Origin of the sequence: Umezawaea sp. NPDC059074 (assembly GCF_042738955.1) — a bacterium.
GTDB lineage: Bacteria > Actinomycetota > Actinomycetes > Mycobacteriales > Pseudonocardiaceae > Umezawaea.
The window spans coordinates 54,413-110,879 of sequence record NZ_JBHYHC010000012.1 but is presented as its reverse complement, the minus strand read 5'-3'; the positions used below and the strand labels follow the sequence as shown (position 1 = coordinate 110,879).

Below are 56,467 nucleotides of genomic sequence, written 5' to 3'. Positions count from 1 at the left end.
GGTGCTGCTCGGTGCCGCCGAGGAGGTGTTCGGCGCGCTGCGCAACGGGGTGTTCGGCGTGCGCGAGGTGCGCGGCTATCCGCTCGCGGACGTGGTGCGGGCCCATCGGGACGTCGAGTCTCGGTCCGCGGGCCCGGCTCCGGTGCTCATCCCCTGAACACCCCCTGGATCGCGAGGTCGACCACGCGGTGCAGCTTCTCGGCCGGGACGCCGTCGTTGGCCCGGACCGCGATCCCCTCGCTGACGCCCGCCACCAGCAGCGCCAGCGTCTCCGGGTCGGAGGTCATCGTCGGATCGCCTTCGGTCGCGGCGCGCTCGAACCGCTCGCGGATGAAGTCGAGGGCGTTGGCGCGCTGCTGGGCGACGTAGTCGCGCACCGGCCGGTTCTCCGGCGAGCACTTGCCGACGCCCTGGACGACGAGGCAGCCGTGCGGGTGCCGGTCGCTCGTGACCACGTCGACGGTGCGGTGCAGGAAGGTCGCGGCGGCCTCGTGCGCGGTGGGCAGCTCGAAGGCCTCCATCTCCCACGCGGGGCCGGTGGCGATGTACCGCTGCACCGCCTTCTCGAACAACTGGCGCTTGTCGCCGAACGCGGCGTACATCGAGGGCTTGTTGATGCCCATGGCCTCGGTCAGCTGCACCAGTGACGAGCCCTCGTAGCCGTGTTCCCAGAACACGTCGACCGCGCGGTCGAGTGCGGTGTCGACGTCGAATTCGCGTGGCCTCGGCATAGCCCCAATTGTACCTCGCGGTATGGAACGTGCCATGATTGTTCAGTACCGGTCGGTACGAAACTGAGGAAGGCAGCACCATGGGAACGTTCGACAACAAGGTCGTCCTGGTCACCGGCGGTTCACGCGGCATCGGCGCCGCCATCGCGCTCCGACTCGCCCGTGAGGGCGCCGACGTCGCCATCACCTACACCTCGGCCGAGGACGCGGCGAACACCGTCGCGAAGGAGATCGCCGGTCTCGGGCGCCGGGCACTGGTCGTGCGGGCGGACCAGGCCGACCCGGCGGCGGTCGACGCCGCCGTCCGCCAGGTCGTCGACGAGCTGGGCGGGCTCGACGTCCTGGTGAACAGCGCGGGCGTCACCCACACCGGCCCGGTCGGGCCCGACGGCCTCGACCTGGAGACGTCCGACCGGCAGATCGACGTCAACTACCGGGGCGTGCGCAACGCGGTCCGCTCGGCCTCGGCCGTCATGGCGGACCACGGGCGGATCATCAACATCTCGACGTCCACGGCCACCGGCTCGATCATGTTCTCCGGGTTCGCGGAGTACTCGGCGACCAAGGCGGCCGTCACCGTCTACTCCAAGGGCGCCGCCCGCGACCTGGGGGCGCGGGGGATCACCGTCAACGTGGTCCAGCCAGGCCCGATCACCACCGACATGAACCCCGACGAGGGCGACCTCGCCGACCTGCTCAAGGCCCGCGGCGCACTCGGCCGCTACGGCACGACCGAGGAGGTCGCCGCGCTGGTGGCGTTCCTGGCCGGTCCGGAGGCCGGCTACATCACCGGCACGACCTTCAACATCGACGGCGGACTCGCGGCGTGACCGCGGGCCCTCGTCCCACGTCGGACGAGGCCCGAGGTCGGCGATCCCACCCACCTCACGGAGGAAGCACCACCATGCGCGCGACCATCCTGTACGGCGCGGGCGACGTCCGCGTCGAGAACGTCCCGGACTCCGTCGTCGAACTGCCCACCGACGCCCTCGTGCGGGTCACCGCCTCCTGCGTCTGCGGGACCGACCTGCACCCCTTCGGCTCGATGAGGCCCGAGGACGGTCCCGTCCGGATGGGCCACGAGTTCATCGGCGTCGTCGAGGACACCGGGTCGGAGGTGGTCACGGTCAAGCGCGGCGACCTCGTCGTCGTCCCGTTCGCCATCTCCGACAACACCTGCGAGTTCTGCCGGGAAGGCCTCCACTCCTCCTGCGCCCACCCGCAGGCGGGCTTCTGGGACGCCCAAGCGGTGGAGGGCGGCCAGTCCGAGGCGGTCCGCGTGCCCCTCGCCGACGGCACCCTCGTGAAGCTCCCCGTCGCGGCGGACTCCGCGCTCATCCCGTCCCTGCTGACGCTCTCGGACGTCTTCGGCACCGGCTACCACGCGGCCGTGGCGGGAGGCGTGACCGAGCGCACCCGCGTCACCGTGATCGGCGACGGCGCGGTCGGCCTGCTCGCCGTCCTGTCGGCCAAGAGGCTCGGCGCGGAGCAGATCGTCCTCATGGGACGTCACCGGGCCCGCACCGACCTCGGTCGCGAGTTCGGCGCCACCGACGTCGTGGCCGCCCGTGGTGCCGAAGGCGTCGAGGCCGTTCGCGAGCTGACGGGAGGGCACGGCACCCACGTCGTGGTGGACGCGGTCGGCCATCGGCTCGCCTACGAGCAGGCCCTCGGCGTCGTCCGGCGCGGCGGCGTCATCAGCCGCGTCGGCGTCCCGCAGTACGAGGAGGCCCCGATCGGCTTCGGCAGCCTCTTCCGCCACAACCTCCGCCTGGCGGGCGGTCCCGCCCCGACCCGCGCCTACATCGAGGAGCTGATGCCCGACATCCTCGACGGCGTCGTCGAGCCGGGGAAGGTCTTCGACACCACCACCGACTTCGACGGCGTTCCGGCCGCGTACCAGGCCATGGCCGACCGCACGAGCCTGAAGGTCCTCATCAAGCCGTGACCGGTTGTCGGGTCGAGTCCACCAGCGCCGTCACGGCCGGGTGCTCCTCGCGGTCCGCGGGGCCGGTGAGGACGAGGTTGCGGGCCACGCGGCCGGTCAGCGGCACCAGCACCAGGTCGGACGGCAGCATCGACGCGACCAGTCCGGGCACGATCGACACGCCGACGCCCGCGCGGACCATGGCGAGCAGGGTGCCCAGTTCGCGCACGCGGTGACGTGGGGTGAACGGGTGGCCCGCGTGGGCCTGGCGGACGTACTTCTCGCAGCAGCCGCAGGACAGCAGGAACGGGTCGTCGGCCAGCTCGGTCACGTCGACCCGTGGTTGGGCGGCGAGCGGGTGGTCGGTGCGGAGCAGGGCGTGGAAGGCGTCCTCGCGGATCGGGGAGCCCGTGCCCGGTGGCGGGTCGACCAGGACGGCGAGGTCGACCGTTCCGCCCGCCAGCCACTCGGCGACCTCGTCGTCCTCGCCCTCGAACACCCGGACCCGCACGTTCGGGAACTCCGCCTGCCACCGGGCCAGCAGGTCCGGCAGCAGGCCCTGGCACACGCTCGGCGGCGCGCCGAGGCGGACGGTGCCCCGCACGCCGCCGTGCCTGCGTTCGGCCAGGTCGGTGATCGCCGCGGCCGAGGCCACGGTGGCGCGGGCGTGTGCCAGGACCTCCTCGCCGAACGCGGTGGGCGCGGTCCGGCCACGCCGGGACAGCACGGCGTGGCCGAGCGTGCGTTCGAGCGCGGCGACGGCGTGCGAGACGGCGGACTGGGTGAGGCCGAGGGCGTCGGCGGCGGCGCCGAACCCGCCTTCGTCGACCACGGCGAGGAAGGCGCGCAGCTGGGCGAGGTTCAGGGTCATGAGCGCCTCTCATGTCGGACTTGTGAGTACTTGTTGGACTCATGATGCCCGTCGGGGTGATGCTCACGCCGTGAGGTCGACTGGGAAGTTCGTGCTGCTGTCCGCGATCTGGGGCGGCAGCTTCGCGCTGATCAAGGTGGCGGTGGACGCGGGCGTGCCGCCGGTGCAGGTCGCGCTGGCCCGGTGCCTGTTCGGGGCGCTGGCGCTGTGGGTCATCTGCTTCGCGCAGCGCGCGACCGTGCCGCGCGACCCGCGCACGTGGGGGCACGCGGCGGTGGTCGCGGTGCTGCTCAACTCGGTGCCGTTCACGCTGCTGGCGTTCGGCGAGTCCAAGGTGGACTCGGTGCTGGCCGGCGTGCTGAACGCGACGACGCCGTTGACGACGCTGGCGTTCGCACTGCTGGTCGTGCCGGGGGAGCGGGTGACGCGCACGCGGCTGGCGGGGCTGCTGCTCGGGTTCGCCGGGGTGCTGGTGCTGCTGGGGGTGTGGCGCGGGCTGGACGGCGACGTGCTGGCGGGCGGGCTGGCCTGCCTGGGCGCCACCACGTGCTACGGCGCGGGGTTCGCCTACACGCGGCGGTTCTTCTCCGGCGGGGCGCACCGGGCGAGCGCGCTGTCCGCCGTGCAGATCACCTGCGCCACCGTCCAACTGGGACTCCTCGCCCCGGTCCTCTCCGGACCGCCGGTGTGGCCCGGCGCGGGGGCGCTGGTGGCGTTGCTGGTGCTGGGCGCGGCGGGCACGGGGTACGCGTACGTGCTCAACCTCGAGCTGATCCGGGAGGCGGGGCCCACGGTCGCGGCCACGGTCACCTACGTGACGCCGCTGTGGTCGACCGCGCTGGGTGTGCTGCTGCTGGCCGAACCCGTGGGGTGGAACACCTTCGCGGGCGGGGCGGTGGTGATCGGCGGAATCCTGCTCACCCGACGAGGTCAGGGCGCGACGACCGGGAGGCCGGTGCCCGAACTCCCGGTCGCCCGTGGTCAGGCGGGCTGCAACGACGCCGGGTAGAGCCAGTTGCCGGGCGTGTCCCGCGCCGGGTTGGTGTAGTAGTCCTTCACGGCCACGACGTACTCCTGCACGCTGATCGCGCCGTCGCCGTCGGTGTCGAGGTGCGTGAACGCCAGCCCGCACTCGGCCTCGCTCAACCCGCGCGCCCTCAACAGCACCGAGAACTCGGACGCGTCGACCCGCCCGTCCCCGTTCGTGTCCGCGATGTCCAGCAACGACTTCGCGATCTCGGGGAACACCAGGTCGAACGCCCCGCCGTCGACGAACGCCTCGGTCATCGCCCGCTGGTACTCCCGCGGCGAGATCCGACCGTCCCGATCGGCGTCGCAGTGCTCCACCAGGACGTCCCAGAACCCGTCGTACGCCTCGACCAGTTCCCGCCCGCGCTCGGAGGAGGCGGGCTCACCGAACGCCTGGAGCAGCCGTTCGGCCAGCGCGTAGAAGTCGGCGAGCTCGATGAGGCCGTTGCCGTTGACGTCGTAGTGGGCGAACGTCGTGTCGATCCTGTCCTGTAGCACCTGCGTCATGGACAGGCACTGTGGTTCGCCCCGCTGCCCCGCGCAACCCGCGTAGCCCACTCAGGTGGTGTTGTTCAGCCGGTTCAGCCATCGCGCCGAGCCGTCGGGCGAACCGCCTGCCCGCGGCCGTCGAGCATCCGTGGTTCCCTGGCCGCCAGTTCCGCCAGCAGCACCAGCGCCGCCGCGGACGACGATCCCGGAACGGCGTTGAACACCACCAGCCGCTGCCCGTCGTCGTCCGGCAGGGTCAGCAGCTCGTCGGACAGGGTGAGGTCGCCGACGACCGGGTGGTGGAACGTCCGGTCGTGGAAGGCGCAGCGCCGCACGGGGTGCGCCGCCCACAGCGCGCGGAACTCGGGGCTCTGCACCGACAGCTCGCCCACGAGTTCGGCGATCCTGGCGTCGTCGGGACGCGCGCCCGCAGTGAGCCGGAGGTCCGCCACGGTGTTCTTCGCCTTCTCCGGCCAGTCGGCGAACAGCTCGCGCGTGTTCGGGTCGAGGAAGAACAGCCTGGTCCAGTTGGGACGGTCGGCGCGGTGCGGCGCGTCGAAGGGCAGGTGCCCCGCGAGCAGGGCGTGTCCGAGCCGGTTCCACGTCAGCACGTCGCCGAACCGCCCGAGGACGATCGCGGGCACGCCTCCGAGGGCGTCGACCAGGAGCCGCACGCTCTCGCGCAGGCGTTCGGGCCTGGCCCGCGCGGGAGCCGTCCGCACGGTGCGGGTCAGGCTGCGGAGGTGGGTCCGCTCGTCCGGCGCCAGCCGCAGGGCGGCGGCGAGCGAGTCCAGCACCGAATCGGACACGGTGGAGCGGTGCCCCTGCTCCAGCCTCGTGTAGTAGCCGACGCTGATCCCGGCCAGCTGGGCCAGTTCCTCGCGCCGCAGCCCGGTGACCCGCCTGCGGTCGTACGCGGGCACCCCGACGTCCTCGGGCTTGGTCCGCGCCCGCCTGGACCGGAGGAACTCGCCGAGTTCCGATCGCTGAGCCATGCCCCCAGCATGCCCGTGCCCGCGCGGCCCTGCCTGCCTCTGGCAGGTGTACCTCCGGCCGGGGCTGGGGAGCGGCCGGTCGTGCTGCGAGGGTGGTGGTCGACGATCGTGGGGGAGTGGGAAGTGCGTGACGTGATGCGGGCCGTCGTGGCCAAGCGGTACGGCGGGCCGGAGGTCCTGGAACTGGCGGACGTCCCCTGGCCCCGGCGTCTGCCGGGCGAGGCGCTCATCCGGGTGCTCGCCGCGGGGACCAACCCGGTCGACGCGGAGTGCCGTGCGGGCAACGCGAAAGCCTGGTTCGACGACGGCCCGTACGTGTGGGGCTGGGACGTGTCCGGCGTCGTGGTGGAGGTGGGCGAGGACTCGAGCGGCCTGCGGCCGGGCGACGAGGTCTTCGGGATGCCGAGGTTCCCCGCGCTCGCGGGCGGGTACGCCGAGTACGTCACCTCCCCGGTCGGCCAGGTGGCGGTGAAACCGCGAGGTGTGGACCACGTCTCCGCCGCCGCGCTCCCGCTGTGCGGGCTCACCGCCGCGCAGACGCTCGACCGGCTCGACGTCGGACGGGGCGACCGCGTGCTGGTCAACGGCGCGGCGGGCGGTGTCGGGCACCTCGCGGTGCAGTTGGCGGCCGCTCGGGGCGCGCGGGTGATCGCGGTGGCGCGGCGGGTGAACCACGACTTCCTGCTCGGGATCGGCGCGGCCGAGGTGCTGGACTACACGACCGACGACGTCGTGGCGTCGATCGGCCCGGTCGACGCCGTGGTCGACTGCGTCGGCCGGGACGAGTTGATCGTCTTGGTGCGGCCGGGGGGCGTGTTCGCCAGGGTGCCGGACGCCGCGGGAGGCGCGACCTCCCTGGAGGACGTGGCCGCCAGGCGCGGCGTGCGCGTCGTCCGCCACGTCGTCGAACCGGACGGCGTCGGGCTGTCCCGGCTCGCCCGCCACGTCGACGACGGGGAGCTGACGGTCGACGTGGGAGAGGCGTTGCCCTTGGGCAGCGCGGTGGAGGCCCACGAACGGCTGGATCGGGGGATCAGCCGGGGCAAGGTCGTGCTCACGGTGGTGTGAGAGTTCGACCCGTCGGAGAGGAGAAGCGGTGCGAGTAGTGGTGATCGGTGCGTCGGGCACGATCGGCGGCGCGGTGGCGGCGGCGTTGGAACCGCGGCACGAGGTCGTGCGCGCGTCCCGTAGCGCTGCCGTCGTGGTGGACGTCGGGGACCCCGCGTCGATCGACCGGATGTTCGCCCTCGTCGGGGAGGTGGACGCCGTGGTGTGCGCCGCGGCGCACGCGCGCCCGGCCGCGCTGACCGACGTGCGCTTCGCGGAAGCGCTGCGGGACAAGCTGATCGGTCAGGCGACCCTGGTGTCGCGGTCGATCGCGCACCTGCGTGACGGCGGCTCGGTCACGGTGACCGCGGGCACCTTCACCCGACCCTCGCCGGGCAACGCCGTCGGCGTGCTGGTGAACGAGGGCCTCCAGTGGTTCGTCCGCGCGGCCGCGGCGGACCTGCCCAGGGGAATCCGCGTCAACATGGTCAGTCCGGGATGGGTGCGGGAGACCCTGGTGGCGATGGGGTCCGCCGACCTGTCCGGCACGCCCGCGCGGGACGTGGCGCGCTCCTACGTCGAGTGCGTCGAAGGCACGTTCACCGGCCGGAACCTCGTTCCGGCCGGTGCGGCCCCGTCGGTGACCTACGGCGTGGGGCCGGAGTCCGGCACACCCTCGTAGTCGGGCAGGTCGACGCCGTTGATCGCGCGACCGACCAACTCCATGAACCAGTCGCCCGTGAAGTCGGGGAGCGGTTCGGCGTCCGGGGTCGGGAGGTCGCGGGTGCGGGCGTTGAGCCTGCCGATCTCCTGGTTGGCCTCGACGAACGAGCGCATCCGCTCCTCGTAGCGGGCGAAGCCGACCTCGGGGTTCCACTCGGCGGCGGCCAGTTCGCCTGCCAGGACGTACGCGCCGACCAGCGCCAGGCCGGTGCCCTGGCCGGACATCGGCGACGAGCTGAACGCCGCGTCCCCGAGCAGCCCCACGCGTCCGGTGGACCAGCGGTCCATCACCACTTGGGCGACCTGGTCGAGGTAGAAGTCCGGGGTGTCGTCCAGGTGCGCGAGGATCTCCGGGGTCAGCCAGCCCAGGCCGTCCATCCGCTTGCGCAGCAGGTCCTTCTGCGCCTCGATGTCGCGGTAGTCGACGTCGAAGTCGGGCGCGGCGAAGTAGAACATCGCCATCGCGCGGGTGGCGTCCTGGATCGGCCGCAGGAGGGCCGAGCGGCCGGTCTCCTGGTGCTCCAGCAGCCAGCGGTCCAAGCCGAACTCGTTGGGCACGCTGTAGAAGGCCAGCACGTGCCCGAGGTGGCGCAGGAACCGCTCGTGCGGCCCGAAGACCATCGCCCGCAGCGCCGAGTGCAGCCCGTCCGCCCCGATCACCAGGTCGAAGCGCCGCCGGCCCCCGCCCGCGAAGACCACGTCCACGCCGTCCGCGTCCTGCGCCAGCTCGGCGATCCGGTCGCCGAACAGGTACTCGACGCCGTCACGGGTGTCGTCGTGGAGCACGCGGGACAGGTCCCCGCGCAGGATCTCGATGTCCGCGATGAACCCGTCGCCACCGTCGTCGTCGGCGCGGAACGTCTCCAGCACGGTCCCGTCCGCGTCCACGGTGTGCGCGCCCGCGGTGTCGGTGCACGCCGCCCGCACCGCCGCGTCCAGCCCCATGCGCGCGATGACCTCCTTGGCCACGCCGCGCGCGTCCACCGCCTGCCCGCCGGGACGCAACTCGGGCGCCCGCTCCACCACGGTCACCTCGGCCCCGCGCCGACGCAGCCAGTGGGCCAGCGCGGGCCCCGCGATGCTCGCCCCCGCCACCAACACCCTGATGCCGCTCACCGCGTCCCCCTGTTCACCCGTTCGGACCACGGTCGGATCGTACGGCGCTCCGACCGGCGAACTCGCTCAGGACGCGCGATGAGTCCTGGCCCGGTCCGAGGTCTTCAGACCCGTACACGTTCCGCGGTTGGAGGCAGCTGTGAAGCTCTTGCTCACGTCAGGCGGGGTCACGAACCCGAGCATCCACGCGGCACTCGTGGAGCTCCTCGGCAAGCCGATCTCCGAGTGCCACGCCCTCTGCGTCCCGACGGCCCAGTGGGGTCACCCGCTGTGCGGACCGGCGTCGGTGCGCGGCTTCGTGGCCGCCGAGCCGAGGTGGCAGCACTTCTCCGGCTTGGGCTGGGCGTCGCTCGGCGTCCTCGAACTCACCGCGCTGCCCACCATCGGCGCGCAGCGGTGGGTTCCGTGGGTCCGGGAGGCGGACGTGCTGCTGGTCGACGGCGGCGACGCGACGTACCTGTGCCACTGGATGCGCGAGTCCGGGATGGCGGACCTGCTGCCGTCGCTGCCCGACACGGTCTGGGTGGGCGTGAGCGCGGGGAGCATGGTGCTGACGCCCCGGATCGGCTCGTACTTCGTCGAATGGCCGTCCGCGCCGGACGACCGCACCCTCGGGGTCGTCGACTTCTCGATCTTCCCGCACCTGGACGCCTTCCCCACCAACACCCTCGCCCACGCGGAACGGTGGGCCGCCGACCTCGACGTCCCGGCCTACGCCATCGACGAGCAGACGGCCATCAAGGTCGTCGACGGCTCCGTCGAGGTGATCTCCGAAGGGCGCTGGACGACGTTGCACCCCTAGCCGGTGCCTGGGATCAACGGTCGAGGACTTGCGCGAGGAGCATCGTGGCCGGGCCGAAGCCCGCTCGCTGGTGGAAGCGCACGGAGCGTTCGCTCGGTGACAGGACGACGCGGGCGCAGTCGAGGGCACGTGCGTGCGCGACGGCCGCGTCGAGCAGAGCGGTCCCGATGCCGCGGTTGCGGTGGTCGGCGAGCACGAACGCGTTGCCGAGGTAAGCCCACCGACTGGCTGATCGTCCCGGTTTGGGCATCCGGTCGAACAGGGCGAGGTTCATCATGCCGATGGCCTTGCCGCCGAGTTCGGCGACGAACGCCGCTCGACGTGGCGCCTCTGCCGCGTACCACTGGGCGAAGCACTCCTCGAAGTCGTCGTCACCGAGCGGATGTCCCGCCTGTTCCTCCGACCATTCCCGCCGCAGCGCCGCCAACGCCGCGGTGTCGTGCTCGCCGGCCTCTCGGATCGACACGGTGCGCGAAGACGTCATGGCCCGATCCTCCTGGGACGGGTTCCTCATCGCCACCGTAAATGCCTCGTGCGTCATCACGTCGCTGTCCGGGCCGCTGCACGCCACCTACGAACCCGCGGTGCGACGACGGGACCGGTTCTGGCCAGAGTGTCCTCCCGTCACGTGCCGGTGGTGGGTGCCAGGAGTTCGGTGGTCGCGTCCCACAGGCGCTGTTCCCGATCGCGGTCGTGGGCGACCGGCTGGACCTCGGTCAGCTTGGTCTTCACCACGAACGCGCCGTCACGGAGGTGTGCCCACCGCTCGTCGAGGGCCATCGCGGCCAGCAGCGGGCCCGAGCGTTGCGGCGTCGAGACGCCGGGGAACCGGCCCAACGCACGGCTCATCGCCTGGAATGCCTTGGGAGCGCCGCGACCCAGCGCGGTGCCGGGCATCCAGCCCGGCTCGAACACCGAGACCGTGACGCCCTCGCCTGCGCGACGCTGAAGCTCGTGGGCGTAGTAGAGGATCGCCAGCTTGGCGTTGGAGTAGGCGACGCCGGAAGCGGTCATGCCGGGCGCCTGATCGCCGGTGGCCGGTCGGGCGAGGTCGACCGGGTCGGCCCACTCGGCCGCGGGCACGTGCAGCAGCTTGCGCCAGACGTTGGCGTGGTAGGTGTTCGAGCCGATCAGCACGACCCGCGCGGGGGCGGTGAACGAGCCGCGCAGGTCACCGATCAGCTGGGCGTGGGCGAGGTAGTTGACGGCGAAGGTCAGCTCGTAGCCGTCGGCCGACGCCTGCCGGGTGTCGACCGACATGGCACCCGCGTTGGCGACCAGCGCGCGCAGCGGACGGACCGCGCCCTCCGCGAGCAGCGTGCGCGTGGCGGCAGCGGCGGCGCGGACGTCGGCCAAGCGGGACAGGTCGCAGCCGATCTCGTGGACGCGAGCGCCGAGCGCACGGGCCTCGTCGGCGACCGCGGTCAGGTCGCGGCCCGACCGGCCGACGAGCAGCAGGTCGGGTCGCTGATGCGCAGGGCGGCCTGCCATGGCCAGGACGGCGTGGCGGCCCAGGTTGCGGGTCGGTCCGGTGATGAGGACGGTTCCGGGTTCGGTCATGGCTCCAGCCTGCGGACACGACCCCGTCGCAGCCAGTCGTCCGGTTTTCGTAGGACTGCCAGGACCAGGACAACCGGTGCGGACTCGTCCATAGTGGACCGCGTGGAGACGTGGGAGTTCGGCCGGACGGTGCGCCGCTGGCGCGACCGAGTGGCGCCCGAGGCCGTCGGCGTCCCGGCGGGCCGCCGACGCCGGGCCAGCGGGCTGCGCCGCGAGGAACTGGCCGCGCTCGCCGGGATCTCGGCCGACTACCTGACCCGCCTGGAACAGGGACGCGCGACCGCGCCGTTGACGCAGGTCGTCGAGTCGCTGGCCCGCGCGCTGCGCCTGGCCGACGCCGAACGGGACCTGCTCTACCAGCTGGCCGGGCACGCCGCGCCCGGCCCGGACGTCGTGCCGTCGCGGATCCCCCCGAGCGTGCAGCGGCTGCTCGACCGGCTGTCGCACACCCCGGTCGTGGTCTACGACGCCAGTTGGACGCTCGTGCTGGCCAACGCGCCGTACCACGCGCTCATGGGCGACACGAGCAGCTGGCACGGCCTGGAACGCAACGCCGTCTGGCGCAACGTCACCGGCCTGCCCTCGCGAGTCGTGCACACTCCGCAAGAACAGGCCGATCACGAGGCGCGGCTCGTGGCCGACCTGCGGATGACGGCGTCGCGCTACCCGGCCGACCGCGCACTGCGGCGCTTGGTCGCCGACCTGGCCGCGGGCAGCCCGCGGTTCGCCGAGCTGTGGGACGCCGAGGCCCCACCGCCCCTGGCCGATCCGTCGCGGCGCAAGACCGTCGACCACCCGGCGGTCGGCCTGATCACCCTCGACTGCGACACGCTGCTCGTCGCCCTCGACGACCTGCGCGTCAGCGTCTACACCGCCGAACCCGGCACCGAGGACGCCGACCGCCTGGCCCTCGCCGCCGTCGTCGGCACCCAGTCGCTTCAGCCCTGAACCCGAACGCCCGCCGACGGGGGAGTGGTCTCGGCTGCGAGGAAGGGCGTCAGGAGGTCGAGCAGTTCACGCGGCCGGTCCAGCGGGATGATGTGGCCGCAGTCCGGGATGACGTGCCCGGTGAGGTCGTCGGTGATGGGGCGCAGCTGCCGTTCGAGCGCGGAGCCGACCGGGTGGGAGCCGATCGCCAGCGTGGGCACGGTGAGCCTGGCGTCGTCGAGTTGGCGGGCGGTGGTGGGCAGTGCGCGGTAGTACGAGAAGGCGCAGCGCAGGGCGTCCGGGCCGGTGTAGGCGTCGAGGAACGCGGCGCGGACGTCCGGTGGCACGCCTTGGCCGCGGGTGCCCGCCTTGAGGAACCAGTCGACGTACTGCGCCTCGTGGCCGAGCAGCACGGTTTCGGCGAGGCCGGGGACGGCGTGGAAGCCGAACCACCAGGGCGGACCTGCGGCGAGGAAGTCCTCGGCACCGGGCAGCGAGCCGAGCAGCGCTTCCATGACGACCAGCCGTCGCACGCGGTCGGGGTGGCGCAGGGCGAGCAGGACGGCGACCGGGGTGCCCGCGTCGATGGCGACCACGGCGGCGGTGGGTTCGTCGAGGGCGTCGAGGAGGCCGGCGATGTCGTCGGCCAGGGTGCCCGCGTCGTAGCCGTCCGGGGCGCGGGTGCTGCCGCCGAAGCCGCGGAGGTCCGGGGCGATGACCCGGTGGTGGGCGGACAGCGGACCGATGACCTCGCTCCAGAGCCGCCACGTGTGCGGGAAGCCGTGCAGCAGCACGACCGCGGGCCCGGTGCCCGCCGTGGCGACGGTGAGGTGGACGCCGTTGGTGGCGATCCGGTGCAGCTCCGGCGACGTGGACACAGTGCCTCCTGGTTACCATTGGTTACCACGAAACCGTAGGAAACCGCGGTGGTGGTGCCAAGACGGCACTTCGTCGACAGGTGGTGAGGTCAAGGTGACCACTCGGTCCACGGGCGATCTGTTCGATCCCCGGTGCCCGACGCGGCAACTGCTGGACCGGATCGGCACGAAGTGGACGTCGATGGCGGTCAAGGTGCTCGCCGAGGCCGCACCGGGCGAGGTCCGGTTCGCCGAGCTGCGGCGGCGGATCCCCGGCGTCTCCCAGAAGATGCTGTCGGTGACCCTGCACAGCCTGGTCCGCGACGGCCTGGTCGCCCGTCGGGTCGAACCGACCGTGCCACCACGGGTGCACTACGGCCTCACGGACCTGGGTCTGTCACTGGAAGTCCCGCTGGCGGCGTTGCGGGCCTGGGCCGAGGAGCACATGGCCGAGATCGACCGCTCAAACGCCGATGCGGGGGTTTCCGGGTTCGACGCGTGACGGGGTGAATCGCCCGACAGCTCGTCGATGTGCCTGGTGACGCGGCTAGTCCGGCGACGCGGGCCCACCGTCGACCTGTGCTCCCCGGATCCCCGTCCGTCTGCTGTGGACGGTTGGCGGCGTCGGTGAGTCGGGTGCCGCTCAGGTCACCTTGATGACGACCTTGCCCGCGGCGTGGCCGTTCTCGACGGTGGCGAGGGCGGTCGGGGCGTCGGTGAGCGGATGGATCGCGGTGATCACGGGTGCCAGGACTCCGGTGAGGGCCAGTTGGGCCGAGCGTTCCAGGTTCTCGCGGTCGAGGCGGCGGTCGACGAAACGCCCGCCGAGGTCGGACACCGACGCGTCTCCCACGGAGATGACGGTGCGGGGATCCCTGGCCAGTGGGGCGACCGTCCGCAGCGAGGTGCCCCCGACCAGGTCGACGATCCCGTCGAAGCCGTCCGGGACCAGGGCGCGTGCCGCGGTGGTGACGTCCTCGGCGGTGTAGTCGAGGAACCGCACCCCGACGGCTTCGGCGTGCTCGCGCTTGGCGGCGCTCCCGGTGCCGATCACCCGCAGCCCACGGCTGGCGGCAAGCCGGGCCACGGCGAGGCCGACCCCGCCGCCGACCCCGTTGACCAGGAACGCGGCACCGGTCGGGAGGTCGAGTTGGTCGAGCGCGTCCACCGCGGTCGTCCCGGCCACCGGCAGCGTCGCCGCCACGGTCGTGGACAGGCCCGCCGGGACGCGTGCGGTGTTCGAAGCGGACAGCACCGTCGTCTCGGCGTAGGCGCCGCCACCGGTGAGCGCGAAACCGAAGACCGCGTCACCCACCTCCAGCCCGTCGACGTCCTCGCCCAAGGCCAGAACGGTGCCCGCCGCCTCCATGCCCAGCACGCGGGGGAACGGCCGCCCGCCGTCCAGACCGGGGACCAGGCCCGAGCGCACGAGGTGGTCGAGGGGGTTCACGCCCGCGACCTCGACTCGGATCAGCACCTCGCCACGACCCGGAACGGGATCGGGACGGTCGAAGAACTCCTGCACCTCGGGCCCGCCGTGCTCGCCGAAACCCCACGCCTGCGCCATCTTCCGCCGCCTCCTGGCTGACCGACCCGGTGGTTCCGGGCCCTGCGGCCATCCTCACCCTTCACACCGGTGTCAAAGGCAAGCGGCTGAGGCGCGGGTCACAACGTCAGGCCGACCGCGCCACCGACAGCGTCGCCCGGTGCAGGCTGTTGGCCTTGAACAGCACGTCGAGCGCGTCCCGTTCCTCGACCAGGCGCGCGATGTCGGCGTTGATCCGCTCACGCTCGCGCGTCATCGCCGTGAACGTCTCCTCGGCGACGTCCAGGTCGTCGGGCATGTCGACGCACGGCAGCACGGTCGCGATCACCCGGCTGGACAGGCCCGCGTCGAACAGCTGCCGGATGAGTGCCACGCGCTGGACCTCGGCATCGGAGTAGTGGCGCTGCCCCGCGTCGGAGCGCGAACTGGTCAGCAGCCCCTGCTCCTCGTAGTACCGCAGTGAACGCGGACTCACGCCCGTGCGCTTGGACAGCTCGCCGATCCGCATTCCTCGAGCCTACGTCCGCCAGCGCCGAGTCAGGTGCCAGCAGAGCACGTACAGCGCGAGTGCCAGGCCGGTGCCTTGAACGCCTCCGATCAGCGCCAGGCGCACCCAGTCGTAGGTGCTGGCGTCGCTCACCGGGTCGGTGAGGGCGATGCCCGCGCCCGCGGCCGTCGTGACCGCGATTCCGACGAGCACCCACCGGTGGGTCTTGCCCGGCAGAGTCGGCCAGTGTTGGCCGTGGTCGTATGGGGCGCGGCGGTACCAGCGCCAGGCGAGCACGCCGAGGAGCAGGAGGCCTCCGAGCGAGGACGCGTAGCCGATCACGTTGTACAGGCGGTGCGGGCCCACGACGGAAAGCCTGAGCAGCGGCCACTGCCGTACCGCGGCACCGTAGCTCTGGGTGACGGCGTCCCAGGCGATGTGGGTCGCGGCGCCCGCGATCACCGATCCGAGTGTGGTGACGCGGAGCCGCCACGTGGTGAGTCGGGTTGCCGGATTCGGTGGTGCGACACGGGTGCGCCACCCGTCGGAGGACAGGGCCAGGAGCGGGGCGAGGACGAGGTGGCCCACGACCAGCAGTGCGATGCCGAGCAGGAGGTCGATCCCCACCAGGCCGATGAGCGAGTGGGTGGCGTCCGCGCCGCCGGGCACGGGGAGGTAGTAGGCGATGTCGGGTACCACTGAACCCGCCACGAGTCCGGGGAACCAGAGGAACCTCCGCAACGGGAGCACGGCCGCCGGGTGGGCGAAGGTGAACGGCACGCTGGTGACTCCCGTTGCTGGTCAGGTGATCCATGGCCCACGGGAACGGAACGCGGTCCCCGGAAGTGCTGTGGAATCAGCCTTTTCGGCGAATTCCGGTGAAGCTCCGGCGCGGTCGCGCCGTTCGTGGGATGGTGTGTGCATGAAGCGGATTTTGGGGCATATGTCCATTGTGGCGATCGCCGCGGCCATTGTGGTCGGTGGGGCCTCGGCGGCCGGGGCGGCGGTCCCGTGGGTGTTCATCGGCAGCTATCCCACCGAAGCGCAGTGCCTGGTCGCCGCGGACAACTGGGCCAGCAGCGACGTGCGCACCCGGTGCCAGTACACGCAGGAGGACGGGTGGCACCTCTACGCGTACTCGATCGGCGGATGAGTCCACTGTGGTGGGTCAGGACGACGAGCCCGGTGTGACGAGGCCTGCCTCGTAGGCGAAGACGACGGCGTGCACGCGGTCGCGGAGGTCGAGCTTGTCCAGGATCCGGGAGACGTGGGTCTTGACCGTCGTCTCGCCGATGCGCAGGTCCCTGGCGATCTCGCCGTTCGACCGGCCCCGCGCCAGTCCTTCCAGGACTTCCGACTCGCGTTTCGTGAGCAGGCGCAACGCCTCCGCTCGAGCCGGGTGGGGTTCGGCCTCCGCGCGGAACCGCTCGATCAGCCGGGTGGTCACCGTCGGGCCGAGCAGGGCTTCGCCGGAGGCGATCACGCGGATGGCGGCGAGGATGTCCTCGGGCGGCGCGGTCTTGATCAGGAAGCCCGACGCGCCCGCGCGCAACGCCTCGTGCACGTACTCGTCCAGGTCGAACGTGGTCAGGACGAGCACGCGCACGGGGCTGGACTCGGCGGTCGTGACGCCCGCGCGGGCGAGTTCCCGGACCGCGGCGAGGCCGTCGAGCTTCGGCATGCGGATGTCGACCACGGCCACGTCCGGGCGCAGCCGCAGCGCCAGCGCCACCGCTTCCCGGCCGTCGGCCGCCTCGCCCACCCACTCCAGGTCCGGCTGGCTCTCGACCACCGTGCGCAACGCCCCGCGCATCAGGGGTTGGTCGTCGGCGATCAGGACGCGGATCACGAGCCACCTCCGGGCAGGCGGGCGTGGACCCGGTAGCCGCCACCGGGGCGCGGGCCGGTGGCCAAGGTGCCGGAGAGCAGTGCGACCCGCTCCCGCATGCCCGCCACGCCGTGCCCGCGCCGGGAGCCGACGGACACGACCGCGGGCCCCTCGTTCTCCACGACGATGTCGACCCCGGAACCGGCGGACCGGACGACCACGGAGGTCGACACCAGGCCCGCGTGCTCCAGCACGTTGGTCAACGACTGCTCGACGACGCGGTAGGCGGTCGCGCCCAGCGCTTCCGGCATCGGCGAGTCGACCTCCAGTCGCACCGGCAGTCCCGCGTCGCGGAAGTGCGCCACCAGGTCCTCCAATCCCGGCGTCCGCTCGGCACGCAGCGCGCCGAGCATCTGCCGCATCTCCTCCAGGGCGTGCCTGCTGGTCTCCTCGATGGTCCGCAACGCCCGGCGCGCGCCCTCGGGATCGGCGTCCAGCGTCAACCGCGCCGCTCCGGCCTGCGCGCCGACCACGCTCACGTGGTGGGCGACCACGTCGTGCAGGTCGCGCGCGATCCTGGTGCGCTCGTCCGCCACGGCCCGTGCCGCCACCAGCTCGTGCTCCACCCGCGTGCGCCGCCGCCTGGACCGGACCGAGTCGCCCACCAGCCAGGGGACGCCGATCACGGCGACGCCCGCGACCAGGGCGATCGCGGGGGAGCCCAGGACTCCGGCGAACCCCCACGCCAGCGGGACCGCTCCGGCCACGGCGAGCAGCCACCTCGTGGGCGGACGCCCGTGCGCCGCCAGCGCGTAGGAGGCGAGGTACGTGCTCAAGCCGGTGGTGGACTCCGGGTCCCGCACCACGAGCAGGTGCGCCGCGTTCACGGCGACGCACAGCGCGAACACGGCTTCCGGACGTCGGACGCGCCAGAGCAGGGAGCCCGCGGCGACCAGCAGGGCGAGCGAGGAGAACCAGGGCGCCTCGAACCGGACCCGCCACGGCTCCAACGGGGCCGCGCCGCTGGCTGCCACGGCGAGGACGAGCACGCACGCGTCCACCACCCACGGGGGGACGGAGGTCGCGGCCCGCGACCACCACGTCCGACGTGATTCCACCCGAGCAGAGTAGGGCGCGTCCTCCTGGAGGAGGACCCGGCCTCCTCCGCGAACAGGATTCGGCCGCCGCGCCCGCCGGCCATGATCGTCACCTCTACCAGACGACCACGGGACCGGAGCATGACCAGTGACCTCATCGAAGTGCGCGACCTCGGCAAGTCCTTCCCCGGCGCGGGAGGCGCCGTCCCCGTGCTGCGCGGGATCTCCCTGTCCGTCCGGCGCGGCGAGGTGCTGGCCGTCGTCGGACCGAGCGGGTCGGGCAAGTCGACCCTGCTCTACTGCCTGTCGGGCCTGGAGCCCGCCACGTCGGGCACGGTCCGCGTACTGGGGCGCGGACTGGAGGCGCTCGGGCGCGGCGCCCTCGCGGAGCTGCGCCGCGACCACCTGGGGTTCATCTTCCAGGACTACAACCTCATCCCGTCGTTGACCGCGCGCGAGAACGTCGCCCTGCCCGCGCGGCTGGCCAAGCGCCGGGTCGACGCCGCCGAGGTGGACCGGGCGCTGGCCGACGTCGGGTTGGCCGACCGCGCCGGGTTCCGGCCGTCGGCGCTGTCCGGCGGGCAGCGGCAGCGGGTGGCGGTGGCCAGGGTCCTGGCCGTGCGGCCGGACGTGGTGTTCGCCGACGAGCCCACCGGCGCCCTCGACACCGAGTCGGGCGCGAGGGTCCTGGCCCTGCTGCGCCGCGCGGCGTCCGACGGGCGCTCGGTCGTGATGGTGACCCACGACGTGGAGGCCGCGGCCGGCGCGGACCGGGTGCTGGTGTTGCGCGACGGGCTCGTGCACCGCGAGCTGGTCCGCCCGGACGCCGCCACCGTGTCCGAGGCGATCGCCCACGCCGGGGTCAGGGGGTAGCGCCGTGCTGAAGCTGATCTTCAGCGACCTGCTCGCGGGCGCCAGGGTGTGGCTCGGGACCCTGCTCATCGCCGCGGCGACTGGCGCGGTGGCCGCGGTGGCCGCCGCCGAGGTCCAGACCGCGGCGCGGATCGGCGGCAACGCCGGTCTCGCCCTCTACGCCATCAGCGGCACGGTGCTCGTGTTCACCGCCGTGACCGCGATCGTCGTGCTGGGCGCGACGACGACCCTCGCCGTGGCGCTGCGCCAACGCGGCTACGCGCTGTGGCTGCTGATCGGCGTCCGACCAGCGCAGGTCACGGGCGTCGTCGTGGCGCAGGTGGTGCTCGTGGCGCTGGCGGGCGCGGTGGCGGGCTGCGCGGTCGTGGTCCCGGTGCTGCCCGCGTTCTTCCGCTTCTCCTTGACGGGGTCGTCGGGCCTCGACGGCATCGAACCGTCGTTCGGCCTGGTCGCGGCGGCCTCCGCGGTCCTGTTCGTGACGATGGTCGTCGTGCTCGGCGGGGTGCGCGGGGCGCTGCGGGCTGGTGCCGCGCCGGTCCTGCACGCGCTGCGGGAACCGGACCTCCCACGGCGGCGGATGACCGCCTCACGAGCGTTGACCGCCGTGCTCCTCGCGGCCGCGGTGACCGGTCTCGTCACGAGCTTGCCGACGACGGCCCCGGACAAGCTCTCGGTGCCGCTCATGCTGCTCGCCCCGTTGACGGCGGGCCTGTTCGCCGCCGTCGGCCCGCTGCTGTTCCACCGGTTCGTGCTGCTCTGGACGGCGGTCGTGCCCGCGACCTCGTCGGCGGCGTGGTTCCTCGCCCGCGAGTCGACCTCGTACAACGCCGGGCGCAGCGCCGCGGCGATCAGTCCGCTGATGGTCGCGGTGGCGCTCGCGGGCGGGCTCTACACGGCGAACCGCACGGCGGGGGCGGTGATCGCGGCGCGGACCGGAGAGGCGCCGCCGGGGGTGTCCGCGGGCGCCGCGGTGCTGCTGATCGGCGGTCCGCTGCTGCTCGCGGTGCTCGGCTCCGCCGGAACGATCTTCATGTCCGGCCGTGGCCGGGAACGGGAGATCGCGCTCGTCCAGGCCGCGGGCGGCACCAGGGCGACAGTGCTCGCCATCGCCGCGGGGGAGGCCGTGATCTACGTGGGCACGGCCGTCCTGCTCGGGTCGGCCGCGGTGCTGGTCACGAGCGTGGCGGGCGGGTGGGCCGCCGGGGAGTGGGTCTTCGCCGCTCCGGCCGTCGGTCTCGTCGCCGCGCTCGGACTGGTCCTCACACTCCTGGCGACCACCGCACCCGCCGCGCACGCCCTGCGGGAAGCGGTGCCGCGCGTCCTGGCGGCCGAATGACCCCGGCTTGCAGATAGGTGACATGTCTCCTAATCTGGCGGTGAGCCGTTCCCGACGGCAGTTTGGACACGAGTGCTCGTCAGCAAGCAGACCCCGCTGGTCGGCCGCGGCCGTGACCTCGACCGGCTGAGGGACGCGATCGACGCCACGACCGACAGCGGTGCCGTGGTCGTGGTGACGGGCGAGGCGGGCATCGGGAAAACGGCCCTCGTCGAGGCGGCGTCGGACCACGCGGTGGGTTTCCTGGTGCTGCGGTGCGCGGGTCACGAGGGGGAGTCGCCCACCGGGTTCACCGCGCTGCACGAACTGCTGCACCCCGTGCTGCCCCGCGTCGAAGCACTGACGCCGCGGCAGCGCGGGGTGCTGCGCCGGGCGTTCGCCGTGGAGGACGGGCCGCCGCCCGAGCACCTCGGGATCGGCGTCGCCGTGCTCGCGCTGCTGGAGGAGGTCGCCGCCACCACGAAGGTGCTGCTCGTCGTGGAGGACCTCCAGTGGCTCGACCGCCCCAGCGCCGACGTGCTCACGTTCCTTGCCCGCAGGCTGACCGGCGGTCCGATCCTGCTCGTCCTCACGGCCCGGTCCGCCCTGGGCACCGTCCCCGCCGAGCACCTGGTCCTGGAACCCTTGTCCCACGAGGACTCCACGGCGCTGCTGGCAGCTACCGCCCCACACCTGGACGAGGCCACCCGGAACCACGTGCTCCGCGAAGCGATGGGCAACCCCTTGGCGCTGCGGGAGTTGGCGTCGCTCCCGCCCGGCGACGCGGAGTTCCCCGTGCGCACGACCCCACGGCTGGAACAGGCGCACCTCGGCCAGGTCGCGGACCTGCCCGCCTCGTCGAGGACCCTGTTGCTGCTGGCGGCGGCGGACCAGGACCTCACCGTGACCGACCTCCTGACGGCCGCGGCCGGGCTGGGCCTGTCCGCCGACGACCTGGACCCCCTCGAACGCGGTGGTCACGTCGACGTGGACGGCGATCGGGTCCGCGTGCGCCGGTCGTTGTTGCGGTCGGTCGTGTACCGGGCGGCGTCGACCGCCGAACGCGGCCGCGCGCACCTCGCCCTGGCGGCGGTGGCGCGGGACCCGCTGCGCGCCGCGTGGCACCGGTCGGTCGCCGCCACCGGTCGTGACGAAGCGCTGGCCGCGGAGCTGGAGGCCGCCGCGTCCCGCGCGGTGAGCCGGGGCGCGCGAGCGGAAGCGGCGGCGGTGCTGCGCCGCGCCGCCGACCTGTCGCCGGACGTCGCGTGCCGGGTGCGCCGACTGGCGGCCACGGCCGAGGTGGCTCGCCAGGCGGGCCTGCCCCGCCTGGCCCAGCGCGTGGTGGCGGAAGCGCTGCCCCTCGCGGAGGACCCCGCGGTCGTCGTCCGGTTGGCGACGACCGACATCGTCAACGCGCTGATGGCGGGCCTTCCGGCGAGTGGGGACGGCGTGTTGAGCGTGGTCCGGCACCTCGCGGACCATCCCGCCGAGCAGACCGCCCTGCTCTGGGCCGCCGCGGTCCGCGAGGTCGTGCTGCCCCACGAACGCGACGGCGGGCAGGCGATCCTCGCCGAACTGGAGAACGTCGAGGAGTCGGGGGAACCTCTCCGGCAGATCGCGCTGGGGCTGCTGGGCCGTGCGTCCCGGCCGCGCGACCTCCTGCCGCCCTCGACCACCGACGCCGGAGTGCTGCTCAGCGCGGGTCTGCTGGCCGAACTCCTGCACGACCTGGGGGCGGCTCACCGGAGCTTCCTCGCGTGCCGCGACCGGTTGCGCCACGCCGAAGCCGACGGGAGCCACGCGCTCGCGTGGCTGGCGTGCGTCCGGGTGCTCGTCGGCGAGGTCCGGGACGGAGCCGCCGACGCGGCGCGGGCCGAGCGGACGGCGACCGACCTCGGCCTGTCGTCGGTGGCCGCCGCCGCTGCCGCGTCCGGCGCGGTGGCGCACGCGTGGCGCGGTGACGACGTCGAGACCGCGAGGGCGCACGAGCGCAGCCTGGCCCAGCCGTGCGAGGTGCGGTGGATCTCGACGACGGCACGTGGGCACTGGGCGGCGGGCGTCTCGGCGTTGCGGCAGCGCCGGTTCCGCGACGCGTCGGCGCACTTGGCGGGCGTGGAGGTGCACCGCACGACAAGCCTGTGGGCGTTGGGGGACATCGTGGAGGCGGCCGTCCACTCCGGACGGACGGACACCGCCGTGCGGGCGCTCGCCGACGCCGAGCGCGACGCCTCCGCGTTCGACTCGCCCCACCTGTGGATGCTCGTCCACCGCGGTCACGCCCTGGTGGGTTCAGACCCCGTCGACCGGTTCGAGAGCGCCGTGGCGGCCGGACTGGACAGCCCCGCCGTCCTGGAACTGGCTCGGACCCGGCTCGCCTACGGCGAGTGGTTGCGCCGTGGGCGTCGCGTTGTCGAGGCGCGGGAGCAGTTGGCCGAGGCGGTCCGGTTGTTCACCACTCGCGGAGCGCAGGGGTGGGCCGATCGCGCCGCGGCGGAACTGCGCGCGGCGGGCGTGACGCCACCGCGTTCGGCCGCGGGCGCGAACCTCACGCCTCAGGAGGCGCAGATCGCCGGACTGGCGGCGGCGGGGTTGAGCAACAAGGAGATCGCGGAACGCGTGTTCCTCTCGCACCGGACCGTCGGCGCGCACCTGTACCGCGTGTTCCCGAAACTCGGCGTCACGAGCCGGGCGCAGCTGGCGAGAGCGCTGCGGGACGCCGCACCCTGACGGTCGGTCAGCCGTTGTGCTCCGGCCACCGGTGCTGCCACTGGCCGGGCCGGGGGAGCGTGCCGTGCGTGACGACCTGCTCGTGGATCTGCTCCAACGCCGTGTGCAGGGGGTCGACCAGGTCGTCGTCCAGGCCGTCGAAGAACATCCGCCGCACCAGCGCCACGTGCCCCGGCGTCGCCGCCCGCAGCACGCCCAGCCCGGCCTCGGTGAGGACGACGTCGACGGCACGTCCGTCCTCCGTGGACGCCGTCCTCTCCACGAGCCCCCGGCCCGCCATCCGCTGGAGGTGGTGGGACAGGCGGGTCCGCTCCAGCCCGATCCGGGCGGCGAGCGCGGTCAGCCGCAACCGGGAGTCGGGGGAGTCCGCCAAGGCGTTGAGCACGTCGTAGTCCTGCAACGAGAGGTCGCTGTCGGCCTGGAGCTGCCGGTTCATCTCGTAGTTGAGGCGCAGCATGACCCTCATGTAGGCGAACCACGTCTCCTGCCGCACGTCCGAGAGCGGGTCGGCATCGGGTTCGAACGACACGCAGCCACCCTTCGACGCACGACCGGCCCCCATCGTAGGCCCCGACGCGATGGCCAGGTCACGCCGAGGACGGTCGGCGCTCCGTCCAGTCGAACACCAGGTCGCGCCGGGCGATCCGCCAGCCTTCCGGCGTGCGTTCGAAGCCGTCCAGGTACCGGATGGCCATCGTCAGCAACACCCTCTCCCCGTTGTCGTGCAGGAGGTGGTGCGCCATGCAGTACGTCTCGCCCGTCGCGGTGTCCCCGGTGACGGTCACGGTGCTCTGGCCGTTGAGGTAGGTCGTGGCGTCGTACCGGCTCACCAGGTCCGCGAACGTGGACGCCAACGCGGCTCGCCCGGTGACCGTCCCCACCGGCTCCGAGGTCGTCGGGTCCCCTTCGAACAGCCGGACCACGCCGTCGGCGGTGAAGACGTCCGCCTGCCCGTCCGGGTCCTTCCGGTCGGCGTGGTGGGCGTAGGCGTCGACCAGGTCGCGGATCGCCAGCCGGTCGACCAGTTCCTCGATGTCCGCTGACACGCCGTCAGTCCGTCAGCAGGAGGGTGTAGACGCTCGCGATGAGACCGTCCCGGACCAGGGCGATGTCCACTCCGCGGACGGCGGGCGGGCCGTCCGCCGGACCGAAGTGCCACGGCAGGTAGCCGAGGTCGTGGACGACGTGGAGCGGGCCGCCGGGGGAGAAGGCGAAGTCGGGCGCTCCGGCCAGGATCGCCTCGGCTTTCGCGTGGAGCGCGTCGTGGCCGGTCACCGTTTCCTCGGGATCGGAGAACTCGACGTCGGGGGCGTAGGTGCGGGCGATGGCGGCCCGCCTGCGCTCGGGGTCGCGCTCGCCGAAGACCTCGAGCAGGTTGGCGTGCATGAGCTGGTCGATCGTGGCCACGGGAAGACCTCTCCTCATCGGGTGGTGCCGAGCACGCGGGACAGGAAGGCGATGCCGAGCGCGATGGCGCTCTCCGCCGCGAACGTGCGGCGCAGCGGTTCCAGGCCGACGAAGTCGTGCACAATCCCGCCGTAGCGGACGGCGGTCACCGGAACGCCCGCCTCGCGCAGCTTGGCGGCGTAGGCCTCACCCTCGTCGCGCAGCACGTCGGCCTCGGCGACGACCACGAGCGCCTCGGGCAGTCCGGACAGCTCGTCCAACGACGCCCGCAGCGGTGAGGCCGTGATCTCGGCGCGCTGCGCGGGATCGGTGGTGTACTGGTCCCAGAACCACTTCATGCCTTCGCGGGCGAGGAAGTAGCCTTCTGCGAACTGGTGGTACGACCCTGTGTCGAAGGTCGCGTCGGTCACCGGGTAGTAGAGCAGTTGGCCCGCGAACGCCACGCCACCGCGCTGCTTCGCCAGGATGGTGGTCACCGTGGCCATGTTGCCGCCGACGGAGTCACCGGCCACGGCGACGCGCGCGGGGTCCAACCGCTCCTCCGCGCCGTGCGCGGCGATCCACTCCGCGGCGGCGTAGATCTGTTCGACCGCGGTGGGGTACTTGGCTTCCGGGGACAGGTCGTAGTCGGGGAACACGACCGCGGCACCGGTCCCGACCGCCAGTTCGCGGACGAGCCGGTCGTGGGTCCGCGGACCGCCGAACACCCAGCCCAGACCGTGGCAGTACAGCACCACGGGCAGCACGCCGGTCGCCCCGGCGGGCCGCACGATCCGCAGGCGGACGCTCCCGGTGGGGCCGCCGTCGACCGTCAGGTCGGCCGCTTCGACCTTCAACGGCACGTGCGCCGGATCGGCCTGCACCCCGTCGACGATCTTGCGCCCCTCCTCCGGCGTGAGCTGGTAGAGGAACGGCGGCGTGGCGTTGGCGTCGGCGAACGCCCGCGCGATCGGCTCCAGGAACGGCTTCACCGGCTCGGTCGACAACTGCGGCCCCTCACGGTCGAACGCCCGCACCGCGCGGACGACTCGACACGATCCTGCGGCCCCACCGAGCACCGGCACATCAGTCAAATGACTCCGAGCTAGTAGCGCTCGACGGGAAATCCCCGGTCGGCGGGCGGCTCGTAGGCCTCCGGCCAGTAGTCGGTGACCCGGCTGATCAGCCCGTCCTCGGACACCTCCAACCACACGCAGGCGGCCATCTCCTCCTCGCCGACCCGCGCGTCGAGCCACAACGCCGCGTGCGGGCCGTCGGCGACGACCCGCCGCATCCGCAGGTGCCAGTCACCGGGGTACTCCTGGTTGAACCGCAACAACGTCGCCCGCCCGTGGAAGCGTTCCCTGGTCTGCGGCATCTCGTACACCACGTCCTCGACCAGCAGGGCACCCAGCCCGTCCCAGTCACGCCGCTCGGTGCGGTCCACGTACTCCTGAGCGATCCGCCGGGTTCGCGAGGTCTCGTCCATGGCCGCACGCTAGCGCCGGACACCGAGGTCCTGTACCCCGCTTGGAGATACGCGCCCGCGAGCGCCGAGGCCACCAACCCCAGACCGATCACGGACACGGAACTCGTCCCGGTCTCCGCAGTGAAACTCCTTCGAATGGGAAGTGGAATAGCGTCACGTCATCCATGCTCGCCGAGGGGTGACAAGAACTTACTTCAAAGGGCGTTGTTCGAATTCGCCGCTACAGCCAGCCACGCCGTGCCGCCAGTTGTCCGGCCTGGAAACGGCTGCGTGCTCCGAGTCGTCCCATCACGCCTGCCATCACTCGGCGCACCGATCTCGCGGACGTGCCGAGTCTGGCCGCTGCGGCGTCGTCGGTTACGCCGCCGGCCAGTAGGCGCAGGATTGTTCTTTCCTGGTCGGTCAAACCGTCCGCACTGCGGGTGTCGGCGGACATGGCGCTCGCCCACAGGTGGTCGAACCAAGCCTTCAGCAGGGTGACGGTTTCCGGGGTCGTGATGGTGGTGGGGCCGGGGAACACGGCGGTGTCGTCGCAGAGGACGAGGCTGGTGGGAAGGGCGGCACAGACGCGGACCTGGTCGTCGCCGCGCAGGAAGACGGGTACTGAGGCGCGGTCCACGGCGTCGGGGTAGAGGACGCGCACGGGGGTTCCCCGCGGGAGGAAGTGGAGGTCGACGAGGTCGTCGGCTCCGTTCGACAGGCACAGTACGATCTCGGTCCGTGCCCGCATGACCAATTCCTGCACATCTCCGGTACGCATGCCGGAAACGCTATTCGAGCGACCTGCACGACACCCTTGGCGAACCTGGACGGAACCTGGACGGCCTTGTCCTGATCCGGCCAGGGCATTTCCGGACGGCCTGGAAGTCTTGTTCCAGCGTTGTCGAGCCCGGCAGTATTTGCCCCACGATGTTCCTGGTCGAGAGAAAGTTGAAAGCGAACATCGATCCGGACGCGCTCAGGGGAACAGTGCTGGAGAACCTGAGGGTCCGCGTCGATGAATCCGGTTCCCACGTGGTCGTGCTGATAGCGGCCAACAACAGGGAACACGCAGAGTCGATCGTGACCGAATTCTTGGGAGAATAAGCATGCGTGGAATCAAGAGCGTCCTGGCCGCGGTCGTCGTGGCCCTCGCGCTCGGCACTGCCTCGGCGCAGGCCGCGCCGACGACGCCGAGCTTCGGCGCCGGGATCGACCCCTACTCCGCCTACGACGGGCAGCAGACCTGCGAGGCGTCGGCCAAGCCGGGCCCGATCGGGGTGCGCGACCTGCTCAACGCCACCTACGGCAACCACACCGCGGGCATCACCCGCAACTGCGACGGCACCACCAGCGAGCACCACGAGGGCCGCGCGCTCGACTACCACTTCAACTACTTCGACACCGCGGACCGGGCCAAGGCGGAGGACTTCCTCGGCTGGCTGCTGGCGACCGACCAGAACGGCAACAAGCACGCGATGGCCCGCCGCCTCGGCGTCATGTACGTGATCTGGAACAACAAGATCTGGGAGGCGTACCGGCCCGACGCCGGGTGGACGCCGTACACCGGCGACAGCCCGCACCAAGACCACGTCCACATCAGCTTCAGCTGGGCGGGCGCGAACAAGCAGACGTCCTGGTGGACGCAGGCCGCCCAGCAGATCGGCCGGGTCGGCGTGCTGTCGGGTGGCACGTTGTCGGTGAAGGAGGGGAACCTCTGGTCGAGCTGGACCACGCAGTTGGGTGGGGTGGCGAAGTTCGAGATCGACGGCAACCGGATCGGTGTCCTCACCACGAGTGGCGACGTGATGGTCAAGGAAGGCGACCTGTTCGCGCCGTGGACGACGCAACTGGGCGGTGCGAAGGACTTCCACCTCGCGGGTGGTCGGATCGGTGTGCTGCGCAACAACGGGTCGCTCGCGGTGAAGGACGGCACGTTGTGGTCGGCGTGGACCGAGCAGGTCGGTGACGTGAAGGACTTCGACCTCACCCAGAACCGGATCGGTGTCGTGTCCACCACCGGTGAGGTGTCGGTCAAGGAGGGCGACCTGTTCGCGCCGTGGACCCCGCAGGTGGGTGGGGCGAAGGACATCGAGCTGGCCGCCGGCCGGATCGGTGTGCTGCGCGACAACGGAACGCTGGCGGTCAAGGACGGCACGTTGTGGGCCGGCTGGACCGAGCAGGCGAACAACGTCGCGAACTTCGAGATGACGAACAACCGCATCGGGGTCGTCTTCGCGAACGGCGAGGTCACCGTCAAGGAGGGCGACCTCTTCGCGGGCTGGGTCAACCAGATGGGCGGCGCGAAGGACGTCGAGCTGTCCGCGGACCGTCTCGGGGTGCTGCGCAACGACGGTTCCTTCGCGGTGAAGGAAGGCTCGCTCTTCGCCTCGTGGACCGAGCAGGCCTCGTCCGTCACCGCCGCTGACCTCACCCACCGCTGAACCGGCCGGAAAAGGGCATCGAGATGAAGAAGCAGATCGCGGGCGTCGCACTGATCGGGGCCACGCTCGCCACCACGTTCCTGTCCACCCCGGCCGCGCACGCCGCCGAAACCGGGCCGCGGGTCGGTGTGCTGTCGGGTGGCACGTTGTCGGTGAAGGAGGGCTCGCTCTGGTCGAGTTGGACGACGCAGTTGGGTGGGGTGGCGAAGTTCGAGATCGACGGCAACCGGATCGGCGTGCTGACCACCGGTGGTGACGTGATGGTCAAGGAAGGCGATCTGTTCGCCCAGTGGACCACGCAGTTGGGTGGTGCGAAGGACTTCCACTTGGCCGGTGGTCGGATCGGTGTGCTGCGCAACGACGGGTCGCTGGCGGTCAAGGACGGGTCGTTGTGGGCCGGGTGGACGGAGCAGGCCGGTGGTGTGCAGGACTTCGACCTCACCCCGAACCGGGTCGGGGTCGTGTCCACCACCGGCGAGGTCACGGTCAAGGAGGGCGACCTGTACGCCCAGTGGACCGGGCAGCTCGGCGGTGCGAAGGACATCGAGCTGGCCGGTGGTCGGATCGGTGTGCTGCGCAACGACGGTTCGTTGGCGGTCAAGGACGGCACGTTGTGGGCGGGGTGGACCGAGCAGGCGGGCAACGTCGCCACCTTCGAGTTGACGGCCAACCGCATCGGCGTCGTCTTCGCCAACGGTGAGGCCACGGCCAAGGAGGGCGACCTCTTCGCGGGCTGGGTCAACCAGATGGGCGGGGCCAAGGACATCGAGCTGTCCGGCAACCGGCTGGGCGTGCTCCGCGAGAACGGGTCGTTCGCCGTCAAGGAGGGCGACCTGTTCTCCGCCTGGACCGAGCAGGCGAGTGGCGTCACGTCGGCGGACCTCAGTTCACCCGCTGCCGCCGCGAGTGCCGTCACGCTCCAGGACCTCCGCAACATCTACGGCACGATCGGCGATCCGGGCACCGTCGAACAGGGGCTGGAGAGCCTGAACGCCGAGATGGTCCGCGGCGGCATCACCACCCCGGCGCGCAAGGCCGCCTTCCTCGCGACCCTGCGCAACGAGAGCGGGTTCCGCTACAACGCGCTGGAAGGCACCGGCCACCCCTACCAGGGCCGCGGCTTCATGCAGCTGACCACCGACAGCAACTACCGGGGCGCGGGCACCCACCTCGGCGTCGACCTGCTCGGCAACCCCGAGTTGGCGCGCAGCCTCCAGTACAGCGCTCCGATCGCCCGCTGGTACTGGACGGTGGCCCGCTCGGACTCCAACAACGCCGCCGACCACTACGACATGGGCCTGATCTCCCGCTACGTCGGCTACCTCGCCAGCTCCGCCGAGGACGCCGAACGTTGCGCCGACTTCAAGTCCGCCCTCCGCTACTTCAGCGGCGGCTCGCTCCCCGTCCCCGACTCCCAGATCACCTGCTCCCGCCACTGACCACACGACAAGGGCGCTCCCCCGGACCCAGGTCCGGGGGAGCGCCGTTCGTGGTCGCTAGCGGCGGTGGGTCAGGTCACCCTGGGAGACCGAGGGGGCCTGCTCGGTCCAGCTCGCCCAGAGCGTGCCCTCCTTGACCTGGAACGCGCCGTGGGACTGCCGAACGCCCACGCGGTTGCCGGACAGCTCGATCTCGACGCCCTGCTCCAGCTGGTCGACCCACTGGGCGTGCAGGTCGCCGTCCTTGACCCGTACGTGCCCACCGCTCTGCACGACACCGACACGGGTGGGCGTGATGTCGAAGTCCCTGACGTCGCTCGTCTGCTCGGCCCAAGTCGCCCACAGCGTGCCGTCCTTGACCGCCAACGACCCGTTGTCGCGCAGCACACCGATCCGGTTGCCTGCCAGCTCGACGTCCTTCACGCCACCCACCTGCGGGGTCCACGGCGCGAACAGGTCACCCTCCTTGACCGACACCTCGCCGGTGGTCGCCACCACCCCGATCCGGTTCGCCGTCAGGTCGAAGTCCTTCACGTCACCGACCTGCTCCGTCCACCCGGCCCACAACGACCCGTCCTTGACGGCCAGCGACCCGTCGTTGCGCAACACCCCGATCCGACCGCCGGCCAGGTGGAAGTCCTTCGCACCACCCAGTTGCGTGGTCCACTGGGCGAACAGGTCGCCTTCCTTGACCATCACGTCACCGCCGGTGGTCAGCACGCCGATCCGGTTGCCGTCGATCTCGAACTTCGCCACCCCACCCAACTGCGTGGTCCAACTCGACCAGAGCGAGCCCTCCTTCACCGACAACGTGCCACCCGACAGCACGCCGACCCGGCCGATCCTCGGGTCCAGGTAGGGCTTGGCCGCCTCCCGTGCCACGGGCAGCCACTCCTGGTAGCGCGGTGTGCCGTAGCTCGCCCGCCACTTCGGCAGCCACTTCTCGCCCTGCGCCTCGTACATGGTGTGCGCGACCTCGGAGTTGCAGGCCGGGTTCAGGTAGCAGCTGTTGAGGCTGCCGTCGGGCGTGCCGATCTGCCAGAAGCCCTGGTCGAGCTGGCCGTTGTCGTCGCGGTGGGTCGCGTCGGGTCGGCAGTGCGACTCGGTCATGCCGACCGCGATCGCCTCGACCAGCGCGTCGCCGGTGAAGCCCGCCTGGTCGGCGTGGTAGGCGCAGGCGTCCGGGCCGCTGGTCGGCTCGGCCGACGCGACCGGGGCGGTGAGGGTGGTCAGAGGCAGGACCGCCGCGGCGATCAGTGCGCACAGACGTCGGGACATGGGTGCCGGTCTCCCCAGGTGAGATGTGGAATCAGGTGCTGTGAGAAACCTAAGCAGGGCACCTGCACGAAACCTGGACGACTAGTGTGGTGATCGTCATGGAGATCGGAATCCTGGGGTCGGTCGAGGTCTGGCACGACGGGGAGCGGCTGGCCGCGGGCGCTCCGCAGCAGCGCTGCGTGCTCGCCGTGCTCGCGCTCAACGCCGGTCAGGGCGTGTCCGTGGAGCGGCTCGCCGAGGCGCTGTGGGGCGAGGAGACGCCCGGCGACTGGCGGGGCCTCGTGCACGGCTACGTGTCACGGCTGCGCAAGATCCTCAAGCCGACCGGGCTCGGCATCGCGCGGCGCTCACCCGGCTACGCGCTGGACGCCGAGGTCGACCTGCACGTGTTCCGCCGTCTCGTGACGCTGGCCAGGGCGTCGGACGACCCGGCGGCCGGGCTGTTCAAGGCGCTCGCCCTGTGGCGGGGCACGCCGTTCGACGGGGTCGCCGGGTCCTCGGTGATCGACCGGCTGCGGGACGGCCTGGTGCAGGAGCACCTGGGCGTCGCCGAGGAGTGGGTCGAACGCGAGCTGGACCTCGGCAGGCACCGCGAGGTGGTCGGCGACCTCACCGCGCTGTGCGCCCAGCACCCGTACCAGGAGAAGCTGGTCGGGCTGCTGATCCTCGCGCTGCACCGGTGCGGCAGGCAGGCCGAGGCGCTGCGCCGCTACGACGAGTGCCGCCGGTTGCTCGCCGACGACCTCGGCATCGATCCGGGGCCGGAGCTGAAGGCGTTGTACGAGCGGATCCTGCGCTCCGACGCCGGGTTGAGCCCCAGCCCCGCGCCCGTCGTGCCCGCGCCGCCTCCGGTCGTCGAGACCAGGGCGCCGGACTCGCTCCCGTTCGACCTGCCCGACTTCACCGGCCGGGTGGACGAGCTGGCGCGGCTGCTCGCGACCAGCGGCGGGATCGTCACCATCGACGGCATGGCCGGGGTCGGCAAGACCGCGCTGGCGGTGCGGGCGGGCCACGAGCTGGCCGACCGCTTCCCGGACGGGCGGCTGTTCGTCGACCTGCACGGCTTCACCCCGTCCAGGTCGCCGGTCGAACCGCACGCCGCGCTGGGCGTGCTGCTGCGGTCGATCGGCGTCGGCGCGCAGGAGATCCCCGCCGACGCCGACGAACGCGTGGTCGAGTGGCGCACCGCGATGGCGGGCCGCAAAGCCCTGGTGATCCTGGACAACGCCGTGGACGCGGCGCAGGTGCGCCCGCTCGTGCCCGGTTCGCCCGGCTGCGCGGTCATCGTGACCAGCAGGCGCAGACTGCCCAACCTGGACGGCGCCGCGCCGCTCTCGCTGGAGGTGCTGCCGCCGGACGACGCCGAACTGCTGTTCCGGCGGGTCGTCGGCGAGGACCGCGGCGAAGGCGTGGCCGACCTCGTCGCGCTGTGCGGGTACCTGCCCCTGGCCGTCCGGATCGCGGGAGCCCGGCTGCGCCACCGTCCCCGGTGGACGGTCGAGGACCTCGTCGAGCGGCTGCGCACCGAGCGGCAACGATTAGCCGAACTGGCCATCGACGACCGCGATGTCGCCGCCGCGTTCGCGCTGTCCTTCGCCTACCTGGAAACGGGGCAGCAGCGGGCGTTCCGGTTGCTGGGCGCGTACCCCGGCGTGGACATCGACGCGCACACGGCCGCGGCGCTGCTCGGCGTCCGGCGGCTCGACGCCGAGGACCTGCTGGAGGACCTGCTCGACCACCACCTGCTCGAACAGCGCGAGCGCGCCCGGTTCCGGCTGCACGACCTGCTGCGCGAGCACGCGCTGAGCCTGGTCTCCGACACCGACGGGCGGGCGGAGGCCGACGCGCGGCTGCTCGACTACTACCTCGCCGTCGCCGACCGCGCCGCGGACGCGCTGCTGCCCGGTCGCAGGCGCGCCGAACCGGAGATCGCGCACCCGCCGACGTCGATGCCGGACGTGTTCACGCTGCCCACCGCACTGGCGTGGTTCGCCGGCGAGCACCGCAACCTCGGCGCGGCCTTCGCGCACGCCGTGCGCACCGAGTCCGACCGGCACGTCCGGGACCTGCCCCGCCACCTCGGCCACTTCCTGATGATCACGCACCGCATCGACGAACTCGTGGCGCAGCAGGAGGCCGGGCTGGACGCGGTGCGGCGGCTGGGCGACACGCGGGCGCAGGCGGTGAACCTCTCGCAGCTCACGCTCACGTACTACATGGCGTGCCGCTACCGCGAGGCGATGGCGTACGCGACGCGGAACCTCGACGTCGCCCGCGAACTGGCCGACGAGGTCGGCGAGGCGTACGCCCTGGGCATCAAGGGGATGCTGCACCAGCGGCTCGGCGAGTACGCGCTGGCGCACGAGTGCACCCGGACCGCCGCGGACCTCTACGCCGCCAACGAGAACCACCGCATGCTGGCGATCTGCGTCGCCAACACGGGCCGCATCGCGCTGGCGACCGGCGACCTCGACACGGCGTGGACGCACCTGAGCAAGGCGCTGGCGCGGAGCAGGGAGATCGCCGAACGCAGCGAGGAGGCGTCCGTGCTGTCCGGGCTCGGCGCGACCCTGAGCAGGCAGGGCGACCACGAACAGGCGTTGCGGTCGCTCTACGAGGGCCTGGAACTGGCCCGCGAGGTCGGCAACACCGACTACACCGTGCGCGGCCTGATCAAGCTCGCGGCGGGGCATCGCAGGGCCGGGCACCGGGAACGGGCGCTGGCGGTCGCGTCGGAGGTGGTCGAGGACCTGCGGCGCGGCTCGCTGGTCGACCACCTGGCGAGCGCGTGGAACGTGCTGGGCTCGGTGCAGCGCGACCTGGGGTCGGCCGACGCCGACGCGTCGTTCGAGCAGGCGTTGGAGCTGGCGCGGCGGATCGGCTACCGCATCGAGCTGGCGCACGCGCTGCACGGGCTGGGGCACACCGACGAGGCGGCCGGGCACTACCGGGAGATGGGCGTGCGGACAGGTCGGTGAGCCGGCCGGGGCGTCCCCCGGCCGGCTCACCGGGTGTCGTCAGAACGCGATGTCGTTGCCGTTGAGGATGCCGCCGACGTCCACGTGGCCGAGGTCGGCGACGTGGCTGATGTCGCCGATGCCCGAGACGCCGCCGATGCCGGAGGTGATGTCGCCGACGTGGCCGACGCCGCTGAGCACGTCACCGGCCTGGCCGATGTCGGTCAGGTGGAGGGCGTTGTCGGTGACGCCGGACAGGTCGCCGCCGAGGACGTCCTGCACGTCGAGGTCGCCCGCGGTGATGTCCTGGACGGCGCTGGTCAGGTGGGTGGTGTCGAGGGCGTCCACGCCGGAGGTCAGGTCGCCGACGACGTCGGTCACCTGGCCCTGCGCGGTGAGGTCCTGCACGCCGTCGAGGGCCGTGCCGACGCCCGCACCGCCCAGGACGTCACCGCCCAGCACGTCGTTGCCCAGCACGTTGCCGCCGCCGAGGACGTCGCCGCCCAGGAGGTCGGTGTCCAGCGCGTCGAGGCCGACGGGGGAGTCGCCGAGCACGGACAGCGCGTCCTGGGTGGACAGCAGGTCGACGGCCTGCGTCGGGGCGTAGTCGAGAACGAGGGGGAGGATCTCCCGCACGTCCAGCGCGGAGACGTCGCCGAGGCCTGCGGCCTGGAGAGCGGTCTCGGGGTCGGCCTCGAACGCCGAGTGGGCCCGCGGGTCGCTCAGCAGGTTCAGGGCGAAGTCTTGCAGCGTCTCGAACGTGTCCATCGGTGTGAGCTCCTGAGGTGGATCGGGGTGTCTTACGAGGACAAACGCTAGGGCTGTCGTCACTGTCAGCACATCGGGTGACACACCTAGTTCCGATCGTGGTCACTCGTTAGGGGGACGGGGCCGCAGAGCGTTAGGGGCGGGGGATCAGCCCCAAGATCACCCCCAGGGGTGAACCCCCGAGAGGGGGCGGGACGAACGTCGGACCAGTCCCGTCGAGGAGGAACCCCGCCGCATGTGCCAGTCCACCCCCGCGTCCGCTCTCGCCGAAGTGCTCGACCGGGCCTCGCGCGCGAGACACGTGGTGGTCGTCGGACCCGCCGGATCCGGCAAGTCCACGCTGGTCGCGACCATGGGCAGGCGGGTCGTCGACGACGCGGAGGCGCTGTCGGAGCAGGCCGTCGCCGCGCTGGTCGCGTCCGTCGCGGCGGGGGAGGACCTCGCGGTGGCCTACCGGGCCACCCCCAACCCCTGGTTGCCCGCGCTGCTCGCGGAACTCGAACCCTCGGTCGTCCGGGTCCGGCTCGGCCCGTGGGGCCACGACCGGGTGGAGGAGTTCCTGCGCGAACGCACGGGGCACCCGCCCGCGGCCGGGCAGGTGGAGGCGCTGCTGGAGCGGACCGCGGGGGTGCCCGCGTTCCTGGTGGCCGCGCTGTCGGCCGACCCCGTCGGCGCGCTGGCCCCCGTGGTCGACGGTCTTGGTGACGACGCTCGGCGGGTGCTGCTCGCCGTCGTGCTCGGCGCGCCGCTCGACCTGGACCTGCTGGCCTCGGCACTGGGGACCGACGCCTCCGCCGTGGACGCGGCTCGGGCGGCGGGGGTCCTCGGGCCGGACGGCGGGGTGCCGCCGGTCGTGGCCGACGCGGTGCGGGCGCTCACGCCGGTGGACGAGCGGGTCAGGATGGCGCGCACGCTGCTGCGGCTCCAGCGGGATCGGGGCCAGTCGATCCGTGCGCTGGCCACGTCGCTGCTCGACCTGCCCGGCGCGGTCGCCGACCAGGCCGGGACGCTGGCCGCTGCGGCGAGCGAGGCGCTGCGGGACGACCCGGCGCTCGCCGTGCGGTTCCTGGCCGCCGCGGCCGACCTCGGCGGGTCCGCCGTCGAGCTGGCGCCGCTGGCCGCCGAGGCGCACGCGCTGTCCGGCGACCTGGACTCGGCGTTGCGGGCGGCGGACCTCGCCGCCTCCTCCGCCGACGAACGGGTGCGCTCGGCGGGGGCGCTGGTCTCGGGGATGGTGCTGGCGCGGCGCGGCGAACTCGGCCGGGCCGCCGAGGTCGTGGCGGGAGTCGACCGGCCCGAGGCCGTCGACCTCGCCGCCTTCGCCTTCGTGGCCACGGGCGAGCCGCGCCGGGCCGCCGAGGTGCTGGACGCCGCCGCGCCCCCGTCGACGGTGGCCGCGGGGATCACCCGGCGGATGGCGCGGGGCCTGCTGACCACGGTCGGGAACGCCCCCGCGACGGCGTTGTCGACGCTGGTGGGCGCGGCGTCGGCCGAGTCGCCGGCCGTGCTGCTGCCGGACAGCCCGGCCGCGGTCGCGGCGCACGTGTGCCTGCACCTGGTGGAGCTGCCGATGGCGCGGGCGGTGCTCGACAAGGGTGTTCTCACGCCCCGGCACCGGGTGCTGTCGGCGTGGGCGGCGATGCTGTCCGGCGACCTGGCCCACGCCGAGCACCGGCTGGGCGGCCCGCGGCCGGAGCCGAGGGACGCGCTGCTGGCGGCGGCCGTGGAACTCGGCCTCGCCCGGCGGCGCAACGACCTGCCGGGGATGGAACGCGGGTGGGAGAACGCCTACCACGCGCTCCTCGGGCAACCGGTCGACCTGTTCACGCTGCTGCCGCTGGGCGAAATCGTCGTGGCTGCGGCTCGACTGGGGCGGGCGCACCAGGTCGCGGGCCACCTGGACTTGGCGTGGGACCTGGTGGACCGCTGCGGCGACCCGCCCGCGTGGACGGTGCTGCTGCGCTGGTCGGCGCTGCACGCGGCGCTCGTCACGGGCGAGTCCGCCGCCACCCAGGTGGAGGCGCTCGGCCGATACCGGACGTCGGCGGGCCGGGTGGTCGCCGCCGCGGCGAGGTGCCTGCTCGCCGTCAGCCGCGGGGACGTGGACGCCGACGCGGTGGAGGAGGCCGCGCTCGGGCTGCACGGGCAGGGGTTGCGGTGGGACGCGGCGCGGCTGGCCGGGCAGGCGGCGATCCGGACCGGCGACCGGGCGACGATCACCCGGCTGCTGGAGGTGGCCCGACGGCTCGCGCCCGCCGACCAGGTCGAGACCAGGCTGCTCACCGAACGCGAACGGGAAGTGGGAGCGCTGGTCCTCGACGGGTTGACGTACAAGCAGGTCGGGGACCGGTTGTTCATCTCCGGGAAGACCGTGGAGCACCACGTGACGAGGATGCGGCAGAAGCTCGGGTGCTCCACGCGGCGGGACCTGCTGGCCGTGCTGGGAGACCTGCTCGGGGAGACCTGACGGCGTCGACCTCGTCGCGATCGGCGAGGTCGACGCCGCCGCGGCTCAGCCCTGGAAAGCGGTGGTCATGATCGCCAGCAGGGCGCCGGGGACGGCCAGGACGACGAGTCCCGCAACGCCGTAGAGCGGCTTGTCCTTGGCCATCATCGCGCCCAGCAGGCCGATGCCGACCAGGGCCACGAGCACGAGCAGCACCACGGAAACAAGGAACATGGTCAGTCCTTCGGGGTTTTCGGCGGCGCACGCCGTCGACCGCCGTCGCTCGACAGAGCCACGGCGGGACGGCACAGCGACGAGAGGGGAGGGCGCTACGCACCGCCCGTGCGGGGGTGCGTGCGAACGGCGCGGCTACGCCGGCGCCGGGTGTGGATCAGAGGGTGCGCGGGAGCGGTGGGGCACGACCGGACCGCGGGGTCGACATCGCGGTCGTGATGTCCGCTCGACCGGTCTCACCGGTGGTCGAGAAGCCGCTCGGGGCGCTCCAGCCGGGCGCGGGCGCGTACTTGGCCCACCAGGTGTCCGGCGACGGCGTGCCTTGCACGGACCGCACGACCGCGAACAGCCGCACGTGGTCCTGGAGGTCGTCGTGCACCTTCGGAAGGGCCGACGCCGACTCGAACACCGGAGTGCGATGGCCACCCGTGTGCCCGCCGCCGACGGACGGTCCCGCAGGCGCGCTCACCCCCAGCAGCACCAGCAGCAACGCGAGCAGGAGCCGGGATCGGCCCGCGTTCGCCACTGCCCTCACCCGCTCGGCTCCTCACGACGAACTTTCCCGAAGTGAGCACACCCTACTTGGCTCCTGGCGGGCGCCAGGCGGTCACGCGGTGCGCACGAGCCTCCACCGGTTGTCCGCGGAGCCGTTGTCGGAGTCCTGGACGGCCTGCGCGCCCTGGGAGGTCGAGCCGTCCTGGATGCCGAGCAGCTTGCCGCTGTTGGCGTTGCGGATCCTGTGGGTGCCGTCGCCGTTGTCGATCAGCGTCCACCTGTGGTCCGCGGTGCCGTTGTCGGACCACTGAAGGACGCGGGCGTTGTCGGCGGTGGACATGTTCTCGACGCCGAGGACCTTGCCGCTGTTGACGTTGCGGATGCGCACGTCCGAGCCGTCGGCGACGAGCACCCAGTCGTGGTCGGCGGTGCCGGTGTCGGCCCATTGCAGGGCGAGGCCGCCGTCGGCGGTCGACATGTCCCGGATGCCCAGCACGAGCCCGCTGGCGACGTTGACCAGGCGGTGGCTGCTCCCGGTGGTCCAGTAGACGGTGTAGTTGTACCCGTGGGCGTCGTGGAACGGGCCGAGGGTCACCGCCGCGCCGTTGGCCCGCGCCGTGAACGCGAGCGAGGTGGTGCTGGTGCGGGTGATCGAGGTGACGTCGAGCGACGGCAGCGCGGACAGCGCGGTGTTGCCGTAGTTGCCCGCCAGGACGGCGGGCCCGTAGGTGAGGGCGACGACGTTCGGGTTGTCGTTGGCGGGCACCGGGATCACGCGCATGGGCAGCTTGAGGGTGACGGTGTCGCCGGACGTCCAGGAGCGGGTGAGCGAGGCGTAGGTGCCGGGGGTGGCGGTGACGTTCTGGGTGGTGCCGTTGACGGCGACGGTCGCGCCGGTGGTCCAGGCGGGGATGCGGAAGCGCATCGTCCACGAGCCGCTCGCACTTCCCGTCACGGTCAGCGTGGTGGTGTCGCTCGCGGGGTAGGAGGTGGCCTGGGAGACGGTGATGCCGCGCTCCAACCAGGTGAGCACCGACGGCGTGTAGAGGTTCACGGTCAGCGTCGTGCCGTCGTGGAAGTAGATCGAGTCGGCGAGCTTGGTGTTGGTCTCGACACCCGTGCCCTGGCAGCACCAGAACGTGCCGTAGTCGGTGCTCCAGTTGCCACCGCCCCACGCCGGGCCGGTGTTGCCGCGTCGGTGGCCGGGGTTGAGGCCGGTGAAGTAGCAGACGTGGCCGTGTGCGTCCGAGGGGTTCTGCTGGCCGATGAGGTGGTTGAGCAGGGCGCGCTCGTAGAAGTCGAAGTAGGCGGCCCGGTTCGGGTCGAGCAGCCACAGCTCACGGGTCAGCTTGAGCATGTTGTAGGTGTTGCACGCCTCGGCCGTGTCGGTGGCGAGGTAGGCCGCGATGGCGTTGGGCGCGCGGAAGTGCTCGGCCTGGCTGTTGCCGCCGATCACGTACGTGTGCGCGGACACGGTGATGGCCCATGCGTTGACGGCGATGTCGCGGTAGCGGGTGGTACCGGTCGCCTTGTACTCGCGTGCCGCCCCGATCCACTTGGGTACCTGCGTGTTGGCGTGCAGCCCGTTGAGCTGGTCGCGGTTTGCGGCCAAGGGGTCGAACACGGCCGCGTGGTCGAACCGCTGCGCGGTGGTCAGCCACCGGCCGTCACCGGTCTGCTGGTACAGGTCGGTCAGCACGGCGTTCATGCCGCCGAACTCGGTGCCCAGCACGCGTTGCATCTGGCTCTGGGACAGGCGGCCGGTGCGCCAGTCGACCCAGCCCGCCAACCGCAGCAGCACGTCCCGCGCCTGCGTGTTCCCGGTGTACCGCCACACGTCCAGCAGACCGGCCAGGGTCTTGTGCAGCGCGTAGTACGACACGGACTTCGGGCTGCCCGCCTCCATCGCGTCGAAGTCCGACTCCGGGAACCCGGACAGGTAGCCCGAGGTGAACCCGGCGGCCGCGTTGTTGGCCTGGCACTTGGCCAACTCCGCGACGACGTACGCTGCCCGGTCGCGGCACGTCGTGTCGCCCAGCACCGCCCACGCCTGCGCCCACGCGGTGAGGAAGTGCCCCTGGCTGTGGGTGCGGAACGGGAAGTCCGGCGCTTCCCACCCGCCGAGCGCCGCCGCGCCGTTGGTCGACAGGCGGTGGTTGGCGCGGAAGGTGTAGAGCAGCCGGTCGACGTCGACGAACCTCAGGTAGGACAGCGTGCGGTTCTGGTTGTCCAGCCACCGGCCCGTGCTCAGCCGGACCTGGCCGAGGTCGAACGGTTGGGCCAGCGCGCCGATGTCCGCGCGCGCCGGGGCGACCGTCGCCGCCTCGGCGGTGCCGCGGAACACGGCGGGGGCGACGGCCGCTGCCCCAGCGGCCTGCAACAGCCTGCGACGACTCAACGACCAGGACATGAGGCTCCCACCTAGGCTGTTATCGCTAACATCGTGAGTGCGTTTCTCGGCGGTGTGGAATAGAGCGAAGTGAATCCGCATCGTTTTTAGCTCGATTTAGCAACCAATATTTGCGAAGTTCACCGGTTAGTCTGAGCGTCACCCTGCATGTTAGCGATAACACAATTGGTGTCAACACGCGACGGATGCGCGAACGGGGGATTTTCCGGGTGTGACGGGCGCGTGAACCGGATCGTCGGCGAGTAGGCCAACAGGCTGACCTGCTGAGACGGGGAGTTGCCCGTTCGCGCGGCCGTGGGTGAAGGTCCCTGCCGGGTGTGGTGGCCGTACCGACGGGAAAGGAGCACGGGTGCTCTCGCAGGTGGACCTGGACGCGCTTCCCGCTCTCCACGACGTCGTGGCGAGCCTGGCTCGGCACACGTCGGATCTGGTCGCGGTGGCGGACGACGCCGGAACGCTGACCTACGGCGAGTTGGACCGCAGGACCGACGGGCTCGCGGCCGCCCTGCGCGCGGAAGGCGTGGCACCGGGGCACATCGTCGCGCTGGTGGTCGATCGTGGGCGTGAGTACGTCGAGGCCGTGCTGGCCGTCTGGAAGGCGGGGGCGGCGTTCCTGCCGCTGTCGCCCTCGTACCCGGAGACCTGGTCGGTGGCGCTCGCCGAACGGGCCGGTGTCACGGCCGTGCTCACGGGGTCGGCGGTCGGCGGGCTGCCCGGACTGCCCCACCTGGACCTCGCGGGCCTCGACGTGACGGTAGTCGCCGGGGACCTGCCCCGACCCGCGCCGGACGATCTCGCGTACGTGATGCCGACCTCGGGCACCACCGCCGAGCCGAAGCTGGTCCTGATCGAGCACGCGGGCGTGCGGAACCTGGTCGACGTCCAGCGCGCGCACTTCCCGGACCTCGGACCCGGTGCCCACGTGCTCCAGTTCGCCTCCCCGGCGTTCGACGGCGCGGTGTTCGACCTGGTCCTGGCCCTCGGACACGGCGCACGGCTCGAAGTCCCGCCACGCGAGGTCGTGGCGGGAGGCCCCCTCGCGACCACGCTGCTCGACCGCGGGGTGACCCACTCCGTGCTGCCCGCCGCCGTGGTCCGGACCCTGCCCGACCAGCCGTACCCGGACCTGCGCGTCCTCGTCAGCGTGGGGGAGGTGTGCTCGCCGTCCACGGCGGCGCGGTGGCGCGACCGGGTGACCTTCGTCAACGGCTACGGCCCCACCGAGACCACGGTGTGCGCCACCCTGCACACCGCGACCGACTCGCCCGAGGTCCCCATCGGGCGTGCAGTGGCCGGGACCACCGCGCTGGTGGTCGACGAGCACCTGCGCCCGGTCGCCGACGGCGAGGTGGGGGAGATCGTGCTCGGCGGGCCGCACGTGGGCCGCGGCTACCTCGGCGACCCGGACCTGACCGCGCGGCGGTTCGTCGACAACCCGTTCGGCGCGGGGAGGCTGTACCGGACCGGGGACCTGGGCAGGCGGTCGCCCGACGGCGTGCTGACCTTCCTCGGGCGCGGAGACGACCAGCTCAAGGTGCGGGGCGTCCGCGTCGAACCGAGCGCCGTGGAGCACGCGCTGACCGCGCTCGCCCCGGTCCGCGAGGCCGTGGTGTCCGGGCGCGGCACGGATGAGGGCACGACCCGGCTGGTCGCGCACGTCGTGCTCGACGACGGGCCGCCGGTGACCGGCACCGCGCTGCGGGTCGCGCTGGCCGGGGAGGTCCCGCGCCACCTGGTGCCGGACGAGGTGCACGTCCTGCCGAGCCTGCCCCTGACCGACAACGGCAAGGTCGACCGCTCGCGCCTGCCCGTTCCCACGAGCGACGACAGCGCCCGCACCACGACCGAGCAGACCGTTGCCCGGATCCTGGAAGGGCTCCTCGGCGTGGACGGGGTCGGCGTGCACGAGCACGTCCTCGACGTCGGCGGGCATTCGCTGATCGCCACGCAGCTCGTCGCGCGCTCGCGCAAGGTCTTCGGGGACGTGGTGGACCTGAAGCTGGTGCTGGGGCGGGGCACCGTCGCCGGTATCGCCGAAGCGATCGACCAGGCGCGGGCCACATGACGGTCCCCGATGTGCTGGAGGACCGTTCCCGCGAGCCGGAACGCCCGGCGATCCGGCAGACCGACGGCACGGTGCTGACGTTCGGCGCGTGGCACACCAGGGCGACGGCGTTCGCCCGCAGGCTGCGGGCTTCCGGCGTCGGCGCGGGCGACCGGGTGGGGCTGCTGTTCGGCGAGGACGAGTGGACCGACTACGCGGTGGCGTTCTGCGCCGTGCTGAGCGCGGGCGCGACGGCGGTCCCGTTCTCCACCCGCCTCCCGGACGCCCTGCGGAACGACCTCCTGGCCCGCTGCGAGGCTCGAACGCTGGTCCACGGCCGGACGGCCGTGGAGTTCGCGGTCAGCACGACGGAGGCTGCGGACGGGCCGGTCGCGGAGTTGGCCGCCGTCTCACCCGACGACCCCGCCCAAGTGCTGTTCACCTCCGGCACCGACGGGAGCCCCAAGGGCGTCGTGGCCACCCACGCCAACCTCACCCACGGCTACCACCCGCGACGACGACTGGGCGGTCGCACGCGGTACTTCGCCCACGCCTTCCCGATCGGCACCAACGCGGGCCAGACGATGCTGCTCAACGCCCTGACCGCCGAGTCGGCCGCGCTGGTGGCGCGACGCCCGGACGTGGACGAGCTGTGCTCCGCCGTCGAACGGCACCGCGCCGACTCGCTGTTCCTGGTGCCCGCGACGGCCATCGACCTGGTCAACTCCGCGGCGTGGTCGCGGTACGACCTCACGTCGGTGGCGCTGGTGGGGTCCACTGGGGCCGCGTTGCCGCCCGCGGTCGCCGTGGAGTTGACCCGTGGGCTGCCCGACGCCACCTTGGTCAACTACTACAGCTCCACCGAGTCGGCTCCCGGCCACGTCGCGATGGCGTTCGACCCGAGCAGGCCGACCGCGCTCGGCGCGGGTGACGTGCGGGTGGTGGGGGAGGAGGTGTGGTTGCGCGCTCCGGCACCGCGAACCCTGTTGCACGACAACGGTTCCCCCGCGTCGGTCGACGGGTGGATCCGCACGGGTGACCTGGGGCGGATCGACGAGGACGGCTACCTGCACCTGATCGACCGCGAATCCGACCTGGTGAAGGTCGGCGGGCACCGGGTGTCGACCCTCGCCGTCGAGGCGGCGCTGCACGAGCATCCCGGTGTGCTGGACGCCGCGGTGCTCGGCCTGCCCCACCCGCGCTCCGGAACGGTGCTCGCCGCCGCAGTCGTGACCACGGCGATGGACGTGGTCGAGGGGCTGCGGGCGTTCCTGGCCGAGCGGCTGTCCCCGGCGGAGGTGCCCGCCCGGCTGCTGCGGGTCGACCTGCTGCCACGCAACACCGCGGGCAAGGTGGTCAAGCGCGACCTGGTCGGCCTGTTCACCGTCGAGGCGGCCCAACCGCTGACGTCACCGGTGGAACGCGCCCTGGGCCGGGTGTGGAGCAGGCTCCTCGGTCTGCGCGAGGTGCACGCCGACGACGACTTCCTCGCACTCGGCGGGGATTCGCTGCTCACGTTGCGGCTGGCCAAGTTGTGCTCGGCGGAGTTCGCCGTCGACCTCTCCGCGGCGGCCCTCTTCGCCACGCCGGTGCTGGCCGCGCAGGCCCGGCTGATCCACGAACGCCTCGCGCCGCTGGACACGCGGTGGAGGTGATCCCGCGACCGGCCACCGCCGCGGAGGCGGGCGTCTGGTTCATGGAGCAGTCGGGCGTCGCCGACAACGCCTACACCCTGGGCCTCACGGTCTCGTTCGGCCCCGACCTCGACGTCGCCGCGCTCGTGTCGGCCTGCCGTGCGGTGCTCGACCGACACCCGGTGCTGCGCGGCGCTGTCGAGGACCGCGACGGACTGCCGTGGCTCGTCCCCGCGCGGGAGCGACCCGAGGTGCGGCACGTCGAGCACGTTTCGGTGGCTGGGGAGATGGCCAGGGGGTTCGCCCTCCACACCGGACCGCTGTGCCGCTTCACGGTCGCCTCCGGCGAACGACCGCTGCTCGTGGTCACCGCCCACCACTCGGTGTTCGACGGGCACTCCAAGGACGTCCTCCTGCGGGACCTGGCCGCGTTCTACCGGAAAACACCCCTCGCCCCTCTCCCGGTCGTGGAGCCCCGACGGCCGCGGTTCGTGGCCGGGCGGGAGTTCTGGCGGTCGCGGCCTTACCGCCCGGCCGAGTTCTCCGCGTGGCCGGGGGAGGAGTGGGCGGGCGTGCTCACCCACGAGGCCTCGGCGAGGCTGGACGTGGTGGCGAAGGACGCGGGGGTGACGCGGTTCGAACTCCTGCTCTCCGCGCTCCGGTTCGTCGCGGGCGGTCTCGGTGACCTCACGATCGCCTTGTCCACCAGGACACCGGCCGAGTCGGACCACATAGGACTCTTCGTGAACGAACTCCCGTTCCCCTGCACGACTCCGCACGACGTGCCGGTGCTGGACCAGGTCCACGCGGTGCGCCGGGACCTGCGCGCGCTCTACCCGTTCCGGTGCACGCCGTTGAGCGCGGCGGGTGCGCGCCCCTCGCTGTCGCCCACGCCGATCTCGATCAGCTACCGCCGCCGGAGCGAACCGCCGTCGTTCGCGGACTCGCGTGTCGACTGGACGACCTCCACCGGGATCGCCCGCAACCTCCTGCACCTGAACGTCGTCGACGGTCCCACGACGCTGGTGAAGATGCTCCACCCTCGCGGGACCCGCGCACCCGTGGAGGAGTTCACCGAGGTGCTGCGCGACACGATCGGCCTGACCCCCGCGGAGCCGCTGTGGACCTGAGCCTGTTCTACTTCACCGCCGACGCGGGCGAACAGTCCACAGCGGACGCCTACCGGCTGCTGCTCGAAGGCGCGAAGTTCGCCGACGACAACGGGTTCGACGCGGTATGGACGCCCGAGCGGCACTTCCACCCGTTCGGCGGCCCGTACCCCAACCCGTCCGTCACGAGCGCCGCCATCGCCGCCGTGACCAAGCGGATCGGGATTCGCGCCGGGAGCGTTGTGCTGCCGTTGCACGACCCGCTGCGCGTCGCCGAGGAGTGGGCCGTGGTCGACCAGCTGTCCCACGGCCGGGTCGGGCTGGCGTTCGCCTCGGGGTGGCACGCGGTCGACTTCGCCTTGGCGCCACAGGCGTTCGAGCACCGGCGGCGCGACTTCGTCCGGCAGCTCGACGAGGTGCGCACGTTGTGGCGGGGAGGAACGGTGCGCCGGGTCGACGGACGTGGAGCCGAGGTCGAGCTGGCCGCCTACCCTCGCCCGGTGCGACCGGACCCGCCCGTCTGGATCACCAGCGCGGGCGACCCGGCCACGTTCGACCTCGCGGGCGAGCTCGGGGCCAACGTGCTGACGCACCTGCTCAACCAGGACGTCGACGACCTCGCGGCCAAGATCCAGCGCTACCGGTCCGTCCGCGGGGCAGGCGGCAGGGTGACGCTCATGCTGCACACGTTCGCCGGCCCGGACGACGCCTCCGTGCGGGAGGTCGTGCGCGACCCGATGCGGCGGTACCTGCGGCGCTCGCTCGACCTGTCAGCGGGCGGCGACCTCGACGAGGACGACGTCGACTTCCTGGTCGACCGGGCGTTCGAGCGCTACTTCACCAGGGCGGGCCTGTTCGGCGGACCCGCGACCTGCCTGGCCCTCCTCGACCGGCTGACCGCGATCGGCGTCGACGAGGTCGCCTGCCTGGTCGACTTCGGCGTCGACACGGCCACCACCCTGGACGCGCTGCCGCACCTGGCCGCCGTGCGAGAGAGGAGTTCCCGGTGAACGCCCCCGCTTTCCCGTTCCCCTCGGGCAACCGGCTGGCGCCGGCCCCGGAGTTCGCCGAGCGCCGGAGGACCTGCCCGTTCGGCGCGGTCACCCTGCCCAGCGGGGACGAGGCGATCCTGCTGGTGCGGCAGGAGGACGTGGCCGCCGCGGCGGCCGAGCCGAGGCTGTCGCGCAACCACGTCCTGCCCGACGCGCCGAGGAACAGCGCCGAGCCGAACTTCCTCTACGACCCCGAGCTGCTGATCAACCAGGCGGACGAGGCGCACGACCGCGTGCACCGGATCGCGACGCAGGCGTTGAACAACACCCGCGTGGCGAGGTACGTCCCGGTGGTCGACCGGGTCGCGGGCGAGCTGCTCGACGCGATGGGGCCGACCGCGGACCTCGTCGAGGAGTACTGCTCCCAGCTCCCGCTGCTCACGATGTGCTCGCTGCTGGGCATCCCCGCGGCCGACGCGGGGCGGATCCGGCGCTGGTCGGGCGCCTACACCCTGGCCACCCCGGTCCCGCCCGAGGAGCGGGCCGAGCTGGTGGCGGAGTTCACCGCGTACCTGCGCGGGGTCGTGGCCGCACCGCGCCCGGACGCGCCCCTGCTGCTCGACCTCGTCACGCCGCCGGACACCGACGCCCGGCTCGACCACGACGAACTGGTCAGCATCGTGCGGCTGCTCGTGTCCGCCGGGGTCGAGGCCCCGAGCGGTGTGCTCGGCCGGTCGGTGCTCGCCCTGCTGAGCGACGACGCGGCGCACTGGACGGCGCTGGTGGAGAACCGGGAGACCGTGCCCGCGGCCGTGGACGAGCTGCTGCGCCACGTGCACATGGGCAACGTCGCCGCGCTCCGGGTGGCGACCGCCGAGGTCCGCCTGCCCTCGGGCACGGTCCCCGCGGGGCAGGCGGTGCTGCTGGCGTGGATCGCCGCCCTGCACGACCCGGACGCCTACGACGAGCCCGACGTGTTCCGGGTCGACCGCCCGGTGCGCAAGAACATCGGCTTCGGGGGCGGACGGCACTACTGCCCCGGAGTCGGCTTCGCCCGAGCGTTGATCGCGGTCGCCTTGGACGCCCTGCTGGACCGGACGCCGGGGCTGCGGCTCACCGTGAGCCCCGACGAGATCGTCTTCGCCGAGCGCGACATCGGCACGCTCGTCACCGCGCTCCCGGTCCGACTGGGATAGCCGTCTCCCGGACCACGGCGGTGAGGTGGCCGAAGGTGGGCTTGGCGATGACCTGGGCGAACTCGGCCATGAACCGGGCCTCGCGCTCGGGGTCCAGCACCGTCCCGCACACCGTGCCGATCATGGCGAGGAACGTGATGGACGTGCCGCCGAGCACGCCGAAGTCGCTGTCGTCGGCGATGTCGTGCGGGTCGAGCCCCAGGACGTCCGCCCAGATCCGGGCGACGGCCGCGCCCACCTCGTCCCGGTCCTCGGCCGGTGGCGCCGGGGTGTCGGTCGTCGTGGCGAACGGGTCGGGCAGCGCCCGCAGGTCGACCTTGCCGTTGGCCGTGGCGGGCAGGTCGTCGACGAACACGACCACGGAGGGGACGAAGTGCGCGGGCAGCAGGTCGGCGGTGTGCGCGACCAGCTCCCGGCGGGTCACCGGCACGTCGGTGACGACGTAGGCGTAGGCGAGTTTGGTGCTGGTGCCGGGGCGGGCCTTGGCCGTGACCAGCGCTTGCCTCACCGCGGGGTGGCTTTCGAGTGCCCGCGCGATCTCGGTGGGCTCCACGCGGTGGCCGAGAACCTTGATCTGGTCGTCGCGCCGCCCCAGGTAGTCGAGTTCCCCGCTGGGCAGCACGCGGGCCAGGTCGCCGGTGCGGTACGCCCTGGAGCCGTCCGCGAGGGTGACGAAGAGGTCCCGGTCGAGATCGGGCCGTCCCCGGTAGCCGCGGGCGAGCTGCGGGCCGGACAGGTGGATCTCGCCGACCTCACCGGCGGCGACGGGCACCCGCAGGTCGTCGAGCAGGTGGACGGTCGTGTTGTCCACGGGCAGGCCGATGGGCACGGCGGAGTCCGTGTCGAGGTCCGGGTCGTAGGTGTGCACGACGCAGCCCACGGTGAACTCGGTGGGGCCGTACTCGTTGATGACGCGGCACTGCGGCCCGAACGCGGCCCTCGCCGCCTCGGCGACCCGGACGGGCAGCCCCTCCCCGCCGACGACCGCCACCCGCACGTCGGTCGTCGTGAGCCCCAGCTGGGAGATCAGGTCCAGGTGCGACGGGGTGAGCTTGATCGAGTTGACCCCGTGCTCGGTCAGCATCGCGGCCAGCGACCGGTGGTTGGGCTCCTCCTCGATCAGCGCCACGCGCCCGCCCGCCAGCAGCGGCGGCAGCAGCGCGGTGATCGGCAGGTCGAACGCCAGCGAGGTGAACAGCGGGAAGCAGCTGGTCGAGTCGATGCCGTACGCCTCGATCGCGTAGCGGCAGTAGGCCGTGGCGGCGGCGTGCTCGACCTCCACGCCCTTGGGGCGGCCGGTCGAGCCGGAGGTGTAGATGACGTAGGCGAGGTCGCCGGGGAGCACGTCCACCTCGGGCGGGGTGGCGCCGGGGCGGACGTCGTCGAGCACGATCCCCTCGCACCCCTCGGGCAGGTTTCCCGGCTCCGCGTGGGCGCGGTCGGTCAGGCACACCGACGCGCCCGCGTCGGACAGCAGGTCCCGCAGCCACGCGGAGGGGTTCCTGGTGTCCAGCGGGAGGTACGCGGCGCCCGCCTTGAGCACGCCCCAGATGCCCACGACGGCGTCGGCCGAACGACCGCTGAGCAGCCCGACGACGTCGCCCCGCCGGACACCGCGCCCGACCAGTTCGGCCGCGACCGCGGTGGACCGGGCGTCCAGGTCGGCGTAGGTGACCGGACCGCCGGGACCGACCAGCGCCACCTCGTCGGGCGAGTCGAGAACCCGCCTGCGGAACGCGGACACGAGCGTTTCCGGCGCGGTCGGCACGTCCCGGCCGCGCAGCACCCCAGCGGCTGGGATCAGGGCGGATTCGAGGCCGTCCACCAGGGTTCGGGCCCGCTCGCGGAGTTCGGGGACGTCGTCACCGGACACGACGATCTCCGTGCGCCCGCCCGCCTCGACGATCGTGATGCCCGGCGGCGCGATGAGCGCGCGCTTGGGGATCGAGTACGCCGTGGTCGCCGTGAAGCCCTCGGCGCTGAACGCGTCCAGGTCGAGCCTGCCGAGGTGGCTGAGCACGAACGGCACCGGCACACCGCTCTTGCCCTTGACGATCTGCTTGTCCGCGGCGGACGACAGCGCGCGCAGCAGACCCGTGGGCATGGCCACCAGCGCGCGCATCACCGGAGCGGGCGGCAGGCTGGTGACGTCCTGGTTCTCGGCCAGCATCCGCAACAGCCGCTCGTGCGCCGCCTGCCAGGTGTCGCCCCGCCTGACCTCCAGCATGACCGCGAAGGACAGGCAGTCGGTGGTGCGCGCGTCGGGGAGGTGCCTGCGCAGGTCGACCGTGACGCTGACGAGCGCGTGGTCCAGGTCGCACAGGTCGGTGAGCGCCACGGCGAGCTTGGCCGAGAGGGCGGTGTGGTGGCCGTCGAAGGTGCGGCGCAGCTGGAACTGCGGGTGGCTGCCGAACGCGTCGGGCGAGCGCAGCGGGGGCAGCGTGGCGGCCGGGGCGTCCGCCTTGGGCCGCTTGGCCTGACCGGGGTGCGCGCGCCGCAGGTCGATCTCGCTCACGGCGTCGTCGAGGTACCGCGGTTCCTCACCCCGCAGCACGCGGAACACCTGCTCCGCCCACAACAACACGCCGGTGCCGTCCGTGACGAGGTGCTCGACGCGGAACACCAGCGCGGGCCGCGCACCGGTGAGCAGGACGACCTCACTGGTGGGCCGATCCCGACCGGACCCGAGCGCTTGGTGCAGTTCGGGCAGCCCGCTCAACGTCACCCGGTCGAACGCGTCCCCGTCGAGCACCCGGACCCGCGGCGTCCCGCCACCGTCCACCCACCGGTTCCCCCGCCCCCGCACCAGACGCGCGACCCTCGTGGCGCGCGCGGCAACGGTGACAGCGGCGACGACAGCGTCGGGATCGAGCTGCCCGACCCCCTCCACGACGAGCTCCAGGCAAGTCTCCTCGGGCAACGCGTTGGCGAGGATGAACTTCTCCGTGAAGTTCATCCGCCGAGAAAACCCCGTCCCAGACCCCACAACGACTCCCACCATCGTCCGCACACCCGGAAACCCAACTGAGACAAGGAAGTTCCGCCCACACCGGGATGGCCACCACCAAGATCGTTCCCGCGAGGCTACGCGCCACCCCACCCGAAACGGCCCCCTGCGGCCACTCTCGGCCCTCGGACGCGCGAGCGCGCCGTACTTTCGGGCAATCGGCGGTCGGCGATGATCTTCGGTAATTCCCCGTCGGCGGACGTCGACGTCGTGTTACGTTCTGCCCGGCCTGCCGCGGGACTCCGGTGCGACTTCCGGAATCGTCTCTGAAACGAAGCTTCGCAGTTCGTGCCCCCATTCCCCGGCAGGCCTTCGTCTCTTCCCCGTGGAGCGGTGATGCGGTCCAGTGACCAGTTGGAGTGCGAGGACCTGGTGATGTTCGTCAACGCGGCCGTCACCTCCACAGGGCAACGCGAGTTCCGGTCGGACGACAGCGCGCAGCGGCTCTCGCTGGCGTTCCTGCACGAGTACGTGCTGGGCAACTACCGCGAGCTGTACGCGGCCACGCTGGCGCTCGGGATCAACGACCACAACGCCGCGCTGGTGGTGCGGAACCTGTTGCGGGACACCGACGCGCCCGCCGCGCAGCGGGCGGTGGAGGGGCGGCTGATCGCCCGCAAGCTGGCCCTGCTGCCGCCGCAGCGCGTGTACCGGCTGTTCCGCGAGCTGCGGCAGGCGAAGGTCAACAACCGGCGCGCGCGGGCGATCGTGCGCGACTGGGTGGCCGCCCGCCCGGACCCGGCCCACGACGCGGTCAAGTACCGGCGCGGCCTGGCGACGGCGTCGCGGCACGCCCACCTCACCCTGCCCGGCGAGGTCGGCGCGGCGCTGTTCGACTGGCGGCGTCAGGCCCGGTTCGAGACGCCGCTGCTGGACGCGTGGCGTCGCGCGCACTACGACTCGCGCGCGGTCTACGAGCTGCCCTACACCGTGGCGGAGGGGTTCGCCGCGAAGCACGAGGTGCCGCGCGAGCGGTTCCTCGCGAACATCGCGCCGCGGTTGACGGCCCGTGAGCAGGAGCGGCTGCACGCGACCGGCGAGCGGCTCGGCGTGGACGAGGTCCGGTCGGAGGTGAGCCGCATGCCGCTCACCCGGCTGGCGAGCTACGTGCTGTCGTTGCCCCGGTCCGAGCGGAGGCAGCGGCGTGAGGAGTTGACCGCTGCCCTGCGGACCGCGGCTCGGCGCACGGCTGCCGGGCAGGCCGGGACGTGGGGGCGGATCGTCGCGGTGCTGGACGACAGCTACTCGACCGTCGGGTCGAGCGCGAAGCGGCAGCGCCCGCTGGCGGTCGCGCTGGCGGCGTACCACCTGCTGGCCGAGCTGGCGTCGGACTTCACCGGGTTGTGGCTGCACCACCGCGGCGACCCGCTGATGGTGCGCCCGGTCGGCGCCACCGGGCTGGGCGACCGGCTGGTGGACGCGCTCGAACTGCGGCCGGACCGGGTCGTGGTGGTGTCGGACGGCTGGGACAACGCGCCGGTCGGCTTGGCGGCCGAGGTCCTGCGGGTGTGGCGGGCCACGCTGGACGACGGGTCCACCGAGGTCGTCCACCTGAACCCCGTCTACGACGACGACACCTTCGCCGTGCGCGGACTCGCGCCCGGTGTCGCCACCGTCGGCGTGCGCAACGCCGAGGACGTGGCTGCCCTGGTCGAGGTCGCCCGCTTCGCGACCGGTGCCGCGCCGCTGCACGAGCTGCGCACGCACCTGGACGCGCGGGTGGCGGCGTTCCTCGGGGAGCGGTCGTGCTGACCGGGCTGACGGCGGGGCCTTCGCAGGTCTGGGGCGCGGTGCGGCTGGTGCCGCTGCTGCGGGACCGGCCGATCACCGACCTGCGCCTGCACCCCCGCTGCTACGGCGAGGACTCGGTGTCCATCGTGGACCTGCCGGACAAGTCGCTGTACGGCGCGCTGGTCCCGCACGCGCTGGTGGCGCGGTGGGGCGAGGACGCGTCGGCGGCGTACGGGACCCAGGTGAAGGACGACCCCGAGTGCTGCGGACTGGTGTTCCGCAAGCGGATGGCCAAGCGCGAGGACCGGAACCGGCTGCGCTTCCTGCCGCAGCACATGGCGTTCGAGGGCTACCTGGCGCTGGCGTTCGCCGGGCCGCCCATCGCGTGGCAGGAGTGGACCAGCGAGGCGGTGCGGCGCGGACTCCAGTTCCGCGAGGAGATCGTCTACCACGGCGGCGAGATGCCCGGCCTGGCCGACGCGCTGCGGATCTTCGAGATCCACCCCGACCAGTGCGGGGTGGCGGTCTACTTCGCCGACGCGCTGGCGGGCGTGTTCGTCATGCCGCACCCGGACGACTACCGGCTCCTGCACCCGACGCTGCTGCGGGACTTCTACGGCGAACTCCTGCACCAGTACGCCACGCTGTACCCGTCCGTGCCGGAGTTCGAGGTGTCGCTGGGCTCGCCCACGACGTTCGCGGGGCTGCGCACGGCGATCACCGCCGCGAAGACCGGCTGGGCGGACTTCCACACCGACGTGATGGCGGCCGGGCTGACCGAGGGGCGGTCGACCACGGTGTACCGGATGGGGGAACGGTACACGCTGTCGCGGTTCCTGCCGTCGTTCGACCCGCGGTGGGAGAACCACATCGGCGAGACGATCACCGACAAGGCGGGCGCGGTGGCGTACCTGTCGACCTTCCGGCTGTCGGCCGCGCAGGCGAAGAAGGGCTACCTGCTGGCGAAGCTGGACGAGCACGAGTGGAACCTGGACAGCGCGGCGACCGCGATGGGCACCACGCGCGACGGCCTCGTGAGCCGGTTGGGGCGAGCGGGCTTCGGCTCACTGCTGCGCAAGACCCGCTGACGCACGGCGGTCTCCACCCGGATCAGTCGCCGGACGGCCTCAGGCCTCGCAGGAGGGTCGCGACCAGGGCGTGGAAGGCGGCTTCCGGGTCCGGCACCTGGAGCAGGCCGTGGAGTTCGAGGATCACGGCTCCGTGGACGGCGCTCCAGACCTGTTGTGCCGCCAGGCGTGGGTCGGGTGCGGTGATCGCGCCGGTCGCGGCGGCCAGTTCGATGTTGCGGACCAGTGCGGTGAAGGACGCCGCGGCGCGTTCGGTGAACAGCGGCGAGGTCTTCCTCTGGGACGCGCCGGTGTCGAACATCATCGCGTACAGGTGGGGGTTGGCCAGGGCGAAGGCGCGGTACCTGGTCTGACTGCCGCTCAACCTGGCGAGCGCGTCCGATTCGTCGCCGGGTTCCACGGCGGCACGGAGGCGGTCGAAGCCGCGGGTCAGCAGCGCTTCCACCAGGCCGTCCTTGCCCCCCAGGTGGTTGTACACCCCCATGGGCGCGATGTCGGCCTCGGTGGCGACCGCGCGGACCGTGAGCCCGCCCGGCCCCTCCCTGGCCAGGACCGCCTCGGCCGCGGCCAGCAGTGCGCGCTCGACGTCCACGCTGCGCGTCCGTGATCGGCGGCCCGCGGCTCGCGTCTCGTTCATCCCGGCATCTTCCCCCATGAACGTGCCCCTTGACAGTCTGTGGAACACAGTTGCACAGTTGTAGAACGTTGTTCTACAACTACCCGAAAGCAGGGCCCCATGGCCGTCAACGACGACACCCGTTCGCACCTGGACCGGCTGCCGCACCTCGAACACCTCGTCCGCCAGGGCCTCTACCGGGGCGGGGCCGGGCAGCACGTCGGCACGCTGCGCGGCGCGCTGGGCTGGGAGGAGCTGCCGGGCGAGGTCGACGTGCCCGACGTCCCCGTCACCGGCACGATGCCCGGCTGGCTCTCCGGCACGCTGCTGCGCACCGGCCCCGGCAAGTGGGACCTGGGTGGCACGCGGCTCCAGCACTGGTGGGACGGGTTGGCCCTGCTCCAGCGCTTCAGCTTCCAGGCGGGCCGGGTGTCCTACCGCTGCCGCTTCCTCGACAGCCCCGCCTTCGCCTCCCAGAAGGAGACCGGCAGGCTCACGTGGCTCGCCTTCGCCAACGACCCGTGCGCGGACGCGCTGCGCGGGGAGACCACCGAGTTCGTCGCGCACCCGGTCAACGCCAACATCAACATCACCCGGATCGGCGAGGCCGTCGTCTCCCTGACCGAGGGGACGCTGGGGATGACGTTCGACCCGGAGACCCTCGACACCGCGGGGATGTTCGACCAGAGCCCCCAGCACGGGGCCTGGCCGGGGCACCACACCCCGACGCCGCACCCGCACCGCGACTTCGACCGCAAGATCCAGTACAACGTCCACACGGTCCTCGGACCGGAGTCGGCGTACCAGCTCGTGGCCACCGACTACGTCACCGGCGCCAGTCGGGCGATCTCGACCCTCCCCGTCGAGTCGGGGAACGCGGGCTACCGGCACCACTTCGCCATGACCGAGCGCTACGTCATCGCCCTGGAGTTCCCTCTGGGCATCGACGGCCAGGCCTTGGCCGACCGCACCGCGGGATTCGCGGCCGCACTGCGCTGGGACCCGACCGCCGCCACGAAGGTCTTCGTCATCGACCGCGCCGACGGGACGCTGGTCAAGACGCTCGAAACCCCCGGCTTCTTCGTGGTGCACCACGCCAACGCCTACGAGGTCGGCGACACGATCGTCATGGACGTCGCCGCCTACGACACCGCCGAGCACTACACCGACTTCTACCTCGACCGCCGTCGCGGCGGATCGCCCCTGTCGCTCGGCCAGCTCCGGCGCTACGTCCTGCCGCTCGGCGCGGGCACCGACGTCGAGATCGAGGTCCTCGCAAGTCACCAGCTCGAACTGCCCACCTACGCCTACCGCCGGTACAACACCCAGCCCTACCGGTACGTGTACGCCGCCGGGATGCGCCAGGACCTGCCCGAGGTCGCCTACAACCAGATCGTCAAGGCCGACGTGCGCACCCACGTGTCGCACAGCTGGTTCCAGGACGGGTGCTTCCCCGGCGAGCCGATCTTCGTCCCCTCGCCCGACTCCACGGCCGAGGACGACGGGGTCGTGCTGTGCCTGGTGCTGGACACGACGGCGCGCAGCTCGTTCCTGCTGGTCCTGAACGCCAGGGACCTCGCAGAGGTCGCCCGCGCGAAGCTGGACGTCGCCATCCCGTACGGCCTGCACGGTCAGTTCCTCGGCGAGCACTACTCCACGCTGTGAGCGCCGTGATGACCTACTCCGGACCGACCGACCTGCACATCGCGGGCTCGTGGCGCCCCGCCGCCTCCGGCGTCCGCTTCACCGTCACCGACCCGGCGACGGGCGCCGCGATCGCCGAGGTCGCGGACGCCGGCGTGACCGACGCCCGCGCGGCGACCGACGCCGCCGAGAAGGCCCTGCCGGACTGGGCTCGCCGACCACCGCGCGAACGGGCCGAAGTGCTGCGCCGCGTGTTCGAGTCCATGACGGCGCACCGGGACGACCTCGCCGAGCTGATCGTCCGCGAGAACGGCAAACCGCTGGCCGACGCCCGCGGCGAGGTCGCCTACGCGGCGGAGTTCTTCCGCTGGTACGGCGAGGAAGCCGTCCGCGCGCCCGGCTCTCTCGGGCCGTCGCCGAGCGGGGAGCGGCGCATCATGACCAGGTCGAGGCCGGTGGGCGTGAGCCTGCTGATCACCCCGTGGAACCTGCCCGCGGCGATGGTCACGCGCAAGGTGGCCCCAGCGCTGGCGGCGGGCTGCACCGTAGTGCTCAAACCCTCCTTCCACACCCCGCTGGTCGCGTTGCGCCTGGCCGAGCTGTTCGCCGAGGCGGGCGTGCCCGCGGGCGTGGTCAACGTCGTGCCGACCACCGACGACATCCCCGTCGTCGGCGACCTCCTCGAACGGGGGCCGGTGCGGATGCTCTCGTTCACCGGCTCCACCCGTGTCGGCGTCGCGCTGCTGGCCCAAGCCGCGGCGCGGATCGTCAACTGCTCCATGGAACTCGGCGGCAACGCGCCCTTCGTCGTCTGCCACGACGCCGACGTGGAGGCCGCGGTGAGCGGCGCGCTGGTCGCGAAGTTCCGCGGCAGCGCCCAGGTCTGCACAGCGGCCAACCGGTTCCTCGTGCACGAGGACCGCGTGGAGGAGTTCACCGCTCGCATGGTCGAGCGCACCGCCGGTCTGCCGGTCGGCAACGGCATGGACCCCGAGACCCGGATCGGGCCGTTGATCAGCGGCGCGGCGGTGGAGGCCGCGCGATCCCGCGTCCGCGCCGCCGTCGGCGACGGCGCACGCGTGCTCACCCCGAGGCGCGAAGTGCCGTCGGACGGCCACTTCCTCACCCCGGTGG

At 72.5% G+C, this 56,467-nt stretch carries 53 protein-coding genes (1 of these 53 only partly in view); 27 read left to right on the top strand and 26 right to left on the bottom strand.

The window, feature by feature from the left end:
- Positions 1-157, top strand: the final stretch of a protein-coding gene (locus ACFWW9_RS09030) for an alcohol dehydrogenase catalytic domain-containing protein (RefSeq protein WP_390373603.1). It extends 794 nt beyond the left edge of the window; only the last 157 of its 951 coding nucleotides appear in the window; the start codon falls outside the window, past its left edge; the stop codon is at positions 155-157.
- On the opposite strand, the gene ACFWW9_RS09025 is transcribed toward ACFWW9_RS09030, so the two are convergent.
- Entirely contained in the window at positions 147-731 is a 585-nt protein-coding gene (locus tag ACFWW9_RS09025) for a TetR/AcrR family transcriptional regulator (RefSeq protein WP_390373600.1), read from the bottom strand. The two genes, ACFWW9_RS09030 and ACFWW9_RS09025, sit on opposite strands and share 11 nt — an antisense overlap.
- Before the next feature lie 80 nt (positions 732-811).
- On the opposite strand from ACFWW9_RS09025, the gene ACFWW9_RS09020 reads away from it, so the two are divergent.
- Both ACFWW9_RS09020 and ACFWW9_RS09015 read left to right on the top strand, forming a co-directional pair.
- Positions 812-1,561: an SDR family oxidoreductase gene (locus tag ACFWW9_RS09020; RefSeq protein WP_390373597.1), complete on the top strand. Its 750-nt coding sequence runs from the start codon at positions 812-814 to the stop codon at positions 1,559-1,561.
- Between the two features lie 74 nt (positions 1,562-1,635).
- A complete protein-coding gene (locus ACFWW9_RS09015) occupies positions 1,636-2,679 on the top strand; it encodes a zinc-binding dehydrogenase (protein WP_390373595.1) in 1,044 nt (347 codons plus the stop codon).
- Here the strand turns inward: ACFWW9_RS09015 and ACFWW9_RS09010 are convergent.
- Positions 2,669-3,529, bottom strand: a complete 861-nt coding sequence (locus ACFWW9_RS09010; RefSeq protein ID WP_390373592.1) for a LysR family transcriptional regulator — start codon at positions 3,527-3,529, stop codon at positions 2,669-2,671. The two genes, ACFWW9_RS09015 and ACFWW9_RS09010, sit on opposite strands and share 11 nt — an antisense overlap.
- 70 nt (positions 3,530-3,599) lie before the next feature.
- Between ACFWW9_RS09010 and ACFWW9_RS09005 the strand changes: the two genes are divergently transcribed.
- A complete protein-coding gene (locus ACFWW9_RS09005) occupies positions 3,600-4,538 on the top strand; it encodes a DMT family transporter (protein WP_390373589.1) in 939 nt (312 codons plus the stop codon).
- On the opposite strand, the gene ACFWW9_RS09000 is transcribed toward ACFWW9_RS09005, so the two are convergent.
- A complete protein-coding gene (locus ACFWW9_RS09000; RefSeq protein WP_390373587.1) occupies positions 4,511-5,065 on the bottom strand; it encodes an EF-hand domain-containing protein in 555 nt (184 codons plus the stop codon). The two genes, ACFWW9_RS09005 and ACFWW9_RS09000, sit on opposite strands and share 28 nt — an antisense overlap.
- A gap of 74 nt (positions 5,066-5,139) precedes the next feature.
- On the bottom strand, positions 5,140-6,042 hold the full coding sequence (locus ACFWW9_RS08995; protein WP_390373584.1) for a helix-turn-helix domain-containing protein: 903 nt from the start codon (positions 6,040-6,042) through the stop codon (positions 5,140-5,142).
- A gap of 123 nt (positions 6,043-6,165) precedes the next feature.
- Here ACFWW9_RS08995 and ACFWW9_RS08990 point away from each other — a divergent pair, with 123 nt between their 5' ends.
- Positions 6,166-7,110 (top strand): NADP-dependent oxidoreductase, encoded by a 945-nt coding sequence (locus tag ACFWW9_RS08990; protein ID WP_390373581.1) that lies wholly within the window; start codon positions 6,166-6,168, stop codon positions 7,108-7,110.
- Between the two features lie 28 nt (positions 7,111-7,138).
- Entirely contained in the window at positions 7,139-7,771 is a 633-nt protein-coding gene (locus ACFWW9_RS08985; RefSeq protein WP_390373578.1) for a short chain dehydrogenase, read from the top strand.
- Here ACFWW9_RS08985 and ACFWW9_RS08980 read toward each other — a convergent pair.
- Positions 7,735-8,928, bottom strand: coding sequence for an FAD-dependent monooxygenase (locus ACFWW9_RS08980; protein ID WP_390373619.1), 1,194 nt, complete (start codon positions 8,926-8,928; stop codon positions 7,735-7,737). The two genes, ACFWW9_RS08985 and ACFWW9_RS08980, sit on opposite strands and share 37 nt — an antisense overlap.
- A 139-nt stretch (positions 8,929-9,067) precedes the next feature.
- Here ACFWW9_RS08980 and ACFWW9_RS08975 point away from each other — a divergent pair, with 139 nt between their 5' ends.
- A complete protein-coding gene (locus ACFWW9_RS08975; RefSeq protein WP_390373576.1) occupies positions 9,068-9,730 on the top strand; it encodes a Type 1 glutamine amidotransferase-like domain-containing protein in 663 nt (220 codons plus the stop codon).
- Positions 9,731-9,743: 13 nt separating this feature from the next.
- Here ACFWW9_RS08975 and ACFWW9_RS08970 read toward each other — a convergent pair whose 3' ends face one another.
- Both ACFWW9_RS08970 and ACFWW9_RS08965 read right to left on the bottom strand, forming a co-directional pair.
- A complete protein-coding gene (locus ACFWW9_RS08970) occupies positions 9,744-10,214 on the bottom strand; it encodes a GNAT family N-acetyltransferase (RefSeq protein WP_390373573.1) in 471 nt (156 codons plus the stop codon).
- Positions 10,215-10,354: 140 nt separating this feature from the next.
- Positions 10,355-11,290 (bottom strand): SDR family NAD(P)-dependent oxidoreductase, encoded by a 936-nt coding sequence (locus ACFWW9_RS08965; protein ID WP_390373570.1) that lies wholly within the window; start codon positions 11,288-11,290, stop codon positions 10,355-10,357.
- Between the two features lie 102 nt (positions 11,291-11,392).
- On the opposite strand from ACFWW9_RS08965, the gene ACFWW9_RS08960 reads away from it, so the two are divergent.
- A complete protein-coding gene (locus tag ACFWW9_RS08960; RefSeq protein ID WP_390373567.1) occupies positions 11,393-12,238 on the top strand; it encodes a helix-turn-helix transcriptional regulator in 846 nt (281 codons plus the stop codon).
- Here ACFWW9_RS08960 and ACFWW9_RS08955 read toward each other — a convergent pair.
- On the bottom strand, positions 12,229-13,095 hold the full coding sequence (locus tag ACFWW9_RS08955; protein ID WP_390373565.1) for an alpha/beta fold hydrolase: 867 nt from the start codon (positions 13,093-13,095) through the stop codon (positions 12,229-12,231). The two genes, ACFWW9_RS08960 and ACFWW9_RS08955, sit on opposite strands and share 10 nt — an antisense overlap.
- Before the next feature lie 94 nt (positions 13,096-13,189).
- On the opposite strand from ACFWW9_RS08955, the gene ACFWW9_RS08950 reads away from it, so the two are divergent.
- On the top strand, positions 13,190-13,576 hold the full coding sequence (locus ACFWW9_RS08950; protein WP_390373563.1) for a winged helix-turn-helix transcriptional regulator: 387 nt from the start codon (positions 13,190-13,192) through the stop codon (positions 13,574-13,576).
- 141 nt (positions 13,577-13,717) lie between these two features.
- On the opposite strand, the gene ACFWW9_RS08945 is transcribed toward ACFWW9_RS08950, so the two are convergent.
- From ACFWW9_RS08945 to ACFWW9_RS08935, 3 genes are all read right to left on the bottom strand, one after another.
- Positions 13,718-14,641 (bottom strand): zinc-binding alcohol dehydrogenase family protein, encoded by a 924-nt coding sequence (locus ACFWW9_RS08945; protein WP_390373561.1) that lies wholly within the window; start codon positions 14,639-14,641, stop codon positions 13,718-13,720.
- A 106-nt stretch (positions 14,642-14,747) separates the two neighbouring features.
- Entirely contained in the window at positions 14,748-15,128 is a 381-nt protein-coding gene (locus ACFWW9_RS08940) for a MerR family transcriptional regulator (protein ID WP_390373558.1), read from the bottom strand.
- A gap of 9 nt (positions 15,129-15,137) precedes the next feature.
- On the bottom strand, positions 15,138-15,887 hold the full coding sequence (locus ACFWW9_RS08935) for a DUF4184 family protein (RefSeq protein WP_390373555.1): 750 nt from the start codon (positions 15,885-15,887) through the stop codon (positions 15,138-15,140).
- Positions 15,888-16,029: 142 nt separating this feature from the next.
- On the opposite strand from ACFWW9_RS08935, the gene ACFWW9_RS08930 reads away from it, so the two are divergent.
- Positions 16,030-16,260 (top strand): hypothetical protein, encoded by a 231-nt coding sequence (locus tag ACFWW9_RS08930; protein WP_390373552.1) that lies wholly within the window; start codon positions 16,030-16,032, stop codon positions 16,258-16,260.
- Between the two features lie 15 nt (positions 16,261-16,275).
- Here the strand turns inward: ACFWW9_RS08930 and ACFWW9_RS08925 are convergent, their stop codons facing one another.
- Positions 16,276-16,956 (bottom strand): response regulator, encoded by a 681-nt coding sequence (locus ACFWW9_RS08925; RefSeq protein WP_390373549.1) that lies wholly within the window; start codon positions 16,954-16,956, stop codon positions 16,276-16,278.
- The gene (locus ACFWW9_RS08920; RefSeq protein ID WP_390373547.1) at positions 16,953-18,053 is read right to left on the bottom strand and encodes a sensor histidine kinase; all 1,101 of its coding nucleotides are present in this window, start codon (positions 18,051-18,053) and stop codon (positions 16,953-16,955) included. Before ACFWW9_RS08920 ends, ACFWW9_RS08925 begins: the two co-directional genes overlap by 4 nt.
- 120 nt (positions 18,054-18,173) lie before the next feature.
- Here ACFWW9_RS08920 and ACFWW9_RS08915 point away from each other — a divergent pair, with 120 nt between their 5' ends.
- The 3 genes from ACFWW9_RS08915 to ACFWW9_RS08905 all read left to right on the top strand — a co-directional run bounded on the left by ACFWW9_RS08915 (position 18,174) and on the right by ACFWW9_RS08905 (position 22,947).
- Positions 18,174-18,905, top strand: a complete 732-nt coding sequence (locus ACFWW9_RS08915; protein ID WP_390373545.1) for an ABC transporter ATP-binding protein — start codon at positions 18,174-18,176, stop codon at positions 18,903-18,905.
- A 4-nt stretch (positions 18,906-18,909) separates the two neighbouring features.
- The gene (locus tag ACFWW9_RS08910; protein ID WP_390373543.1) at positions 18,910-20,241 is read left to right on the top strand and encodes an FtsX-like permease family protein; all 1,332 of its coding nucleotides are present in this window, start codon (positions 18,910-18,912) and stop codon (positions 20,239-20,241) included.
- Positions 20,242-20,313: 72 nt separating this feature from the next.
- Positions 20,314-22,947, top strand: a complete 2,634-nt coding sequence (locus tag ACFWW9_RS08905; protein WP_390373540.1) for an AAA family ATPase — start codon at positions 20,314-20,316, stop codon at positions 22,945-22,947.
- 7 nt (positions 22,948-22,954) lie between these two features.
- On the opposite strand, the gene ACFWW9_RS08900 is transcribed toward ACFWW9_RS08905, so the two are convergent.
- The 6 genes from ACFWW9_RS08900 to ACFWW9_RS08875 all read right to left on the bottom strand — a co-directional run bounded on the left by ACFWW9_RS08900 (position 22,955) and on the right by ACFWW9_RS08875 (position 26,582).
- A complete protein-coding gene (locus tag ACFWW9_RS08900) occupies positions 22,955-23,476 on the bottom strand; it encodes a MarR family winged helix-turn-helix transcriptional regulator (RefSeq protein ID WP_390373537.1) in 522 nt (173 codons plus the stop codon).
- Positions 23,477-23,534: 58 nt separating this feature from the next.
- Positions 23,535-23,993, bottom strand: a complete 459-nt coding sequence (locus tag ACFWW9_RS08895; RefSeq protein WP_390373534.1) for a nuclear transport factor 2 family protein — start codon at positions 23,991-23,993, stop codon at positions 23,535-23,537.
- 4 nt (positions 23,994-23,997) lie between these two features.
- Complete coding sequence (locus tag ACFWW9_RS08890) at positions 23,998-24,354, bottom strand: nuclear transport factor 2 family protein (protein ID WP_390373532.1); 357 nt, start codon at positions 24,352-24,354, stop codon at positions 23,998-24,000.
- A gap of 14 nt (positions 24,355-24,368) precedes the next feature.
- Positions 24,369-25,340, bottom strand: coding sequence for an alpha/beta hydrolase (locus ACFWW9_RS08885; protein ID WP_390373530.1), 972 nt, complete (start codon positions 25,338-25,340; stop codon positions 24,369-24,371).
- A gap of 98 nt (positions 25,341-25,438) precedes the next feature.
- On the bottom strand, positions 25,439-25,822 hold the full coding sequence (locus ACFWW9_RS08880; RefSeq protein ID WP_390373528.1) for a nuclear transport factor 2 family protein: 384 nt from the start codon (positions 25,820-25,822) through the stop codon (positions 25,439-25,441).
- 220 nt (positions 25,823-26,042) lie between these two features.
- Positions 26,043-26,582, bottom strand: a complete 540-nt coding sequence (locus tag ACFWW9_RS08875; RefSeq protein WP_390373525.1) for a LuxR C-terminal-related transcriptional regulator — start codon at positions 26,580-26,582, stop codon at positions 26,043-26,045.
- 149 nt (positions 26,583-26,731) lie between these two features.
- Here ACFWW9_RS08875 and ACFWW9_RS08870 point away from each other — a divergent pair, with 149 nt between their 5' ends.
- From ACFWW9_RS08870 to ACFWW9_RS08860, 3 genes are read left to right on the top strand one after another with little or no spacing between them, the layout of a single operon-like run.
- Positions 26,732-26,908, top strand: a complete 177-nt coding sequence (locus ACFWW9_RS08870) for a hypothetical protein (protein WP_390373522.1) — start codon at positions 26,732-26,734, stop codon at positions 26,906-26,908.
- 2 nt (positions 26,909-26,910) lie between these two features.
- Positions 26,911-28,245, top strand: a complete 1,335-nt coding sequence (locus tag ACFWW9_RS08865; protein ID WP_390373520.1) for a hypothetical protein — start codon at positions 26,911-26,913, stop codon at positions 28,243-28,245.
- Positions 28,246-28,268: 23 nt separating this feature from the next.
- Positions 28,269-29,684 carry a glycoside hydrolase family 19 protein gene (locus ACFWW9_RS08860; protein ID WP_390373517.1) on the top strand — a complete coding sequence of 472 codons (1,416 nt, stop codon included), beginning with the start codon at positions 28,269-28,271 and terminating at the stop codon, positions 29,682-29,684.
- A gap of 57 nt (positions 29,685-29,741) precedes the next feature.
- On the opposite strand, the gene ACFWW9_RS08855 is transcribed toward ACFWW9_RS08860, so the two are convergent.
- Positions 29,742-30,962, bottom strand: coding sequence for a hypothetical protein (locus ACFWW9_RS08855; RefSeq protein WP_390373514.1), 1,221 nt, complete (start codon positions 30,960-30,962; stop codon positions 29,742-29,744).
- 98 nt (positions 30,963-31,060) lie between these two features.
- On the opposite strand from ACFWW9_RS08855, the gene ACFWW9_RS08850 reads away from it, so the two are divergent.
- Positions 31,061-33,940, top strand: a complete 2,880-nt coding sequence (locus tag ACFWW9_RS08850; RefSeq protein ID WP_390373511.1) for a BTAD domain-containing putative transcriptional regulator — start codon at positions 31,061-31,063, stop codon at positions 33,938-33,940.
- A 39-nt stretch (positions 33,941-33,979) separates the two neighbouring features.
- Here the strand turns inward: ACFWW9_RS08850 and ACFWW9_RS08845 are convergent, their stop codons facing one another.
- The gene (locus ACFWW9_RS08845; protein WP_390373508.1) at positions 33,980-34,687 is read right to left on the bottom strand and encodes an IniB N-terminal domain-containing protein; all 708 of its coding nucleotides are present in this window, start codon (positions 34,685-34,687) and stop codon (positions 33,980-33,982) included.
- Positions 34,688-34,922: 235 nt separating this feature from the next.
- On the opposite strand from ACFWW9_RS08845, the gene ACFWW9_RS08840 reads away from it, so the two are divergent.
- Positions 34,923-37,154, top strand: coding sequence for a LuxR C-terminal-related transcriptional regulator (locus tag ACFWW9_RS08840; protein WP_390373505.1), 2,232 nt, complete (start codon positions 34,923-34,925; stop codon positions 37,152-37,154).
- A 45-nt stretch (positions 37,155-37,199) separates the two neighbouring features.
- On the opposite strand, the gene ACFWW9_RS08835 is transcribed toward ACFWW9_RS08840, so the two are convergent.
- The 3 genes from ACFWW9_RS08835 to ACFWW9_RS08825 form a co-directional block, all read right to left on the bottom strand.
- Positions 37,200-37,367, bottom strand: a complete 168-nt coding sequence (locus ACFWW9_RS08835; protein ID WP_390373502.1) for a hypothetical protein — start codon at positions 37,365-37,367, stop codon at positions 37,200-37,202.
- Positions 37,368-37,524: 157 nt separating this feature from the next.
- On the bottom strand, positions 37,525-37,902 hold the full coding sequence (locus tag ACFWW9_RS08830; protein WP_390373499.1) for a hypothetical protein: 378 nt from the start codon (positions 37,900-37,902) through the stop codon (positions 37,525-37,527).
- Positions 37,903-37,974: 72 nt separating this feature from the next.
- Positions 37,975-40,272, bottom strand: coding sequence for a beta-L-arabinofuranosidase domain-containing protein (locus tag ACFWW9_RS08825; RefSeq protein WP_390373496.1), 2,298 nt, complete (start codon positions 40,270-40,272; stop codon positions 37,975-37,977).
- Positions 40,273-40,621: 349 nt separating this feature from the next.
- Between ACFWW9_RS08825 and ACFWW9_RS08820 the strand changes: the two genes are divergently transcribed.
- Genes ACFWW9_RS08820 through ACFWW9_RS08800 form a run of 5 tightly spaced genes read left to right on the top strand, consistent with a single transcriptional unit; the run spans position 40,622 to position 47,247 of the window.
- Positions 40,622-42,337 (top strand): amino acid adenylation domain-containing protein, encoded by a 1,716-nt coding sequence (locus tag ACFWW9_RS08820; RefSeq protein ID WP_390373493.1) that lies wholly within the window; start codon positions 40,622-40,624, stop codon positions 42,335-42,337.
- Positions 42,334-43,971 carry an AMP-binding protein gene (locus tag ACFWW9_RS08815; RefSeq protein WP_390373490.1) on the top strand — a complete coding sequence of 546 codons (1,638 nt, stop codon included), beginning with the start codon at positions 42,334-42,336 and terminating at the stop codon, positions 43,969-43,971. Before ACFWW9_RS08820 ends, ACFWW9_RS08815 begins: the two co-directional genes overlap by 4 nt.
- Positions 43,968-45,080, top strand: coding sequence for a condensation domain-containing protein (locus tag ACFWW9_RS08810; protein ID WP_390373487.1), 1,113 nt, complete (start codon positions 43,968-43,970; stop codon positions 45,078-45,080). The genes ACFWW9_RS08815 and ACFWW9_RS08810 overlap by 4 nt, the downstream gene beginning before the upstream one ends.
- On the top strand, positions 45,071-46,069 hold the full coding sequence (locus ACFWW9_RS08805; RefSeq protein ID WP_390373484.1) for a MupA/Atu3671 family FMN-dependent luciferase-like monooxygenase: 999 nt from the start codon (positions 45,071-45,073) through the stop codon (positions 46,067-46,069). Before ACFWW9_RS08810 ends, ACFWW9_RS08805 begins: the two co-directional genes overlap by 10 nt.
- Positions 46,066-47,247 (top strand): cytochrome P450, encoded by a 1,182-nt coding sequence (locus ACFWW9_RS08800; RefSeq protein WP_390373481.1) that lies wholly within the window; start codon positions 46,066-46,068, stop codon positions 47,245-47,247. The genes ACFWW9_RS08805 and ACFWW9_RS08800 overlap by 4 nt, the downstream gene beginning before the upstream one ends.
- On the opposite strand, the gene ACFWW9_RS08795 is transcribed toward ACFWW9_RS08800, so the two are convergent.
- Positions 47,219-50,203: an amino acid adenylation domain-containing protein gene (locus ACFWW9_RS08795; protein WP_390373479.1), complete on the bottom strand. Its 2,985-nt coding sequence runs from the start codon at positions 50,201-50,203 to the stop codon at positions 47,219-47,221. The genes ACFWW9_RS08800 and ACFWW9_RS08795 overlap by 29 nt on opposite strands.
- Before the next feature lie 387 nt (positions 50,204-50,590).
- Between ACFWW9_RS08795 and ACFWW9_RS08790 the strand changes: the two genes are divergently transcribed.
- Positions 50,591-52,006 carry a hypothetical protein gene (locus ACFWW9_RS08790; RefSeq protein ID WP_390373476.1) on the top strand — a complete coding sequence of 472 codons (1,416 nt, stop codon included), beginning with the start codon at positions 50,591-50,593 and terminating at the stop codon, positions 52,004-52,006.
- A complete protein-coding gene (locus ACFWW9_RS08785; RefSeq protein WP_390373474.1) occupies positions 52,000-53,073 on the top strand; it encodes a hypothetical protein in 1,074 nt (357 codons plus the stop codon). The genes ACFWW9_RS08790 and ACFWW9_RS08785 overlap by 7 nt, the downstream gene beginning before the upstream one ends.
- 22 nt (positions 53,074-53,095) lie before the next feature.
- Here ACFWW9_RS08785 and ACFWW9_RS08780 read toward each other — a convergent pair whose 3' ends face one another.
- Entirely contained in the window at positions 53,096-53,710 is a 615-nt protein-coding gene (locus ACFWW9_RS08780; protein WP_390373472.1) for a WHG domain-containing protein, read from the bottom strand.
- Positions 53,711-53,809: 99 nt separating this feature from the next.
- Between ACFWW9_RS08780 and ACFWW9_RS08775 the strand changes: the two genes are divergently transcribed.
- Together ACFWW9_RS08775 and ACFWW9_RS08770 are read left to right on the top strand one after the other, a co-directional pair.
- Positions 53,810-55,354: a carotenoid oxygenase family protein gene (locus tag ACFWW9_RS08775; protein ID WP_390373470.1), complete on the top strand. Its 1,545-nt coding sequence runs from the start codon at positions 53,810-53,812 to the stop codon at positions 55,352-55,354.
- A partial coding sequence (locus ACFWW9_RS08770) for an aldehyde dehydrogenase family protein (protein ID WP_390373467.1) occupies positions 55,351-56,467 on the top strand: 1,117 nt, incomplete at its 3' end. The genes ACFWW9_RS08775 and ACFWW9_RS08770, both read left to right, overlap by 4 nt.

Excerpts from the sequence above, each read along its gene's own strand:
- ACFWW9_RS08780 (WP_390373472.1), bottom strand. The coding sequence starts at position 53,710 with ATGAACGAGACGCGAGCCGCGGGCCGCCGATCACGGACGCGCAGCGTG.
- ACFWW9_RS08795 (WP_390373479.1), bottom strand. The coding sequence starts at position 50,203 with ATGAACTTCACGGAGAAGTTCATCCTCGCCAACGCGTTGCCCGAGGAG.
- ACFWW9_RS09015 (WP_390373595.1), top strand. The coding sequence starts at position 1,636 with ATGCGCGCGACCATCCTGTACGGCGCGGGCGACGTCCGCGTCGAGAAC.
- ACFWW9_RS08940 (WP_390373558.1), bottom strand. The coding sequence starts at position 15,128 with ATGCGGATCGGCGAGCTGTCCAAGCGCACGGGCGTGAGTCCGCGTTCA.
- ACFWW9_RS08865 (WP_390373520.1), top strand. The coding sequence starts at position 26,911 with ATGCGTGGAATCAAGAGCGTCCTGGCCGCGGTCGTCGTGGCCCTCGCG.
- ACFWW9_RS08790 (WP_390373476.1), top strand. The coding sequence starts at position 50,591 with ATGCGGTCCAGTGACCAGTTGGAGTGCGAGGACCTGGTGATGTTCGTC.
- ACFWW9_RS08860 (WP_390373517.1), top strand. The coding sequence starts at position 28,269 with ATGAAGAAGCAGATCGCGGGCGTCGCACTGATCGGGGCCACGCTCGCC.
- ACFWW9_RS08880 (WP_390373528.1), bottom strand. The coding sequence starts at position 25,822 with ATGGACGAGACCTCGCGAACCCGGCGGATCGCTCAGGAGTACGTGGAC.
- ACFWW9_RS08875 (WP_390373525.1), bottom strand. The coding sequence starts at position 26,582 with ATGCGTACCGGAGATGTGCAGGAATTGGTCATGCGGGCACGGACCGAG.
- ACFWW9_RS08945 (WP_390373561.1), bottom strand. The coding sequence starts at position 14,641 with ATGGCGCAGGCGTGGGGTTTCGGCGAGCACGGCGGGCCCGAGGTGCAG.
- ACFWW9_RS08775 (WP_390373470.1), top strand. The coding sequence starts at position 53,810 with ATGGCCGTCAACGACGACACCCGTTCGCACCTGGACCGGCTGCCGCAC.
- ACFWW9_RS08970 (WP_390373573.1), bottom strand. The coding sequence starts at position 10,214 with ATGACGTCTTCGCGCACCGTGTCGATCCGAGAGGCCGGCGAGCACGAC.
- ACFWW9_RS09025 (WP_390373600.1), bottom strand. The coding sequence starts at position 731 with ATGCCGAGGCCACGCGAATTCGACGTCGACACCGCACTCGACCGCGCG.
- ACFWW9_RS08835 (WP_390373502.1), bottom strand. The coding sequence starts at position 37,367 with ATGTTCCTTGTTTCCGTGGTGCTGCTCGTGCTCGTGGCCCTGGTCGGC.
- ACFWW9_RS09010 (WP_390373592.1), bottom strand. The coding sequence starts at position 3,529 with ATGACCCTGAACCTCGCCCAGCTGCGCGCCTTCCTCGCCGTGGTCGAC.
- ACFWW9_RS08845 (WP_390373508.1), bottom strand. The coding sequence starts at position 34,687 with ATGGACACGTTCGAGACGCTGCAAGACTTCGCCCTGAACCTGCTGAGC.
- ACFWW9_RS08815 (WP_390373490.1), top strand. The coding sequence starts at position 42,334 with ATGACGGTCCCCGATGTGCTGGAGGACCGTTCCCGCGAGCCGGAACGC.
- ACFWW9_RS08965 (WP_390373570.1), bottom strand. The coding sequence starts at position 11,290 with ATGACCGAACCCGGAACCGTCCTCATCACCGGACCGACCCGCAACCTG.
- ACFWW9_RS08825 (WP_390373496.1), bottom strand. The coding sequence starts at position 40,272 with ATGTCCTGGTCGTTGAGTCGTCGCAGGCTGTTGCAGGCCGCTGGGGCA.
- ACFWW9_RS09000 (WP_390373587.1), bottom strand. The coding sequence starts at position 5,065 with ATGACGCAGGTGCTACAGGACAGGATCGACACGACGTTCGCCCACTAC.
- ACFWW9_RS08840 (WP_390373505.1), top strand. The coding sequence starts at position 34,923 with ATGTGCCAGTCCACCCCCGCGTCCGCTCTCGCCGAAGTGCTCGACCGG.
- ACFWW9_RS09020 (WP_390373597.1), top strand. The coding sequence starts at position 812 with ATGGGAACGTTCGACAACAAGGTCGTCCTGGTCACCGGCGGTTCACGC.
- ACFWW9_RS08915 (WP_390373545.1), top strand. The coding sequence starts at position 18,174 with ATGACCAGTGACCTCATCGAAGTGCGCGACCTCGGCAAGTCCTTCCCC.
- ACFWW9_RS08870 (WP_390373522.1), top strand. The coding sequence starts at position 26,732 with ATGTTCCTGGTCGAGAGAAAGTTGAAAGCGAACATCGATCCGGACGCG.
- ACFWW9_RS08930 (WP_390373552.1), top strand. The coding sequence starts at position 16,030 with ATGAAGCGGATTTTGGGGCATATGTCCATTGTGGCGATCGCCGCGGCC.
- ACFWW9_RS08850 (WP_390373511.1), top strand. The coding sequence starts at position 31,061 with ATGGAGATCGGAATCCTGGGGTCGGTCGAGGTCTGGCACGACGGGGAG.
- ACFWW9_RS08855 (WP_390373514.1), bottom strand. The coding sequence starts at position 30,962 with ATGTCCCGACGTCTGTGCGCACTGATCGCCGCGGCGGTCCTGCCTCTG.
- ACFWW9_RS08995 (WP_390373584.1), bottom strand. The coding sequence starts at position 6,042 with ATGGCTCAGCGATCGGAACTCGGCGAGTTCCTCCGGTCCAGGCGGGCG.